The sequence below is a fragment of the Pseudomonas sp. LB3P25 genome, assembly GCF_054897985.1.
In genome coordinates, this window is the sequence record NZ_CM142711.1 from 4349136 (window position 1) to 4406806 (window position 57671).

At 51.4% G+C, this 57671-nt stretch carries 48 protein-coding genes (2 of these 48 cut by a window edge); 29 read left to right on the forward strand and 19 right to left on the reverse strand.

What is annotated here, in order from left to right; genetic code table 11:
• The 3 genes in view from ACYZTW_RS19785 to ACYZTW_RS19795 are tightly spaced (at most 2 nt apart) and all read left to right on the forward strand, a layout consistent with a single transcriptional unit that may run on beyond the window.
• On the forward strand, positions 1 to 41 hold the 3' portion of the coding sequence (locus ACYZTW_RS19785) for an integrating conjugative element protein (RefSeq protein WP_462005802.1). 346 nt of this gene lie to the left of the window's left edge; 41 of the gene's 387 nt are visible here — the last part of the coding sequence; its start codon lies off the left edge, out of view; the stop codon is at positions 39 to 41.
• A 2-nt stretch (positions 42 to 43) separates the two neighbouring features.
• Positions 44 to 2182 carry a type IV conjugative transfer system coupling protein TraD gene (gene traD / locus ACYZTW_RS19790; protein WP_462001419.1) on the forward strand — a complete coding sequence of 713 codons (2139 nt, stop codon included), beginning with the start codon at positions 44 to 46 and terminating at the stop codon, positions 2180 to 2182.
• Entirely contained in the window at positions 2179 to 2928 is a 750-nt protein-coding gene (locus ACYZTW_RS19795; protein ID WP_462001420.1) for a TIGR03747 family integrating conjugative element membrane protein, read from the forward strand. The genes traD and ACYZTW_RS19795 overlap by 4 nt, the downstream gene beginning before the upstream one ends.
• Before the next feature lie 21 nt (positions 2929 to 2949).
• Here ACYZTW_RS19795 and ACYZTW_RS19800 read toward each other — a convergent pair whose 3' ends face one another.
• Positions 2950 to 3291, reverse strand: coding sequence for a hypothetical protein (locus tag ACYZTW_RS19800; RefSeq protein WP_462001421.1), 342 nt, complete (start codon positions 3289 to 3291; stop codon positions 2950 to 2952).
• Positions 3292 to 3647: 356 nt separating this feature from the next.
• On the opposite strand from ACYZTW_RS19800, the gene ACYZTW_RS19805 reads away from it, so the two are divergent.
• From ACYZTW_RS19805 to ACYZTW_RS19880, 16 genes are all read left to right on the forward strand, one after another.
• On the forward strand, positions 3648 to 4382 hold the full coding sequence (locus ACYZTW_RS19805; protein WP_462001422.1) for a hypothetical protein: 735 nt from the start codon (positions 3648 to 3650) through the stop codon (positions 4380 to 4382).
• A 212-nt stretch (positions 4383 to 4594) separates the two neighbouring features.
• Positions 4595 to 4936 (forward strand): integrative conjugative element protein, RAQPRD family, encoded by a 342-nt coding sequence (locus tag ACYZTW_RS19810; RefSeq protein ID WP_462001423.1) that lies wholly within the window; start codon positions 4595 to 4597, stop codon positions 4934 to 4936.
• Positions 4933 to 5166 (forward strand): TIGR03758 family integrating conjugative element protein, encoded by a 234-nt coding sequence (locus ACYZTW_RS19815; protein WP_462001424.1) that lies wholly within the window; start codon positions 4933 to 4935, stop codon positions 5164 to 5166. The genes ACYZTW_RS19810 and ACYZTW_RS19815 overlap by 4 nt, the downstream gene beginning before the upstream one ends.
• Positions 5167 to 5210: 44 nt before the next feature.
• Positions 5211 to 5543 carry a TIGR03745 family integrating conjugative element membrane protein gene (locus ACYZTW_RS19820; protein ID WP_462005803.1) on the forward strand — a complete coding sequence of 111 codons (333 nt, stop codon included), beginning with the start codon at positions 5211 to 5213 and terminating at the stop codon, positions 5541 to 5543.
• A gap of 12 nt (positions 5544 to 5555) precedes the next feature.
• Entirely contained in the window at positions 5556 to 5954 is a 399-nt protein-coding gene (locus ACYZTW_RS19825; protein WP_462001425.1) for a TIGR03750 family conjugal transfer protein, read from the forward strand.
• Positions 5951 to 6634: a PFL_4703 family integrating conjugative element protein gene (locus ACYZTW_RS19830; protein WP_462001426.1), complete on the forward strand. Its 684-nt coding sequence runs from the start codon at positions 5951 to 5953 to the stop codon at positions 6632 to 6634. Before ACYZTW_RS19825 ends, ACYZTW_RS19830 begins: the two co-directional genes overlap by 4 nt.
• A complete protein-coding gene (locus ACYZTW_RS19835; protein WP_462001427.1) occupies positions 6631 to 7521 on the forward strand; it encodes a TIGR03749 family integrating conjugative element protein in 891 nt (296 codons plus the stop codon). Before ACYZTW_RS19830 ends, ACYZTW_RS19835 begins: the two co-directional genes overlap by 4 nt.
• A complete protein-coding gene (locus tag ACYZTW_RS19840; RefSeq protein WP_462001428.1) occupies positions 7511 to 8935 on the forward strand; it encodes a TIGR03752 family integrating conjugative element protein in 1425 nt (474 codons plus the stop codon). The genes ACYZTW_RS19835 and ACYZTW_RS19840 overlap by 11 nt, the downstream gene beginning before the upstream one ends.
• A complete protein-coding gene (locus ACYZTW_RS19845) occupies positions 8913 to 9338 on the forward strand; it encodes a TIGR03751 family conjugal transfer lipoprotein (RefSeq protein WP_462001429.1) in 426 nt (141 codons plus the stop codon). The genes ACYZTW_RS19840 and ACYZTW_RS19845 overlap by 23 nt, the downstream gene beginning before the upstream one ends.
• Entirely contained in the window at positions 9338 to 12184 is a 2847-nt protein-coding gene (locus tag ACYZTW_RS19850) for a conjugative transfer ATPase (RefSeq protein WP_462001430.1), read from the forward strand. The genes ACYZTW_RS19845 and ACYZTW_RS19850 overlap by 1 nt, the downstream gene beginning before the upstream one ends.
• Positions 12185 to 12319: 135 nt before the next feature.
• Positions 12320 to 13450 (forward strand): hypothetical protein, encoded by a 1131-nt coding sequence (locus ACYZTW_RS19855; protein WP_462001431.1) that lies wholly within the window; start codon positions 12320 to 12322, stop codon positions 13448 to 13450.
• 327 nt (positions 13451 to 13777) lie between these two features.
• Positions 13778 to 14272 (forward strand): RadC family protein, encoded by a 495-nt coding sequence (gene radC, locus ACYZTW_RS19860; protein WP_462001432.1) that lies wholly within the window; start codon positions 13778 to 13780, stop codon positions 14270 to 14272.
• Between the two features lie 205 nt (positions 14273 to 14477).
• Positions 14478 to 15377, forward strand: a complete 900-nt coding sequence (locus ACYZTW_RS19865; RefSeq protein ID WP_462005804.1) for a TIGR03756 family integrating conjugative element protein — start codon at positions 14478 to 14480, stop codon at positions 15375 to 15377.
• A complete protein-coding gene (locus tag ACYZTW_RS19870; RefSeq protein WP_462005805.1) occupies positions 15377 to 16765 on the forward strand; it encodes an integrating conjugative element protein in 1389 nt (462 codons plus the stop codon). The genes ACYZTW_RS19865 and ACYZTW_RS19870 overlap by 1 nt, the downstream gene beginning before the upstream one ends.
• Before the next feature lie 5 nt (positions 16766 to 16770).
• Positions 16771 to 17103 (forward strand): hypothetical protein, encoded by a 333-nt coding sequence (locus ACYZTW_RS19875; protein ID WP_462001433.1) that lies wholly within the window; start codon positions 16771 to 16773, stop codon positions 17101 to 17103.
• Between the two features lie 14 nt (positions 17104 to 17117).
• Positions 17118 to 18623 carry a conjugal transfer protein TraG N-terminal domain-containing protein gene (locus ACYZTW_RS19880; protein WP_462001434.1) on the forward strand — a complete coding sequence of 502 codons (1506 nt, stop codon included), beginning with the start codon at positions 17118 to 17120 and terminating at the stop codon, positions 18621 to 18623.
• 20 nt (positions 18624 to 18643) lie between these two features.
• Here ACYZTW_RS19880 and ACYZTW_RS19885 read toward each other — a convergent pair whose 3' ends face one another.
• On the reverse strand, positions 18644 to 19018 hold the full coding sequence (locus tag ACYZTW_RS19885; protein ID WP_462001435.1) for a DUF3742 family protein: 375 nt from the start codon (positions 19016 to 19018) through the stop codon (positions 18644 to 18646).
• 179 nt (positions 19019 to 19197) lie between these two features.
• Between ACYZTW_RS19885 and mobH the strand changes: the two genes are divergently transcribed.
• Both mobH and ACYZTW_RS19895 read left to right on the forward strand, forming a co-directional pair.
• Positions 19198 to 21009 (forward strand): MobH family relaxase, encoded by a 1812-nt coding sequence (gene mobH, locus ACYZTW_RS19890; RefSeq protein WP_462005806.1) that lies wholly within the window; start codon positions 19198 to 19200, stop codon positions 21007 to 21009.
• Between the two features lie 247 nt (positions 21010 to 21256).
• On the forward strand, positions 21257 to 21508 hold the full coding sequence (locus tag ACYZTW_RS19895) for a hypothetical protein (RefSeq protein WP_462001436.1): 252 nt from the start codon (positions 21257 to 21259) through the stop codon (positions 21506 to 21508).
• Positions 21509 to 21580: 72 nt separating this feature from the next.
• Here the strand turns inward: ACYZTW_RS19895 and ACYZTW_RS19900 are convergent, their stop codons facing one another.
• Positions 21581 to 22447, reverse strand: coding sequence for a DNA/RNA non-specific endonuclease (locus ACYZTW_RS19900; RefSeq protein ID WP_462001437.1), 867 nt, complete (start codon positions 22445 to 22447; stop codon positions 21581 to 21583).
• 372 nt (positions 22448 to 22819) lie between these two features.
• On the opposite strand from ACYZTW_RS19900, the gene ACYZTW_RS19905 reads away from it, so the two are divergent.
• Positions 22820 to 24283: a trypsin-like serine peptidase gene (locus ACYZTW_RS19905; RefSeq protein ID WP_462001438.1), complete on the forward strand. Its 1464-nt coding sequence runs from the start codon at positions 22820 to 22822 to the stop codon at positions 24281 to 24283.
• 639 nt (positions 24284 to 24922) lie between these two features.
• Positions 24923 to 25492 carry a hypothetical protein gene (locus ACYZTW_RS19910; protein WP_462001439.1) on the forward strand — a complete coding sequence of 190 codons (570 nt, stop codon included), beginning with the start codon at positions 24923 to 24925 and terminating at the stop codon, positions 25490 to 25492.
• A gap of 127 nt (positions 25493 to 25619) precedes the next feature.
• Here ACYZTW_RS19910 and ACYZTW_RS19915 read toward each other — a convergent pair whose 3' ends face one another.
• The 6 genes from ACYZTW_RS19915 to ACYZTW_RS19940 form a co-directional block, all read right to left on the reverse strand.
• Positions 25620 to 27050 carry a UvrD-helicase domain-containing protein gene (locus ACYZTW_RS19915; protein ID WP_462001440.1) on the reverse strand — a complete coding sequence of 477 codons (1431 nt, stop codon included), beginning with the start codon at positions 27048 to 27050 and terminating at the stop codon, positions 25620 to 25622.
• Complete coding sequence (locus tag ACYZTW_RS19920; protein WP_462001441.1) at positions 27043 to 28746, reverse strand: ATP-dependent nuclease; 1704 nt, start codon at positions 28744 to 28746, stop codon at positions 27043 to 27045. The genes ACYZTW_RS19915 and ACYZTW_RS19920 overlap by 8 nt, the downstream gene beginning before the upstream one ends.
• Positions 28747 to 28941: 195 nt before the next feature.
• Complete coding sequence (locus tag ACYZTW_RS19925; protein WP_462001442.1) at positions 28942 to 30603, reverse strand: PDDEXK family nuclease; 1662 nt, start codon at positions 30601 to 30603, stop codon at positions 28942 to 28944.
• Between the two features lie 320 nt (positions 30604 to 30923).
• Positions 30924 to 31697, reverse strand: a complete 774-nt coding sequence (locus tag ACYZTW_RS19930; RefSeq protein ID WP_462001443.1) for a hypothetical protein — start codon at positions 31695 to 31697, stop codon at positions 30924 to 30926.
• Between the two features lie 581 nt (positions 31698 to 32278).
• Positions 32279 to 34048 (reverse strand): alkaline phosphatase D family protein, encoded by a 1770-nt coding sequence (locus ACYZTW_RS19935; RefSeq protein ID WP_462001444.1) that lies wholly within the window; start codon positions 34046 to 34048, stop codon positions 32279 to 32281.
• Positions 34049 to 34053: 5 nt separating this feature from the next.
• The gene (locus ACYZTW_RS19940) at positions 34054 to 35178 is read right to left on the reverse strand and encodes a hypothetical protein (protein WP_462001445.1); all 1125 of its coding nucleotides are present in this window, start codon (positions 35176 to 35178) and stop codon (positions 34054 to 34056) included.
• A 341-nt stretch (positions 35179 to 35519) separates the two neighbouring features.
• On the opposite strand from ACYZTW_RS19940, the gene ACYZTW_RS19945 reads away from it, so the two are divergent.
• From ACYZTW_RS19945 to ACYZTW_RS19955, 3 genes are all read left to right on the forward strand, one after another.
• On the forward strand, positions 35520 to 35885 hold the full coding sequence (locus ACYZTW_RS19945; RefSeq protein ID WP_462001446.1) for a hypothetical protein: 366 nt from the start codon (positions 35520 to 35522) through the stop codon (positions 35883 to 35885).
• 15 nt (positions 35886 to 35900) lie between these two features.
• The gene (locus ACYZTW_RS19950) at positions 35901 to 40085 is read left to right on the forward strand and encodes a CHAT domain-containing protein (protein ID WP_462001447.1); all 4185 of its coding nucleotides are present in this window, start codon (positions 35901 to 35903) and stop codon (positions 40083 to 40085) included.
• A 400-nt stretch (positions 40086 to 40485) separates the two neighbouring features.
• Positions 40486 to 40731: a hypothetical protein gene (locus ACYZTW_RS19955; protein ID WP_462001448.1), complete on the forward strand. Its 246-nt coding sequence runs from the start codon at positions 40486 to 40488 to the stop codon at positions 40729 to 40731.
• Positions 40732 to 40844: 113 nt separating this feature from the next.
• Here the strand turns inward: ACYZTW_RS19955 and ACYZTW_RS19960 are convergent, their stop codons facing one another.
• Positions 40845 to 41618 (reverse strand): nuclease-related domain-containing protein, encoded by a 774-nt coding sequence (locus tag ACYZTW_RS19960; protein ID WP_462001449.1) that lies wholly within the window; start codon positions 41616 to 41618, stop codon positions 40845 to 40847.
• 167 nt (positions 41619 to 41785) lie between these two features.
• Here ACYZTW_RS19960 and ACYZTW_RS19965 point away from each other — a divergent pair, with 167 nt between their 5' ends.
• The gene (locus ACYZTW_RS19965) at positions 41786 to 42058 is read left to right on the forward strand and encodes a hypothetical protein (protein WP_462001450.1); all 273 of its coding nucleotides are present in this window, start codon (positions 41786 to 41788) and stop codon (positions 42056 to 42058) included.
• A gap of 503 nt (positions 42059 to 42561) precedes the next feature.
• Here ACYZTW_RS19965 and umuC read toward each other — a convergent pair.
• On the reverse strand, positions 42562 to 43839 hold the full coding sequence (gene umuC, locus ACYZTW_RS19970; RefSeq protein ID WP_462001451.1) for a translesion error-prone DNA polymerase V subunit UmuC: 1278 nt from the start codon (positions 43837 to 43839) through the stop codon (positions 42562 to 42564).
• Positions 43832 to 44257 (reverse strand): LexA family protein, encoded by a 426-nt coding sequence (locus ACYZTW_RS19975; protein WP_462001452.1) that lies wholly within the window; start codon positions 44255 to 44257, stop codon positions 43832 to 43834. The genes umuC and ACYZTW_RS19975 overlap by 8 nt, the downstream gene beginning before the upstream one ends.
• 1044 nt (positions 44258 to 45301) lie before the next feature.
• Here ACYZTW_RS19975 and ACYZTW_RS19980 point away from each other — a divergent pair.
• The gene (locus ACYZTW_RS19980) at positions 45302 to 46162 is read left to right on the forward strand and encodes an exodeoxyribonuclease VII large subunit (RefSeq protein ID WP_462001453.1); all 861 of its coding nucleotides are present in this window, start codon (positions 45302 to 45304) and stop codon (positions 46160 to 46162) included.
• 234 nt (positions 46163 to 46396) lie between these two features.
• Here the strand turns inward: ACYZTW_RS19980 and ACYZTW_RS19985 are convergent, their stop codons facing one another.
• From ACYZTW_RS19985 to ACYZTW_RS20015, 7 genes are all read right to left on the reverse strand, one after another.
• A complete protein-coding gene (locus ACYZTW_RS19985; protein WP_462001454.1) occupies positions 46397 to 48226 on the reverse strand; it encodes an ATP-dependent nuclease in 1830 nt (609 codons plus the stop codon).
• 145 nt (positions 48227 to 48371) lie between these two features.
• Positions 48372 to 49391, reverse strand: a complete 1020-nt coding sequence (locus ACYZTW_RS19990) for an HNH endonuclease family protein (protein WP_462001455.1) — start codon at positions 49389 to 49391, stop codon at positions 48372 to 48374.
• 3 nt (positions 49392 to 49394) lie between these two features.
• Positions 49395 to 51701, reverse strand: coding sequence for an AAA family ATPase (locus ACYZTW_RS19995; RefSeq protein ID WP_462001456.1), 2307 nt, complete (start codon positions 51699 to 51701; stop codon positions 49395 to 49397).
• A 105-nt stretch (positions 51702 to 51806) separates the two neighbouring features.
• Positions 51807 to 52541, reverse strand: coding sequence for a hypothetical protein (locus ACYZTW_RS20000; protein WP_462001457.1), 735 nt, complete (start codon positions 52539 to 52541; stop codon positions 51807 to 51809).
• A 124-nt stretch (positions 52542 to 52665) separates the two neighbouring features.
• Positions 52666 to 53631 carry an HNH endonuclease gene (locus tag ACYZTW_RS20005; RefSeq protein ID WP_462001458.1) on the reverse strand — a complete coding sequence of 322 codons (966 nt, stop codon included), beginning with the start codon at positions 53629 to 53631 and terminating at the stop codon, positions 52666 to 52668.
• Between the two features lie 101 nt (positions 53632 to 53732).
• A complete protein-coding gene (locus tag ACYZTW_RS20010; protein WP_462001459.1) occupies positions 53733 to 55700 on the reverse strand; it encodes a DUF262 domain-containing protein in 1968 nt (655 codons plus the stop codon).
• On the reverse strand, positions 55697 to 57187 hold the full coding sequence (locus tag ACYZTW_RS20015) for a DUF262 domain-containing protein (RefSeq protein ID WP_462001460.1): 1491 nt from the start codon (positions 57185 to 57187) through the stop codon (positions 55697 to 55699). Before ACYZTW_RS20015 ends, ACYZTW_RS20010 begins: the two co-directional genes overlap by 4 nt.
• Positions 57188 to 57394: 207 nt before the next feature.
• On the opposite strand from ACYZTW_RS20015, the gene ACYZTW_RS20020 reads away from it, so the two are divergent.
• Positions 57395 to 57671: the 5' portion of a DUF6710 family protein gene (locus ACYZTW_RS20020; RefSeq protein ID WP_462001461.1), read on the forward strand. 575 nt of this gene lie beyond the right edge of the window; the window shows 277 of its 852 coding nt (coding positions 1–277); its start codon is at positions 57395 to 57397; the stop codon falls past the right edge of the window.

Sequence of the window (57671 nt, forward strand, 5' to 3'; positions counted from 1 at the left end):
ATTACCCCGTGCTGATCACTGCCAGCAGCCTTGAGCAGTAACCGTGACACAACACCATGCTGTTGAAACGTTACTGCGACCTGCCGTTGAGCTTTACAGCGTCGCAGCCTGCAGTTCAGCAGCAGTCCTGTGCCTGGCTGCGCCATGGTCTTTGGCGCTGGATTCATCGCTTGGCACCGGCGCCGCGCTGGCCTGCGCTTCTCTCGGGGCGGTGCGACTGAAGCAAGCCAGTGTGGTATTGCGGTATCGCCGCCAGATGAGGCGCTTGCCGCGGTATGTCATGACCAGTCGCGAAATCCCTGTCAGCAACCATCGGTTATTTGTTGGCAGGGGCTTTCGCTGGGATCAACGCCATACGCATAGGCTGATGCAGACCTATCGCCCCGAATTCAGAAAGTACGTCGAACCCTCTCAGTTTTATCAGATGGCACGCAAGCTCGAAACGCGGTTGGAGTTTGCGCCTTACCCACTGAACCAGTTACCTCGTCTAACCAGCTGGGACAATGCGTTCAACCCTGTTCGTCCCTTACCACCCGTAGGAGGTCTCCCTCGACTGCACGCCGTTGAACCCGAAGAGGTCGATGTCACCCTCCCCTTGGCCGAACGTGTTGGACACACCTTGGTACTAGGCACGACTCGAGTCGGAAAAACTCGTCTCGCCGAGCTGTTCATCACCCAGGATATTCGTCGTGGTGAGGTCTGCATCGTGTTTGATCCGAAGGGAGATGCGGAGCTGCTCAAACGGATGTACGTGGAAGCCAAACGTGCGGGACGCGAAGGTGAGTTCTACGTCTTTCATCTGGGCCAACCCGCCATCTCAGCGCGGTACAACGCTATTGGTCGGTTTGGGCGAATCACCGAAGTTGCCTCTCGGATCGCAGGGCAACTGTCCGGCGAAGGCAACTCTGCAGCGTTTAGAGAGTTTGCCTGGCGCTTCGTCAACATCATCGCACGCGCATTGGTGGAGCTGGGACAACGCCCGGACTATCTGTTGATCCAACGTCACGTGATCAATATCGATGCCCTGTTCATCGAGTACGCCGCACACTTCTTCGCTCGCCACGAAGCTAAGGCCTGGGAAGCGATCGTCCAGATCGAGGCCAAACTCAATGAGAAAAACATCCCGCGGAACATGATGGGCAGGGAAAAGCGCGTAGTCGCGATCGAGCAATACCTGTCCCAGGCGCGATTGTATGACCCCGTGCTGGACGGGCTGCGCTCGGCCGTTCGCTATGACCGTACCTACTTCGACAAGATCGTCGCCTCACTCCTGCCACTGTTGGAAAAGCTCACCACTGGCGACATCGCTCAGTTGCTGGCTCCTGACTACCTGGACCTGGAAGATCCGCGACCGATTTTTGATTGGATGCAGGTCATCCGCAAGCGCGCGGTGGTCTATGTCGGGCTCGATGCACTGTCCGACTCTGAGGTCGCCTCCGCCGTAGGCAATTCGATGTTCTCTGATCTGGTATCGGTCGCCGGACACATCTACAAATTCGGGGTAGACGACGGGCTGCCCGGTGCGTCGGCTGACAAGAAAATCCCCATCAACGTCCATGCTGATGAGTTCAACGAGCTGATGGGAGATGAGTTCATCCCCATGATCAACAAAGGCGGCGGTGCCGGCATTCAAGTGACGGCCTACACCCAGACCCTGAGCGACATTGAGGCGAGGATTGGCAACCGTGCCAAGGCAGGCCAGGTCATTGGTAACTTCAACAACCTGTTCATGCTAAGGGTACGTGAGACAGCGACGGCAGAACTGCTAACCAAACAACTCCCTAACGTCGACGTTTACGCGACGTCAGTCATGAGCGCCGCGACCGACAGTTCCGACCCGCATGGCAATACTGCATTCACCTCAAACACCCAGGACCGCGTTACCACAACCAGCGTGCCGATGATTGAACCTGCTCATGTGGTGGCGCTGCCCAAGGGCCAGGCCTTCGGATTGATCGAGGGTGGACAGCTCTGGAAGATTCGCATGCCCCTACCCACCCCAGATCCTGACGAGGTCATGCCCAAGGATCTGCAAACGATGGCCGGCTACATGCGCAAACGATATGTCGCAGCGAACGACTGGTGGAGCCCTATGGCTGTTCAGGATCAGGAGGCCGCACTGCCTGATGACCTGCAAGGAAAAACCATCGAAACGTCGCAGCAAGAGCGGACAGGCACATGAGCGATCCAGTCGCAACAGCCCGACATCAGCAAGATCGGCAACAAGGTCTGCTTATGGCGCTAGTGACGCTGCCTTTTCGATTTGTCGGAGTATTACTGGGATCGTTGATGCTTAGCATTGTGATTGAGTGCGCTGGCATGTACTTATTCTGGCCAGAGGAAGGCTGGCGGCATTCACAACGCATGTTTGAGTTCGAGTTGGATCAGCTCTCAAAAAACTTCACACGAAGCGTGCTGGTGCAGGAACCAGGTCGTACTGCCCAAAAGTTGGTTAGCATTGTTTACGACTCCATGCTCTCAAGAACTGGCTTTGCCTCCTGGGCACAAATCACATCACAGAATGCGCGGAAGGCACGAAGCGACAATGCCCGTGACGCTCGCTACTACATCGGGGCTCTCTACACCCATCTGGAAAACGGACTGATAGCTGCGGTCTACACAGGGCTCGTGTTCCTGATCAGACTGCTTGTGCTGTTTCTTACGCTGCCGCTGTTCATAACGGCTGCATTCGTGGGACTGGTTGACGGGCTAGTGCGTCGGGACATTCGCCGCTTCGGAGCAGGACGAGAGTCTGGCTACATCTATCATCGAGCGAAAGCCTGCCTGATGCCGCTGGTGATCTCACCTTGGGTGATCTACCTATCATCACCCGTAAGCGTGCATCCTCTTTTTGTTCTTCTACCAAGCTCTATGCTTTTGGCAGTAGCAGTTACCATCACGATTGGTAGCTTCAAAAAATACATCTAATGGACACCCGATTATCTGATGTCAGTCGCAGCCAATCATCGTGCCCGCAGGTGTGATGGTGCATGAGTTTCCATCACTGTCGACACTGTGGGCACCGCTGCTATCTGACCACGATTTTATTGAGTACTCGTTACCCTCACTGTCAGAGCTTTTGACTTCATGCCCATTGCCCACGGCTCGCGTTTCTGTATCGACGCTGTACGTATTGCCTTCGGTATCCCATGACTCCGCGTGGATATCCCCATCGGCATCAGTTTCCACTTCAGAGCAAACCTCATAATCCCCTTCTCCATAACACTCCGCACTAGCATTTTGGATGTAAATAAAGCCGCACATAAAAAATATGGAAAATATGAATTTCACAGCACCCTCCCGAATTTCAACTCGCGCAAGGCTCTGCAACACCTAACACATGTATAAATGCCTATCCGCTTCCATTAGATATGTCTGCCCCCTTTACGCTTAGATATGCTACCTCGCTGTATTGTTTATTTTATGGATAGAGGCTAGCGTAGCTCGTTTACCAGCGGGTTTCAGACAAATGCAAAAAATAAACTTCTTCTTCACTGTAAATTCATCGCATGGTGCAGCGACACCAGACTATTCAGGTGCTGAATCTACCAATTTTCACGACGATACGTTTTTAGAAAACGTTGACTTCCTTGGTTATCCGGTCCTTTCGGCGACTGTCAAGCAGAGCGAGGGAGTCCACGAAGTCAATGTCGATTTTGCTAGAGATATTAGCATTGAGGAAGCCACATGTTTTGTGGAGGGCTTTGCGAGCCCTAGCAACCTATAGCTTATCGTACAATATAAATCATCACTATGGATCGCCTTATATTGATATTGACTTTGGGACTTTCTACTGCAATAACGGGGATGGGATTCGGGATCATTTATCAATGCAGATGCAAAGGACCGCTAGCCTCAACATTTTGCCAACCGGGGTATCCGAGATACACGAACTTGTTCATTTTTATTTTCTCGGAATGCAGTCAAACAACTTAAAAGCTAAATTTTTCAATCTATTTCTAATCATTGAAGCAATTGAAGGATCGGTGATTGCTCGATCAATGTTCTCAGATGGAACATTATTCACTGAAGAGGAGAAAAAATTAATTAGAGAAACCGCAAATGAAATGGAAAACGACAGAAAAAAAAGCATCGTCCAATCAATACTAAGTCGAACTGATCAATCTCGACACAACAAGCTTCACTCAACACTAATGAATCTTGGCATTACACATTTTTACGTCCTAGACAGCACAAAAACTCCAATTTCAATAGAAGCAATAAAGTCATTGATCGAAGCTAGGAATAAGTTGTTTCATAAGGGTAACGCCGTAAATGAGCCCCTCATGTGGGGTCAGTTGATTCCTTTAACAAGAGAAATTGTTAAGCATCTACTGAGCAATCCTTTTGCATTGGACCCTACGGTTGCTTCCTCCATTTGACTATTGCTCAACAAACAAGCGCCGGCCTGAGTAAAAGGCACCTGCCTATGCTATTTGATTAGGAAACAACCCGATCATTAGCATCAACCGATCCGGAGCGGAAAATACACGCTGTTATAAAACCGCTTTCGGCCTGTTCCTATTGAATACAGCTGCACCATCGTTGGTACCGCAAGATCGAATCACCTGCACCAAATCAAGGTGGTTCGATCGTGTTCAAAGACGTCCTCGGATTTCGTTTTTTTCTAAGCGTGGCGGTTGTCTCCGTTTCAACTGGACACTTCTCAGCGATTGCCAGCGAATCAGCTGATGAGCGAGTTCAACTCTCACTCCTGCTACGCCAATTGAATGCGCTTGAACGACTCGTAGATTACGGCGACGCCCTTCCCGATGAGAGCTCAGCGCGCGTCCATTTCAGTTACACCCGTCTTCGTGAAGATCTCCACCGCATTCGCACGGGAATCCACGACTACCTGACACCCCTGCGCGTACAACCTCGAGATCCTGCCGCCCTTCACGGTCACTACCACGACGAAGTGATGGTCGTGCCATGAACGCCACTCAACTCACTGCCTTCCAAGCAAACAGCGGCTTCTCGACGTCGGTCACAGCCTCGTTGCTGATCTCCGCAGTTTTCGCAGTTCTCCTGCTATGGGGCGTTTGGGCTATCCGCACGGCTTATAGCGGCTGGGCGGAACAACGGCTCAACCAGCGGCAGTTCATGGGAGTGGTGGTCCGCTTTGCAGCGATGTACCTCGCCCTGACGTTTTTCCTCCTCTCCTAAGCCAACGGAATACCGACATGAACTGGCACTCCCCACGCTTCAAGATGCTCTGTGCAGCCTCCTCTACTTTCACCGCAACGCTTCCAGGTCTCGCCCAGGCCAAAGGCAAACTGCCCACCATGGAAGATCCTTCCCGCGGTGCCGGCAAGGGCATCATGGAGACGATGCAAAACTACGGGTATGACATCGTCATGCTGGTCGCACTGCTTGTGGTGTCTTCGATGTTCATTGGAGTTTGCTACCACGCGTACACCCGTTACTCAGAGATCCATACCGGTCGCTCCACCTGGGGTCAGTTCGGTCTCAGCATTGCCGTAGGTGCCGTCATGTTGGTCGTCGGTATTTGGCTGCTGACCAAGGCCACTGGGATTCTGTGAGGGCGACACATCATGGAAACAACTCAAGATTATGCGCCTGACGGCGCAGTGACCTTTCTTCCCCATCGTTTGAACCGTCAGCCCATTGTGGTCCGGGGACTGACTGCCGACGAGCTTTGGATCTGTACCGGACTGTCAGCGACCGCGGGACTCGGTTTCGGTATTCCGTTGGCCTGGATCACCGGAAGCATCGCGATGATCCCCACTTCCATTGTGGTTTCAATTGCCGCAGGCCTATTCATCGGCGGAGGGCTACTGCGTCGACAAAAGCGCGGTCGCCCAGAGACCTGGCTGTACCGACACCTCCAGTGGTGGGTGGCCTGCCGATGCCCGAGCTTGGCGAACATACTCAAGACTCAGGAGCTGGTTACCCGCTCCGGCTTCTGGACGACACGAAGAGGTGGCGCATGAGCCGGTTCAAGAATGAGGTCATGCACCTGCAATCACATGTCAAAACGTTGCGAATGTGTTCTGCAGGCTTATTCACATTGGTATTGGTGGCAGGCGCCGGTTGGTGGCACGCACCTAGCGAACTCACTGTCCATGTTCCACCCGATCTGCGATCAGGCAGTACCCGCAAATGGTGGGAAGTCCCTCCTGAATCCGTCTACGCCTTCACCTTCTATATCTTCCAGCAACTGAACCGTTGGCCCACCGACGGAGAGGAGGATTACGACCGAAACCTACAGTCGCTGTCGGCGTACCTAACGCCAGGATGCCGTTCGTACCTACAAGCAGACTACGAGCAACGGCGCCGCTCCGGTGAACTTCGTAAGCGTGTGCGTGGGCTCTATGAGATTCCTGGACGAGGTTATGGCGACGACCCAGAGACACGCGTGAAAGTCGTTTCGGACCGCGACTGGATCGTCACTCTGGACGTCAACGCAGACGAATACCACGGCACCGAACAGGTGAAGCGGGCGCTCGTTCGCTACCCCATCAAAGTTGTTCGCCTGGACATCGATCCTGAACTGAACCCATTTGGACTCGCGCTGGACTGCTACGCCGGCGCTCCTCAACGCATCTCTGCCCCTGCGAACACATCCCCGGCAAAACGACATTCGGATCGTCCACTGGGAGACGTCTCATGAAGCCCGCTTTGTTTTCCACTCCTTTGGGCTTTGCGCTCACCCTCACTGTAATCACCACAGGCCATGCCACAGAGGTCATGCGATGGGAACGTCTTCCGCTGGCCGTGCCTTTGCTGGTTGGCCAGGAACGCGTGGTGTTTGTTGAGCGCAATGTGCGCGTCGGCGTACCGACATCACTGGGTGACAGGCTCCGCGTCCAAAGTGCGGCAGGTACGGTGTATTTGCGCGCCAACGAGCCGATCGAACCCACCCGCTTGCAACTTCAAGACGCCACAACTGGCGAGCTGATTCTCTTGGATGTCGTTGCGGAACCCGCCAAAAGCGGGCAAGCGCAATTAGAGCCCATCAGGATCGTCGAAGCACCACTCCCAACACGCCAAACGGATTCACCTTCCTCCGACGCTGACACTCCTACTCCAGCCTCGAACAAAACACCTCTGCCTGTGGTTTTGACCCGTTATGCGGCCCAGAACCTATATGCGCCCTTGCGCACCGTCGGAGCATTACCAGGGGTTCGACGCGTCAATCTTGCGCCCGACCTGTCACTCGATCTATTGCTACCTAGCTTACCAGTGCATGCCAGGCCACTTGCTGCGTGGCGCTTAGAGGACTACTGGGTAACAGCCATCCGGCTGACCAATCAAACCAACCAGGTAGTCGATCTCGATCCGCGCTTGTTGCAAGGCAACTTTGTGACAGCCACCTTCCAGCACCACAACCTGGGCCATAAGGGCACTTCATCCGACACGACCGTCCTTTACCTGACCACGCGCGGCCATGGGCTGGCTCAATCACTGTTGCCAACCATCAGCCCCATTGACGCAGCCCTGAACCTGCCCCATTCGACCGGCATGGCTACGGCCTCGGAGATTCGTGATGAAAAGTAATGGGCTTCTCAAATGGTTGATGCTCCCGATGGGGGCACTGCTGGTTGTCGTATTGCTCAAGCTGTTGCCCAGTAGCAATTCCTCAGCATCCAACCCCGGAGATATCGAGAGCCAACTCACCCCAGAGGAAATGAAAGCACTTGGCATCGAAGGTGATACGCCTAGCGACACCGTGGCCACCCTCGTGGCGCAGGTCAAACAACTGCGTGGAGAGTTGAAGCAATCACTCGGCAATGATCAACACCAGGAGGGAGATACAGGCCAACTACGCCACCTCGAAGACACCATTGAACAGCGCATTCAAGATGCCTTGGAGAAAGAGCGTTATCGATGGCAGGAAGAGCAATTGGCTGCTGACAATGGTGGCCAAGACACTCACGGACTGCTCCAAGAACTACAACTGCGACTCGACAGCTTGGGCCAGAAGGAAAGCGACCTGGATCTGCCGATAGGCTTAGGGCTGCAAGAAGGCGACGGAAAAGAATTCGGGAACAATACGCGCTGGATTGAACCTGACGACGCCAAACCCAAAGACAACAACGGATCCTCTCAGGAAAGCGGATTCAGCTTTCCGACGCGATTTGGCCCCGCGCAGCGAACCCTGGATTACGTCGCAGACAGTGTCGCGACTGTATCCCAGGACTCAGGCGTCTCATCGGCCAAGGCAATGTACACCGTCCCCTCGAACGCAACATTGATGGGATCGGTGGCAATGACCGCACTCATCGGACGAGTCCCCATCGACGGCACCGTCAATGACCCCTACCCGTTCAAAGTTCTGATCGGTGCCGACAACCTGACCGCCAATGGCATCGACCTACCTGATGTAGCTGGTGCTGTTGTTAGCGGTACCGCATCGGGGGACTGGACACTGTCCTGTGTGCGTGGGCAGATCCGATCAATCACCTTTGTCTTTCAGGACGGCACGATCCGAACGCTACCAGGTGGCAGCGCCCAAGATGACTCTCAACGCTCCTCAAACAACGGTGCTGTTCAGGAAGGCCTGGGCTGGATCAGCGACCGACATGGCATTCCCTGTGTCAGCGGTGAGCGTCGTAGCAATGCCCAACAGTACCTTGGCTCACAAGCATTGATCACCGCTGCCGGTGCCGGTGCCGCCTCCCTGATCAAATCCGATGGCAGCACCACCTATGTCAGCAATGGCAATGGCTCTCAAGGCAACGTCGGCATCTCCGGGAACGCGGCGATGGAGCGCATCCTCGCCAGTGGCGTGCAAGACATGTCGCAATGGGTCAACAAACTCTACGGCCAAGCGTTTGCTGCCGTTTACGTCGAGCCCGGCGCGCAGGTCGCCGTCCATATCGAACAGCCGCTCACCCTCGACTACGACGCCAAGGGGCGCAAGGTCGATCACACCCTAGGAGGTCGCCATGTCGTGCAGGATTTGGATTAAGGCAACCGTCGCCGCTCTTGTCGCTCTAACCCTGGCAGGCTGTGCGACCAACACCGAAGATCTGCTCAGCCATAATGGCAGCACCATGATGGATGTCTGGAATCAGCAAACGGCCGGTACCACTCAAGGGCAAGCCTCCCAACAGTTACTGGACGCTCGCCAAGCATTAAGACGATCGCTGATTGAACCATTGACCCCCTCTACACACGAGCCCTACACCCGAACCGCGCAGAACGAAATCCACCGCCAATTTCATCGCCTCCCTAACCCTGACCTGGTGATGTACGTTTTCCCACACTGGGCCGGAACAGACCCCGTGCCGGTGCCGGGCTACAGCACGGTATTTCCGCTGTACCAACGCGTGCAGTACGCCATGCCTGGCGAACGCTTGGAGGATTATTGATGGGTTGGCTTTCTGGTTTGAAACGCAAGGTCGACTCGAGAGAATCGGTTGAGCCAGACGCATGGGACCGGCACGTCACCCAACTGGCAGCAAACGGAATTCCTGAACCAGGCCTTCAACAGAGCAAACCCATCACGCAGGCGGATGACCATTCCTTTTATGACACCGTGCCCTCCTTCGTGGACAGACTGCCCTGGGTCGAATACCTGACTCAATCACAAAGTGTTCTGTTAGAGGACGGTACGTCAGTCGCTGCCTTTTTTGAGCTGACACCACTGGGTACCGAAGGTCGAGAGAATGCCTGGCTTCTGCAGGCCCGCGACACGTTGGAAAATGTCCTTCAAGACAGCTTCGACGAGCTCGACAATAACCCTTGGGTGGTGCAGCTCTATGCTCAGGACGAAACCAACTGGGACGAGTACCTTCATTCACTGACGCATTACATCCAACCCCGAGCCCGTGACAGTGCCTTCAGCGATTTCTACCTTCGCTTCTTCGCTCACCACCTGAAGGCCATTGCCAAACCTGGCGGACTCTTCGAAGACACCACCCTCACCCGATTACCTTGGCGTGGCCAGAGCCGGCGTGTACGAATGGTCGTGTATAGGCGGTCTCCTGCCTCAGCCACCACAAGACGCGGACAGTCTGCTGAACAAGCACTCAGCAATGTCTGCGAGCGACTGACAGCAGGTCTGGCCAGTGCGGGCATAAAGTCACGGCGCCTAAGTGCTGCCAACATTCATGACTGGTTACTGCGTTGGTTCAATCCCAATCCTACGTTGCTTGGCTCCTCGGCAGAGGATCAAGAGCGATTCTACCAACTGACCGCATATCCCGAAGAAACGGAAGTCGGTGAGATAGAGCTGGCCAGCGGCACCGACTTCTCACAACGCTTGTTCTTCAGCCAGCCCAAATCCGATGTCGCTGAGGGCACCTGGTACTTCGACGGCATGCCCCACCGGGTGATGCTGATGGATCGGCTGCGCAACGTTCCCAACACAGGGCATCTGACCGGTGAAACTCGTAAGGGGGACGCCATCAACACCTACTTCGACCAGATGCCCGAAGACACCATGATGTGCCTGACGCTGATCGCTACTCCCCAGGATGTACTGGAAGCCCACCTCAACCACTTGAGTAAAAAGTCTGTTGGCGAAACCCTCGCCTCTGAACAAACTCGCCAGGACGTGCACCAGGCCCGATCGATCATCGGAAGCTCCCACAAACTTTACAGGGCCACGATTGCTTTCTACATACGGGGCAAGGACATCACCGAACTGGATGCCCGAGGCATGCAGCTCGCCAACGTAATGCTCAACGCAGGACTTCATCCGGTTCGCGAAGACGATGAAGTAGCTCCGTTGAACAGCTATCTGCGCTGGCTGCCGTGTGTATTCGATCCCGCCAAGGACAAGCGTCAGTGGTACAGCCAACTGATGTTTGCACAACACGCAGCCAACCTTGCCCCCGTGTGGGGGCGCAGTCAGGGCACCGGCCACCCGGGCATCACGTTCTTCAATCGAGGTGGTGGCCCCCTCTCCTTCGACCCGCTTAACCGACTCGATCGCCAGATGAATGCACACATGTTCATTTTCGGCCCTACAGGCTCAGGGAAATCAGCCACCCTGAACAACCTTATTACTCAGGTGACCGCCATTTACCGACCACGTTGGTTCGTTGTCGAAGCCGGAAACTCATTCGGTCTATTTGCTGACCTCGCCAAACGCCAGGGCTTGAGCGTTCATCACGTCAAACTCTCGCCCGGCTCAGGAGTGAGCCTAGCCCCCTTCGCAGATGCTCGTCGCTTGGTGGAAACACCTGAGGAGATTGAGACACTGGATGCCGATCAGCTTGATGAGACGCAAACGCAGTACGATGGTGACGAACAGCGTGATGTCCTCGGAGAATTGGAGATCACTGCCCGATTGATGATCACCGGTGGCGAGGAGAAAGAAGAAGCACGGCTGACCCGGGCGGATCGCAGTCTCATTCGCCAGAGCATTCTGGATGCAGCACAGCGCTGTGCAGGGGAACATCGCGCGATCCTGACTCAGGATGTCCGCAACGCCCTACGTGAACGAGGCTGTGACAATGGCCTACCGGAGACGAGACGAACTCGACTTCTGGAAATGGCCGAAGCCATGGATCTGTTCTGTCAGGGTCTAGACGGTGAGCTGTTCAATCGCCCCGGCACACCCTGGCCTGAAGCTGACATCACCATCGTCGACCTGGCGACCTTCGCGCGTGAAGGCTACAACGCCCAACTCTCCATCGCGTACCTGTCACTGCTCAACACCGTCAACAACATCGCCGAGCGTGACCAGTTCTTAGGCCGTCCGATCATCAACGTCACCGACGAAGGACACATCATCACCAAGAACCCACTGCTTTCACCCTACATCGTCAAGATCACCAAGATGTGGCGAAAGCTTGGCGCCTGGTTCTGGCTGGCCACGCAAAATCTGGATGACCTCCCCAAAGCTGCCGAGCCGATGCTGAACATGATCGAGTGGTGGATCTGCCTGAGCATGCCACCGGATGAAGTGGAGAAAATCGCCAGGTTCAGGGAGCTCAGCCCAGCTCAAAAAGCCCTGATGATGTCGGCTCGCAAAGAAGCCGGAAAATACTGCGAAGGCGTCGTGCTCTCAAAATCAATGGAAGCACTTTTCCGCGCCGTACCGCCGAGCCTTTACCTAGCCATGGCCATGACCGAGCCAGAGGAGAAAGCAGCCCGATTCAAGCTCATGCAGGAACACGGCATCAGTGAGTTGGATGCGGCGATTCGGATGGCCGAGAACATCGATTTGGCGCGAGGGATCGAACCTATATTGTTTGATAACTTTTAGAGCTGCATGGCGCCTTTGGAGCCAAAGGGCATTCTTGTTCGCTGCCCCCACAAATGCCCTTTGATTTTTCAGCATTCGAAGCGCTTCTCGTTTTGTGTCTGCTACGCTTCGACGTCTCATACATGGAGGTGTTGCATGCGATTTAAGCTTTTTGCTTCCGCAGTTACTTGCTCTCTTCTCACATCTTGCGCACTGTTCAACCCCTACATTTCTACCGCGACGATTGAGAAGCGCGAGAAAAGCAACCCTACCTACGATTTATCTAATGCCCTTCGGGCAAAATTTGAGAGTAATGCACAACAACTTGCTTACTGGCAATCGGGCTCAACAGCCGTCATCGCGGGATTGCTAGGGTTAGGCGCGTACAAAGGCGTCACGGGAGGTGGATCCCATCAGATTGCAGCGCTTGCTGCGGGTAGTGGCGTGATTTACGGGACTAGCACCGCCCTCTACAGCCCATCCAAAGAGCAAATCTATATCGCAGGTGCCGCCGCGCTACTTTGCCTGGATGAGCAATATAGTTGGTTCGACTCGGAAGCAGGCGCAAAGCTGTATCTCGAACTTCTTGCTTTGGACAGCACCGCCGAAGCCGACTTTAAAGTGGGTTTTGGCGAGGCTTACTCCATTGCTGTACAGCAAGAATCGTCCTACAAAACGAACGTGTTGACGGTCGGCACACAGGTTAACTCGCTAGTCGCAGGGCAGCAGCCAACCGCAGAACTCTCATACGCACATGTATCCAGCGCAATATCCACTGCCTTTGTGAGCCCATCATCTGAGCCTAAAACCGATGCCCCGAAAACAATTTTCTGGAAGGCCACATCCTCAACCGCCAAACCCGTTTGTGATCAAGCATGCATGCAAGAACGTGAAAAAAGGATCAAAGAGCTCAGGTTTGCTCTGACCAATTGGATCAACGCGACGAATTATCGGAACGCCAGACTAACGACTGATCAATGTTCGGTTCTAGGTGAAGACTCATTATCGATCACCGGGGTCAGGCAGGGGACGCCGGAAGTGCTTGATGTAGGCTCTAAAACCACCTACCCCATCCTAAATACAACAGGACGCCTGGGGGCTTTTGTCAAATCCTCTAAAGCAGCAGAGCAAGGTGCTGTCACGGCTAAGATAACCACACAGAACGGATTGTTTTTTGTCGAAGTTGAAGGCGTTTCGGCTACTACGGTCCCAGTCAATGTGTATGTCAGTGATTACGGTAAAGGACGTGCGACAAAAGGATTTCAAGTTACGGTCAAGGCACCATAGATACCCAAGCGTACAGGAAGGTGGTTATTAGCCATTGCGGATTCTCACTCCCCTAGAACACGAATCCGTTCAACAATCAATCCGAAAGCATTAGGTTGCCTGCCTAATCGCAGCACCTCGCCCAGGTAGTCTAGGTCTTGAAGACTACGACACAGCTCAGCTCCGTTGATCAGTGGTTCGCCTCGCATCCTGCTTCGCGAACAGCCATCGCACACACGATGACGGGTGCAACTTTTTCCGGCTCCTCTCGGGCCAAATCACATCACCACTCCCTTGGGGTTTCCTTCCCTTCGGGATGGGAGCCTCTTTTCGTCAACGGAGATTCCCATGACATTCGTCGTACAGCCGTCCACGTCTGCAACACAAGAGAACAGCCCCAAACAACAAGATGACCTGCTGATCATGCAAGCCATCTCGGTATTGGAGCAGCGCATGTTCAAACGCGGTCCCTACCTCGAAAGGCCGCAAGATGTAAGTCAATACCTACGACTCCAACTCGCAGGCGAAACCCAAGAGGTATTTTCCGCGTTATTTCTGGACTCTCGTCATCGGGTAGTGGCTTACGAGCCGTTGTTCTACGGCACAATCGATTCGGTAAGTGTCTATCCGAGAAGAATCCTGCAACGTGCTCTAGAGCACCAGTGTGCGGCGATCATCTTTGCCCATAATCATCCCTCAGGACATACAAATCCGAGCCAAAGCGACAAAGAAATCACGAAGGTGCTGAAAGACTTGCTACCCAAAATTAACGTGCGTCTTTTGGACCATTTCATCATTGGAGAAGGTGAGCCCTACTCCTTCGCTGAAGCTGGTTTTATTTGAAGTTGGCCTCCCAAACACCAAAGCGCCCTCCAAGGCGCTTTTTTCTGCGCGGGAATAATTCGATCAATAGGGAGCAGTGTACTGTCCGTTTTTGAAGCGAATACAACCTCCGCCGCTGCTTCACTGCGCACACCGTCATGCGCAGGATCAAATCATGCCCCTCCGCCACTCGAAGACTTTTCGTTTCATTGCCATTGTCACCGCAATGGGACTTTCGCTATCCGCATCCGCCCTCAACACCGCAACCATTACAGCCTCCAGCCTCTCTCCTGACTGCATCGCCTATCGCGTGGTCGGCATCTGTTACTGGCTTTTCTGCAACAACTTCGGTTGCAAAGTCAAAACCTCCCCAAAGATTCGTCACTACGTACCTGATGCCGTGGTGTCGAGTTACAGCAACACCGGAGACAATCCATGGTCGGAAGTCCGCCTGATGAGTGCCGCCAATAGCACTGCACGTGGAGGCGGCGACGGCAGCAACGGTATCAGCCACGAAAACGATCTCGCCAAATTCAAAAACGCCGACGTGATTGGTCATCCTGGCGGCGCGATATTCAGTCAGTTCGTTGGCCAATCTGGTTACGGGTGCCAAGGCGCCGGCCAGATCCTCATGCCTTATTTCCTGAGCACCTTGGACAGTGTGGCCTGGCGCTACAACATCCCTGAGCTGGTCTTCCCTGAAGCCCTGACACCTGGCGCGCGTGAAATTGGCAGCCGCGCCCAATCCAATCTCTGGGGCGCGGTCTATCCAAGGGGAGGATTCCTGCACGGAGTCGACGATTACAAGAGCGCGGCCGTCGTAGCTCAACGGGCTGGCGACATCGTTACACGAGGCGGCCAAGTCCATGTCTATCAGCCGATGCTTGCCAACAAGCGAGATGGTTATTGGCCGGCGGGCCCACTCAAGGAAAGCGATCCCTCCACGGGAAAATGGCAGGACCTGATGCCTAAACAGTCCCAAACCTGCGCGGTGTTTCCAAACAAACTCCCTCACGTTCAATCCCCCCGCGGCGATTACGCCTGGGCGCTTTGGCGACCGTACAGCTGCTGCGAACGAAAGGGCCAAGTCTTTCTAGGAAGTACCGACTTCGCAGGAGCGAACTAATGAGAAACGCCGACGTACGTGTTGCGCCAGACCGTCAATTCAAGCCCACCAGCATCCTGCTCGCTGTTCTATTGCTCTCGGCTACCAATGCTCACGCTGCAAGCAAGTACGAGATCAACCAAAGCGGAACGATTGATGACGACTTGTTGTACAGCATCGGCGGAGGAAGCGCCGTATCCATGGGAAGTACTGCCAAGATGGACAGCATCAGCGTCGGAGTCGGATGGGACACCAATCTGATGTGCGGCAAGATGGACCTGAGCACGACCCTACAGAACCAGCTCAATGGCGCCACCAGCGGTTTCAAGTCGGTCATGAGCAGCGTGATACAAAACGCCACCGGCGCCGTGGCCTCACTCCCTGCCCTGATCATCCAACGGGCAGATCCTGGTTTGTACAACCTGCTCAGCAACGGAATCCTGCAAGCCAGGCTTGATTACGATCGATCCAAATCCACCTGCCGGGCCATCGCGGGACGCATGGCTGATATCGCAGGGGGTCACTTTGGCTGGGGACAGCTGGCAGAGGGCGTGAATCTTACTCAAACCGTCGGCAGCCAGGACGCCGTGGCCGCCGTAGAACAAGCTGAAACCCAGCAGGGCAATAACGGTGTGCCCTGGGTCGGCGGTAAATCCGCAGGCGGCAAACGCCAACCCTCCATCAAAGTGGTGGCTGATGTCACCCGCGCCGGTTTCAACTTGCTCAATGGCCGAGATGTCGGCAATCAATCCGCCATCCCAAAATCCGCCTGCGGCAACCGACTGAGCTGCCAGACCTGGTCCTCACCACAGGAAGCAGAAGCTTGGGCAACGCGCGTGCTGGGTGAACGCGAACACCAAACCTGTGACACCTGCACCAAAACCCAGAGCAAACCCGGCGTGGGTCTCACTCCCCTGATTCAGGAAGAGTACGACACCAAGTTGCAAGCCCTTGAAGGCTTGATGAACGGCAGTAAGCCAACTTCTGCAGAGAACCTGCTCGCAGCCAGCAGCCAATCACTGCCCGTCACCCGAAGCGTCGTCGAAGCTTTGCAAGATGAACCCGACCAGGACGTACTCGCGCGACGACTGGCCTCAGAGGTCGCGCTCTCCAGCGTCATGGAAAAAGCCATTCTGCTACAGCGAACGCTGATGACCGGAAGCAAGGAGCCGAACGTCGCTGCAAATCAGTTGGCTCAACAAGCTATCTCCTCGGAAAGCGACGCGCTGACACAGGAAATCAACAGCCTCAAAACCGAGCTTGAACTGCGTCGCACGCTGGCCGGCAATTCGCCCATGGCCCTGCTCCAGCGACAAAGCAATCGAGCGGCAAGCTCTCGCGGCGTTTATCAGGGTGACCCTGTGCGCAATCGTGTGGACCTGATCCAGCAAGCAGCCCCCAAGGAGTAACCGCCATGTCGCAGCCTAAAACTCGCCGCGCGCTCTGCACACTGGTCATCACCTGGGCATTCCTCCTCACCCTTGCGGCAATCGTCATCGGATTGCTGGGCATCGAAGCTGCAGCCGGTATCGACGACTGGACCCAGTGGCTTCGCGGTCAAGCATTCGCACTGCTGATCTGGCGCCTGGCCCTGTACAGCGCTACCGCATACGGCTGGTATCGCATGCGACAGCGCTTCGCTCACGAGGGCCTTACGCCGTCACAGCATCAACGTCTGCTGTGCGCAGAGGCAGCCGCCGTCGCCTCGGTTGCAGTGCTCGAATTATTGACATTCAGCTCTAACTGACCACGGACGATCCCATGACCCTCTACACAAATGACTATCTGGAATTTTACCTGACCCTGGTCGGGTGGATCGTCAATAACGGCATCTGGGAACTGCTGGTTGCCAGCGGCGTATTCGCCCTGCCCTTTCTGGCGATCATTATTCAGGAGTGGCTCAGAGCTCGGACCGAAGGTGCAGATGAGGGCAACAAGGGTGTGCTGTCTTCTTTGCGAATAGAAAACCGCGTGTGGGTCGCCATCATCGTCATCATGTTCGCGGGCATCCCCTTCATCGATGTCGACCTGAACACCATCGAGTTCGACACCACTCGCTCCACTCAATGCCAAGTCAACGTCCCCAAACCAGAAGACACTCGCTGGTCCAACAGCTTCACAACCCTCAACAACCAGAGCGCTAAAGTGCCCATCTGGTGGTTCTTCATGCACGCGCTTTCCAAGGCCATTACCGGAGGATCCATTGCGGCCATTCCGTGCGGTACTGACCTTCGGCAAATGCGCATGGACATCGACGCCACACGCATCGACGACCCGATACTGGCTCAAGAAGTGGCTGACTTCAGCCAGGACTGCTACGGCCCTGCACGCGCCAAAATGTTCATGAACCGTCCCAGTCTCGACGATGAACAAATGGACGACATCAACTGGATTGGCTCAAAACACCTGCTCAACACCGCAGGCTACTACGATAAGTATCATTCCAAGACACCCCGCAGTTCCTGGCCATTCAACGCCACACGCGATGCAGGACTGGCTAAGGTTCCCGGTGGCGGTGGTTATCCAACCTGCCGGCAATGGTGGTCAGATGCAGGTCACGGATTGCGACCAAGGCTTCTGCAACAGGTCGAGCCCGGCCTGATAACTCGACTCAATAAATGGGCCGGTTTCCTCAGCAAAACTGAAGCCGATGACGCCGTCATTCGCTCCATCGTGTCACCCCGTCAGCAAGCACTGAACCAAGGACAGGTCTACTCTAGCTACGGCGGTCAGATCGACATGTCCGCCTCGAACATCACTGCACGCGCTGCCTCAGACTTGGGCCTCACTGCCGGTTCGTTAGGCTTCTTCCCCGCAATGGACGTCGTCCGCCAAGCCCTGCCCATGGTCCTGTCATTCCTGAAGATGGCACTGACCATCTGCATCCCACTGATCCTGGTCATCGGCACCTACGACCTCAAAGCCCTGGTGACCATCAGCTGCGTGCAGTTCGCGCTCTTCTTCGTAGACTTCTGGTTTCAACTGGCCCGCTGGATCGACAGCACCATCCTCGACGCCCTTTACGGCTGGAACTCCCCGCACAGCAATTTCAACGTGCTCATGGGCATAAACAACTCGTTCGGCGACATGCTGCTGAACTTCGTTATGGCGACCATGTTCATCGTTCTACCCGGCTTTTGGGTAGCAAGTTTGGCTTGGGTAGGAGTCCGTGCTGGAGGCGTACTACAAGGGCTCAGCGACAGCACAAAACAAGCCGGAGACGCTGGTTCCAAGGGAGTTGGCGTGGGTTATCGAATGCTCAAATAAATCGCGTTGATTTCAATCCCTCAGTCGTCAAATCGGGGGTCGTCTGGGTCGTTAAAATTTATAGGATCATAGAAAACACTTTTCTTATGATCGTCTGAATCACCGACGGCCTGCGCCTCTGGTTCTTGTGTTGAATTTCCAACACATTTTGCTGGCACATACGCTATCGCGATAATCGCAGCGAGCGAAACAACAGGTATCAAAACCAGTGCGATTAGGATGAGCCGCGTCGACAATGCCAAGGCGCTTGCAAAATAACCGGGTAATCCTTTGCCTCTGAGCCAATGGATCGCCTCAACTTCTCGCTGGACATATCTACACCATTGCCTTCCAGCCCATTGGCCGAATCGCGTTGCCCTCGTGGATCGTTCCCTCTCCATCTCATACACCTCCATGTCTATAAAAAGGGGGCGACTTGTTCGCCCATTCTACCTAGCGGCCATAAAGCAACTTACCCAGCCTCAAAAAGGTAAACGGAAAAATGGAATGGGCCAAGGGAATGGCACACAAGGGGAAAGGCCCTACCCAAAAAGAAGAAAAGGCTCTCAAATCGATCAAGCCGAAAGGACGAATCATGTTCTCGCTGTTTCATCGCAAGCAACGATCAGCTCAAATCGAAACCTCTCCGGTGGAGCAAACTTCTTCACGAGGATTGACCGATCCGCAGTCAGCCAAAGCATTGCTCGCCGCCCCCCGCCGGCAGAAACTGCTAGACCACATTTGGCAGCGAACAGCCCTCTCACGCACCCAGTTCAACAAACTGTACCTTGACCCCATCGAGCGCTATGCCGATCTGGTACAGCTTCTCCCAGCGTCAGAGAGCCACCACCACGCCTACCCGGGAGGAATGCTGGACCACGGCCTTGAGGTGGTCGCCTATGCCCTAAAGCTCCGTCAATCCCACCTGCTCCCCTCCGGTGCTCAACCGGAAACGCAGATCGCTCAAGCCGAAGCCTGGACAGCCGGTATCGCCTACGGAGCTCTCGCGCACGACCTTGGAAAAATCGGTGTAGATCTTCACGTTGAATATGCAGACGGCACCGTATGGCATCCCTGGCATGGAACACTCTCCAGTCCCTACCGCCTGCGCTATCGAAAGGATCGACAATATCGCTTACACGGCGCAGCCGCAGGCATGTTCATCTGTCAGCTCCTGAATCGGGACATTCTGGATTGGATCTGCACATTCCCTGAACTGTGGGCATCACTTCTCTACAACCTGGCAGGCCAGTACGAGCACGCTGGAGAGTTAGGCTCACTCATCATGCAAGCCGATCAGGCATCAGTAGCCCAAGCGCTCGGTGGCGATCCTGGCAAAGCCCTGACAGCGCCCAAACACGCTCTTCAGAGAAAGCTACTGGAAGGTTTACGTTATCTGCTAAGCGAAGAACTGAAGCTCAACCAACCTCAAGCCTCTGATGGCTGGCTAACCCAAGACGCTCTGTGGCTCGTCAGCAAGACCGTCTCTGATAAGCTGCGTGCACATCTACTGTCCCAGGGTATCGATGGCATTCCGGAAAAAAACACCGCCGTGTTCAACGTCCTACAGGACCATGGAATCGCTCAACCAAGTGCCGACGGCAAAGCCATCTGGAAAGCCACCGTCACTAGCGAGAATGGCTGGTCGCACAGCTTCACCTTCTTGAAGCTGTCTCCCGCCCTGATCTGGGAGGCAGGGGCGCGACCTGCAGCGTATAGCGGCAGCGTCACAGTCGACGATCCCGACTTGCCAATCATCCCCGCAGTAGAGGCTGACACAGCCACAAGCGGGTCCTCAGCGAAACGAAACAAAGCAGTACCAACTCGCCCGATACCACCGCCACAATCACCGCCAGACTCAGTCGATTTGCTGATGGATTTGTTCGGCTCCCCTCCGCCCTATCTGAATGAACCCGACGAGACAAATGACATTGAAATACCTACTGCCGAGACACCATCGAGCTGCTTAGAAACTGATCCTACCGGCGAACATTTTATGCAGTGGTTTACTCAGGGTGTTCAGACTCACCGCATCATCATGAATGACACCAAAGCCCTCGTTCACAGCGTCGAGGACACGCTCTACCTGGTCACTCCGGGGATCTTTCAGCGCTACGGTCAGGAACACCCACACTTGGCTCGAATCGCAAAACAGGAAAGTCTTTCCGATTGGCAGTGGATACAGAAACGCTTCGAACAAATGAAGCTGCATCGCAAGCAACCCAACGGCCTCAACATTTGGACCTGCGAAGTCACCGGACCGCGCAAGACTCGGCGTCTACACGGATACCTGCTTAAATCAGCTGGAGGGCTTATGAACGAACTGGCACTGAACAATCCCTTCCTAAAGGTGGTAACTCCAAGCAGCACGGAGGCACCGCAATGTACTTCAGGAAACACTCGGTAACCGGTTTGTGGATTGACAGGGCGTGGGCAAGAAAGCAATTTAGGTGCATGTTTTGCTGACATGTTCAGCTACATGCCAAGCCGTTAGGATCTTCGAGACGGCACTGCGGATCACCGCAGGATCCACCCAATGACCGCATAGCTTCCGGTAGCGCGGTCAGTCGACTAAGTCGATGGAAGCACACTTTTTCTAACCCACGACGGGCCTTCCCGTTGTGGGTGGGCCTTTGTAATTTTTTGGAGGCCTTATGAAAATGGAACTGGCTCTGTATCAAGCGTTGATCGCGATCAACGTCCCCGAGCCGAAAGCCCACGCAGTCATCGAAGCATTGGAGTCAGACATGCAAACCCTTCTCGCTACCAAGAGTGACATGACGACTCTTGAACACCGCATAACAGCGGAAATTGCGAAAGCTGATGCAAAGCTAACTGTTCGTATGGGGTTAATGCTGTCGGCAGCCGTTGGCATCATGATTGGCGCAATGAGATTAATTCACTAACCGACTTACCAAAGCTAGCTCTGATCTTTATCCGAACCACCTGTCTCGCGACAGGTGGTTTTTTATACGCGTTTATTTAGTGGTAACTGTGGCTGAAGTACATCCGATTTTCTGGGGCATCTGCCCGCGCTTAGATTTGAGATCTGCTTGAACGCCCTGTGGCAAATTGCTCCATAGAGTCAGACCCGAGCGTTCTTCAATCTCTTCTACCGTTACCTGGAAGTCACAGAAGCTCGCTGAGCGTGGGGTGCTTTGCTCCATGATGAAAGCGGCATAGAGGCCGTTGGCAGGAGTGTTGCCAGTGAAGATCACCTTCCAGTAGCCACTGGGGATCGTATGAATCTTATTTGTGCCTGGTAGCGAACCGATGTTCTTTTCGTAGAGAGGACCTGTGGCCACATAAACGGCGTCAACGTCGGGCGCCTTGATAAGGTTGCGCTCCTGATCCTCTAGGCGAGCCCATGCGCCTTGGTTTAAATCGGCTTTTTGCGGCGTGATGTTGGTGAGGTAGTTCAGGGTCTGCCAATCGGATACACCGCCCATGGAAGCGAGATTTGCTTGGTGGCCACGGTCAATTTTAAGGGCGACGCTCGCTCCGTTGTAGTCGACTGGGTTTAGTGTTTCGCCGGCGGGAACGTCAGGGTCAGTTTTCCAGTTTCGGGGGCGCCCGCTGGCTGGCGTTTGCTTTGTAATTTTGTAAGCGACCCAGTTTGCAAATTTGGTTGAGCCGTTGTTGTTTAGGGTGTAGGCCTGACGGTTGAAGGTGACTTCACTGCCGCCTGATGGGCAGCCTACGGAACAGTTATCGACGACCGAAGGCTCTGCCAGCTGGAGTTTCGCCGATCCATCTGAAACGTTCGCAGATTGAGGCGTGGTACAGGCACCTAACACAGGAAATATAAGAAACGAGACCAATTTGATTTTCAGCATTCCTTGCATAGCGTTTCTCCTAAAAATGATTCATTAGCTTAAAGATGAACCCCCTCCGCGGCCATGCAGCTGTTCCACGAATGCATTGCCAAAAATGCCAACAGCCTGGGTAGGCAACTGCAAAGCCCCCCTAGCCTGCGATGAACACTATCGGCTATCGCCCCATAGCTACCGGTGACGACTGGCAGAAATCGACCAAAAACAGACGGTCGCGGTATCTACAGAACCATTGCCGACTCAGTATGATGCTGATGTTTATTTGTTCGCATTGCTTCTACGTTGACGGACATCGATGAGAACGCGGCATGGATGGCACAGGGTGGCATTCACCGCTCTGTGAATTTGGAGAGCTATCTACTTGAAAAGCCAAGGAAAATACAAATGAGCGATGGGTCAACTTACTCAGAGCTTGTAACAGCCGACAATCCTGAATTACAGAATCTAAAGCTATCGTGGGCTACGGCGGTGTTCACCGCAGATGATGGACTAGCTTCCATGACATCAATGCATGAAGCTGGCGACTCCATCGTTGCAGTCGGAATGATGAATGATGAAGGGCTAATGATTCTCGGCAGCGGGGTAATGATCGGCCCTGGGCTTTTATTGACTGCAACCCACGTATTAGAGGAAATCTCGCAGCATAAAAAAACTCCTATCTTCTTTACATTCTTGCCAAAGACTTCTCGAATATGGCTACCATTCGATACTTCTACTGTATCGGGCCCAAGCGACTTCGGAGAAGACCGAAAAAAAATATCAGATTTATCTTTGGTGAGCTGCACACTGAATTCCAGAGCACATTCGGAACTACCCCTGATGCTCACGCCGTTACAGGTGGCGCTGCCCTTAGTAGGCGAACGGCTGTGGGCCTTCGGCTATCGACATCAACTGATTATTGATGGCGCAGCGTCAATCACACCGTTCGTATCGTCCGGACTTGTGACCGAGGCTTTTCCGCATGGCCGAGGTGAGCGAATGCCCTCTCCCTGCTTAGAGGTTCAGATGGACACGCTTGGCGGCATGAGCGGTGGGCCGGTAGTAAATGCAGACGGAAAGTTGGTAGGAATTGTATCTTCTTCTTTTGACGGTGGGCCTTCTTTCATAACTCTAATATGGGACGCGCTTCGTTTTGACATCAAAGGCACGATCCCTCTACTAAATCGCCATGACGAGACCAACTTGATACAAGCTATGCACTTAGGGCTAGTAAAAATCTCAGGGGATTTTGAACGAAAACCTTGGGGGGACATCGTATTTGAAATGTCTGCTGACGAAAGTGCTTTTATGGAAAGGTCTTGCGACCCTGGGCTCTTATTACAGAAAAAGGATAGACTCACCAAAGACGAAATCGAGAAGTTCATAGATGATTGGGGTTACGAGCTAGAGCAGGACGCTACATCGAAGGCCATCGAATATCTTAATAACCTTAGTGTGCAAAATAAACACGATATATTAGGAATCTCAGGCATTACCGAGGACTGCCTAAATCTCATAGAGGATTTTGTGGCAGAAGACTTTGAGGGCATTGAAGATACAGATGTCAACGCCATAGAAAGAATCACCCCATCAGAGTTGAGTGTTGACTTCTACTTCAATCTACTGTCAGTATATTGGGTTGTTCGAGTAACAAAAGAAAACTATAAATCCAATGAGCATTTATTCAGCGGCCACTTCATAAATCAAACTGATGATAGTGATCATATAGTATTGGAAATCATGCAGCGGTTGCATTTTAGAGGAGATTTTGTTTTTGATCTCGTCGATGAAGGTGTCAATCAGAGCAATATTACATGGCTAGGTATTCAGAAGCCCAAGCGCCGAACAAGGGATTTACCCATAGCGTGAGAGATGCTCTGAAAGGCCCTATGGGTCGTTCTATGCCGGCCATGTCGACGGCTGGTAGTGGTCAAATCCGATGCAAATGACTGGTCAGGTCGAACGCAAATGGGTGGGCAAGTCTGTGCAATTACCCAATTGCACAGGTGAACTGTGAGTTCACCCGGTTCACCTGTTCACTAAGATGGGTACCTTTTCGCTAACACAGTCCCGCGGGTTTCCGACCCCGTGCCTACCTAAGATCCCCAGAGTCCTTGGCCAAAGTCAGTGCCCCAGTCGATGCATCACCTTGTTCTTTATTGGCGGACGGCCCCTTACAAGCGCGCTGGGTTTCGGCACATCTGCACTCGAGACAAAACCTGATTGCTTTCGCTGGCGGGTGCTCTCACCGATGGGGTGTGGGGCTCGAAAGACGTGTTACAGGTGTTGCGGGTGTTACGAAGGATATTATGTGATTGAATTTTACAGGTTTTATTGGTGTCACACACTGTTAGTCTTTTATGTGTCTTGGGTGTTACGCGCCAAATAGGTGTTACAGCAGCATTTAGAAATTGGGTAAGTAGTAGCCTGCAGTCGGCCAAATACAGATCATCGTTTTGGTTTACGCTCATTAAGCTGCGCGCCTTTTGAGACACAACAGGAAAGCAAATGACGATGCCCCTTACCGAAACAATTACGCGCACCACGAACTTAATTCAAGGCCAGATGGGATTCTGGAAGGAGGCTCACGGTTGGGCTCCGATCGAGGCTGCAGAACTGCTGAATAAATCAATGCTCGAATGGCAGAGTTCACTGGCAGAGCAATTGCCAGCATGGTGCGGTACGTTGACCAAGGGGCAACTGATCCTTGCCTGGGCAAACCTAGGTGCCTTAGTCGAGGGGCAGATGAAACTGCTGTTGTCGGTGCATTACCAGGAATACCTGGCGGATGCTCATTCCATCAAAAAGAAAAATGGGAACACCGAAGATCCTGATGGAATAACTCTGGAGCCGCTGATTCTCTTTTTCAGGCGAAAAATTTGGTCGACCAAAGAGGATTGGGAGCCGTGGGTGCGGATGGTCCAACAACGAAGAAACGCGATCCACGCTTTCAAGGCCAAGACTATCGGTACCACTGATGAGTTACATTCGGCGCTGGGCACATTCCTCGAGTTTGTGAGGTTCATAGATGGTCGACTACCTTATCCTTATGAATATTATGCTCCTCAAGAGTACTAAATCCATGCTAGGCAATGGTTGGTATTAGAATCGTATTGCCTATTCAGTAATGGGGGGTGGCCGCCTAGCCCACAGAGGTCATTCCTGCGGAGCACGGTTGAATCGCCTAAAGCATGTTCGGACTAACTTAGCTTGGAAGTGTCGTTCTTAAGCTGACGATTGTGAGGGTCTTGGCTCCGCGCGTCAGTGCAACATAAAGATCTTTCGGAGACATCGTGTCCGCTTCAAGAATAATGGCGTGCTGATACTCCAAACCTTTCACGAGCAACGTTGTTCCAATAAGCTTGTTATGTCGGATGGGGCGGCCAGCGTGACGGAAATCACGTTGGAAAATGTTGGCGCTATCCATAATCGACATCTCTGGGCTTTCGATATTGATTTGCAGTATCTTAATAAGTCTATTAAGGAGGTCTCGCCGGTAAGTGCAAGTTTCCATAGCGCCTTGGATAGCTTGAAGGAAGGCCAGGCAATTAGCACTTGTCGCTGAAGATAGATAATTATTAGCGATCCCGAGGATGTTTGGATACTTGGTCGCTTGAGTTGCCTTTGCAACCTCACCCCGCTTGGTTCCTGTAGTCAGTACCCCGTCTACGCCTGTCATACATTTTTTTGCGAATTCGATAGTCAGAATTATTTTTGCACCCGGTAATTTTGCGGATTCGAGTTTTTTTATAAATCTAAACAGGTCTTTTCCTTCCACCTCCTCAATGCTAGAAAACTTTCCACCTAGTGCTTGTGCGAGCTTGTGTGCTTTATTCTTGGATTTTTGGTCACCTGAATATATTGCAATGACAGGATCGTTATCGTCCAAAAATTTATATAAAAAATTCAGCCTCTTCCGGTTAGTGAAGTCATTTAGATCGACCGAGACGCGAGTTAGGCCTTTTGGCAGTGGTGCCTGAATTGTAAACTGCTCGTTAGCACGGAGCCTGGCGCCGATGCGGTCTAACCATTCACCTAGCTCAGGTGCGTCGGCCAAGTGCCATCGCCAAGGTTTTGTTAACTCCCCGAGCCTTTGATAATACGGATATATATGTTTTTCCCACTCAACCGGCGCGTTGGCAAAATCAAAAATAGCCTGAAGTGGGTCACCTAATAGCCTGCAAGGTAAAAATTCGGCAATCCCTTCGACCAGCATGTGTTGTTGTATCGAGCAATCCTGATACTCATCGACATAAAAACCTGAGTACGAATTTTCCAGTAATTTCTTGCTGAATGGCCTTTCGAGTAATGCTGTGCAAGCTAAGTAAAGTTCATCCCATTCTTTGCCGTCAGGATACTCAATAGACCACTTGGATGTGGAAGGGAAGCTAAGGCACATGCGTAGGGCCCAGCTTGCGATAGTTTCTACCTGGTAAAGCGAAGAGGGAACCGCCAATGCCTGCATTTTCTTTTTAATAGAACTAACCCCAGCATAAGTGTGGGTTAATACCAATTGTCGTTGGGTGGCGGCGCTTACAGCCATAGCTATTAAGTGTGTCTTGCCATAGCCCGCTGGAGCTATGACGTACCCTTTTTTTTGGAATTCAGCCAGTATTGTATGAAGATTATCAGTCATGATCGGCCCATGCCCGAACCTTTAGCAGTTTCTTGCCTAGGTCACTCAGTAGAAATTCACCGTCGACGAATGCTTCCGCAACGACGTCAACCCAATCCTCTCCGCCCGTGATGGACTTGAACCAAGAAGAGCTTTTCGCAGCGTCACCTATCGCTCGACGTAGATCTAGTGAGTCTTGCCATTCCGAAATTACTTGGGGTTGGGCAATATCTAGTTTTGAACGTACGTTGTCATGAACCGGGTAGCCGGATTCTTTAGCAAGTTTTAAGCTCGCCTGGACGCAGTGCCATGGCAAGTCGAACATTGCCCTTTGCTCTAGAGATAGGTGATCTGCCCACATCAGAACAGAAACGCCATCTATCTCTAGATCCTGACCATCTTTTTCCGAAAACTGTTTGGGTGCATCACCATCAGCTACAACGCAAACTTGATATCCTAACGTTTTGAAGGCTGTGGCTAGTCCTTTCACTTTACTCGCTCCTTTGGCGTCAAGGATCGCTGTGCCTAAGTATGAGAACGCGTTCAGTTTTTGCCGGAGCCAATAGTTGTCAAGCCCTCTCAAGAACCCTACTTCAGTAGCCCCTTCGCAAACTATTATTTTCTTCGATAGAAATGCTTCAGCGCTGGATCTGATATGTCCTTGCACATTCAACTCAGATAAAACCGGCGAGTCTGTGTGAACTACGCTTACATTGCTTACTAGTCGGTGAACTATGTGAAGATTGCAGGTACTAAGTTCTCGCAATACCGATGGTGAGTGCGTGGTTATAAAATATTGTCCGGTTTTATCATCTTTGATGTATTTAACCAGCCGAGCAATACGGTGTGGCTCAAGCCCTATCTCAAGCTCGTCAAAAAGTGTTACGTGGTTTTTCTGAAGGGTTTCCTTCTGTATGCCACACATCAGCATCCGTCTGGATCCTAGCCCCAGCTGTCTTAGTGGTATTTCACCATCATGTAAACTAAGGCCGCCTACTCGAATATTGATAGATGCCGTGTCTAAATGCGCTTTATAGTTCTGATCGACAGGTACGCCCAAGTCTCTAGCTACGGTCTCAGATTTGGTTGCTGCAGCATCGAAACTAGCTAGTGCATTTTCCCGTTCATCATCAAGTGATCTCCGCGCGGCGCGGCTAGCGTCCACCAGTGCCTCAGTAAGGTTCTCTGATTCAGTGATCCTTGCTAGTGCGCTTCCAGCCGCCCAGGTCAGCTGTTTCTCACTATATGATCCTATTATGCCCACATTCAGCTTTGCTCGATCAGAGGCCCTAAAATCTACGCCATCAATGTTGCGAGCAGTCGTAATTCTCCACTTTGGTTCTAGGTCTCGCTCAACAGTTAGATTGGCGCTAAGTACAATCTCATCGTGATCGTCAGGCTCATCATTCAGCTTTGACGTGGCTTTATCCCAGCCTTGCAGAAGACTTCCGTATTTTTGAATGGAATAGAATTCATTGGGTATCTCACCAAATACCACGTTAATTTCGATCGGTTCGTTAACGTCACAGAGATGAAAGTCTGAGTCGTTAAACGAAAGGTTCCATTGGGGGTGGAAAGCGCAGCGAATAGCTTCAAGAATTGTTGTTTTTGCTGAGTCGCCCTTTCCGATCAAACACACTATTCGCTCATCGGGTAAATTCCAATCGAGATGCTTAATCCCTCTGAAATTTCGAATGCCAATTTTCTTAATCTTCACTTCGCCTCCGCTGCGTTTTGTATCTGCGTAGGGCAGCTTAGCTGAGGTATAGGTCGTTGTAATTTCAAAGTGATGCTTCGGCCAAGGAATGGGCGAGTTAGCGCTGTGCGGCCTAGCAAGCCTCACGAACGCTTCAGAACATTGCATTTGGAACTGCGGTGGCCTGGACTGCTCCGGCCAACTGCGCAACTCTGCCTACGGCTCGAGATTCACAGAGGCTTGGGTTGCAAGATCAGTTGATTGCGGCGTAAGTGGTGGGGATGTGATCGGAGCTGCTGTGCGGTGACTTAAAGCTCGTTCTTCCCTGCGCTTTTGTCGCCTTTTCTCGGCTTCAAACTCTTGCATAGGGTGCTTAACGAAATGCTGTTCATAGGTTTTCAGCAGACCGGCCTCCTTACTCGCTTTTGCTTCGGCCAGCACGTATTCAGCGTCACGGAGCTGAATTACCAGCTTGCTGCTTTCTTCCTGTCTAGCGCCCACAAGGGCTAGTGCGTTCTCAGAAAATCTGCCACTCGTCCACAGCTCATAGCGCTGGGTCAGTGCTGCCCAATCCGGATGGTTTTTTGCGGCGCTTCTTAGTACAGGAATTCGCTTATCCAGCCATTTGATAACCTCGTCATCATCAAGGGTGCTGGCCGGATGGATACCTTTGCACTCGATGAAGATAACCTCATGATTTTTGCGTACCGCAAGCACGTCAATTTCGGCCTGTTTTCCAATTGGGTCTTTCACGATCCGATTCATCTCTTGATCGTATCCTGCGAACGTCGATCTAGAAATTTGAGCTACAGCGAATTCAAAAAGGCTTCCACGTAACGAATAGGACGCGCCCTCTATTCGTGACAGATCGTTGAAGATTTTATCCAGCGCTGCGGGGCTGTCCGTTAGCTTGGCGGTGTCGTTCAAAACATTGCACAGGTTTTTCAACGCAACGGCTACGTCATGGCCAAAGAGGCTTTCAGTCGTGGCCGGGATAACTCCTTCCCGTTTCAGCAAGGCAAAAGCCTCGGTTTGGTAAGCCTCAGCCACAAATACCTGAAGGCATTTGCCAACTTTCGGTAAGCTCCGAAGCGTGGTGCATTTGTGTAGGAAAGCGCCTATATCGTCCGGAGAGATCCAGCCATTCAGGGCTATATCGCAAACGAAGAAGCCTGGCTTCAGGATTGTGGTGGAATAGGTCCGCATTGGATGCAGGTAGGAGGGCCCAGCTAGGTCCCAGTTGAAGGTGCCGACTTTCGGCAACGTGTCGCGCCCTTCATCCTCCCTGGTCTCAACTGACTCATAGCTCACCATTCCAAGGTTCCTTGCCCAATCTTTGACCGCCAGGAGCGTGACCTTCTCGGCAATCAAGCGGCTTTTCATTTTCCCCCACATTGATGGAAGATCTGACACTTGCTCTCTATCGCATCGCATGACCGAAATCTGTCCACCTGGAAGATCAATTTCTTTCACCAGGGCAGCTTTGATCAGTCGTTCAAGCAGGCTTTGCGCTGAAATGTGCTTTTTCTGCGCTATGGGGGCGCCGCATGCGATGAGGAAATGTGTCCGAGGCATCACATTGTCCCGCAGCTCAAGTGCTCTCAAAGCCAGATAATAAGCGCTCCGCGTTTTTTTCAAAGCTGCCATCAGGTTGTGGAAAAAATACTGAGAGCCGTAGCTTTGTTCTAAGTAAACGAAGCGAGCGCGATGAGGGAAGACGATTTGGCTCAGCTTATTCACCCCATCACAGCCACGTTCAACGCGTTTTCTGGCAGCTGTTGGATTCAAGCCATACCTCTGCTCAAGCAGTTTCGATAAATCACTGCTCAGCATTGGTCCTTCACGCTTGAGGATGTCCGCGATAGGGCTGTCATTCATGGTCGATACCTGAAATGTCACACAGCGCTATTTATACTAATTGTAAACAAGTGTGGGTCGATATTTCACGATCCTGCGCGAGAGCCCCGGAAAATAAGGGGTGCAGCGACTAAAAATGCATTTATTCTCGAAAATGTCACAATAGGTCATTCCCTGATAACTCAAGTGATCCTATGTGTGTTGACACCGCATGTTGCCCTCTAGATTCCTGATGTGCCGATTTGACAGAGAGCTTTCCTCGAGTTTGCTCGCAAATGGGCCGTGACATGAGGAGTGGGCTTTGCTGAAGTGGAGTACTTCTCCTCAAGCCGAGCTTCTCGTCAGGTATCGATGTCATTGTCCTGCTTCAAGGCCTTAAGGAACCAGGTCGGAGGCTTCAGGTCATCACGATCAAACATGTTCGCGGGAACGTCCTTCCAGAACTCCAGGATGGCGTTTGAGATGCCTTCTATCTGATCGTCGTTCACACTCAAATGCGTGTGATCTAGCCACTCAAGACCGGTAGCGGGTAAGCCGTACTCTGACCGTATAGGATCAGTTAAATACTCTGGGCATTGCTGCTTCAGGTCCGCTAGAGCTTTTCCGTCTCCGTGTTTGTATACGTTCACGAGGCACCGGCAACCATTTAAGATTTGCAAGTATTTTTGGCTGGTAACTGGCCATCCTAAACTTACAAGGAGAGACATAATTGAAGGGAAGTCAGCAGACCACACCTTGGCTGGTGCGGCTGGGCCGCGATGCCAGTGACGCATTTCATCAGTAATCCAACCCCTGAGTTTTTTTTCCCAGTTGTGGAACATCCCGGCGACGACACTCAGTCGCGTCTGCATACGCATCTCATCCAGGAGAAGATAAAACTCGATGCCTGCGTCCCCAGAGGCTTCGTAGATGGAACCAACATCATCTATATCAGGATCAAAATTCGCTGAACGCTCATTTAGCCAAGCTTCCGCTGCGTTGTCGGCGTCCTGCTCCATATTTGCGAATTGGCTTAAGAGTCGGCTGCGTGCCTGCTCGATGTAGAAATGGTGCTGGCCAATTAGCGATTGCCGGTACGGTTCCCACATTTGAAACAAAAGCTCAGCCTTAGGCATGATTCGAATCCCGCTCAAATGACAAATGTTTGTTGACACCTCGCGCGGTGGTCTTCTGGCTGCCGCGGGTTGTTCCGTCTTGCCTACTTAGGCGGATTCGACCGTAGAATTGCGGCGTCGTACCCTTACATTCTTACGATCGTAGGTTTTTTGAGATCCACATCTGGCCGTATGCGCCCGTGTGACTTTTCCATCAGGTTTACGATGGTGAAGTTGATCTATACAGCTGAATATATTCTGAGTCCAAAGGCAACACCTTTGAGAAGCGAGTGACCGTTTCTAGCCGATTTCTGCCAGTCGTGTAGGGCTGTTATCGACTGATTCCTACCGTTATCCGCACGCAACGAAAGCTCCCTCCCAGCTAGGAACACAAATCGCAGAATTAGTCAGGCGAGCGCTGGATCATCCTGTCGATGGTGAGTCTTCGGCGACTCGAACCCGGAGTGAGCGGTACAGGAAGTCAAATGAACGAACTGATTTTTACGCGACATGCATTGAGCTACAACTGAAACGACCAGTCCAGAAAGTGTGATAAACAAGCAAAATTCCCCGACCACGTCACACCATCACCATTGCTCCCTTCACTCTTGAAACGGCTGCACCGCCTGCAAATGGTTCGAGAACCCCGAGTCTGTCTCACACCGCCAGGTCGCCCACAACTTACAGCCCTTCCCTTCCCCCACATCCAACTCGAATGCCAGCCAGTTCCTGGCGGGCATCATGTAACGGTTAGATCCCGGAAAAAGCATCATCTCAACGCAATGCTGCACGTCAATCGACTGAACCTTACTGGCGGTCTGGTTCAATAGCTGAAGGAAAAGCCACTCTGAAACCCCTATTAACGAGGGGTGAACCACACCGGAAGAGGTGAACTGTTGAACCTGCGCCCAGTTGGAGGTCGGAGGAATGTCCCTCCGATAGCAACTCCCCCAAGCCGCCACATGCACATCCCCCGAGGCAATCGATACACGTAGCAGCTTTTTCTCCGCAACACGCGTCAACGTCTCCAGCAGCCGCTTACGCTCACCTTCGTGATCACCGTGCGACCAATGATCCTTCAAATCATCGGCGTTGCTGTCGAGCACATCATCCTGACCAAACGTATCGAGCAGCCCTTCAGCCAGCGACAACTTAGGATGTGCCACAGGCACAGACGACATGAAAATCAGGTGCTGACACTTGCTACCTGGGTGAGCCGGTTTACCATCGCGAAGCGTGTCGAGCCAGTCCTGCATAGCCTTCCAGCTTCTCTCACCAAGCACCTGAGTGCGAGAACGTTCCGTGCGTAAATCCCCCACATACAAGGACACAGGTCCTATGTGATGAGCAAAACTGAACCCCGGCTGCTGATCGAGAAATGGCAGCGCCAATGGATCGCCCGCGAGCTTCACACTCCATTCGATCGGCTCAAACTGCGGATCCTGTTTTGAAATATTCACCCGCTGTTGCTGCGCCAGCAAGGGTGGCAAATCCTCGAGCGCGTGCTGAAGCTGAAAGACCCAAAACGCCTGGCGAGCACAACGCATCAACACTTGGAACACAGAGCAGTGTTGCATCTCTGGACTGTAAGAGCCCCAGCCATCGAAGATGTCGTGGTCATCCCACATCATCACCGTTGGTATACGCGACATGGCATCGGCCGCATCCAGGTTCGGCAAACCCTTGCCCCAATCGCGACGCGCGTCCGGTAACCAGCGCTTGGCATAGAGCTCGAAATAATACGACTCGATCTCCTGCTCAAGCGCAGCATTCACCTTGAATTTCAGCTGGTCCTTACGCGACAACCCGACCCATTGCTTGAGAGGTTTGACATCCTCCCAAATCGAGTCGAAGTAAATCTGATCCCCACCCGTCAGCAGCAGGTGGAAGCGCTTCAAGTGTTTGTCATGAATTCGGCTCTCGTGCCAAAGCTGTTCCTTGTCCAGCTCGAAACTGTTGGGACGCAGTTCACTATCATGGTTTTCGATTAGATCTGCCCAAACAGCATTTTCGGGTTTGGCTAACTTGCGCATGGCAGCGGGATCCGAAAAGCCATTGCAGGAGACATATGCCATCCTGGGCGCGTAGTCTTTCCCGGGCACAGAGAACTTCCATCTGAAATTTTCCCCCACCAAACCAAACTCTACGACCCGCTCCTCCTTCTGGAGGGCACAGCTCAGGTCATAACGAAGGATGGTTTCCTTAAGTCCCGCCAACAGAACCACAGGGACTGGGCACGCTTTTCCTTCAATAGAGAACTTCGGTACAGGCGAACCGGTGGTGATACCAATCAACGCAGTGACCCTCCACTTCCCTGCACTGGTTCCTCGAAACGAAAGCACGGGCCCCACGGTGAAAAGCGGCTTGGCCATCCTTGTTATCTCCCTTGATATTCAGCAGCGATCACCCTGACGATCTTGGCGCGCGAAGCAGCTCTCTTGGCCAAGATGTCGGCTTCGCCGGTTTGATCCAGCCACTCCATGAATCGTTGTAGGGCATGTCGGGTTTGTGATTCATCACGGCAATTCGCCAGGAATGCAAACTGCACTTTCTGTACATCGTCCGCGACGAAGATGCCGAAGGAACCACTGACCACCGTGGCATCGGCGAAGCCCAGCAACGCGGTCGCCTGTGTCTCTGTTGCACCTCGATGACAGGCAATCAGATGCAATGGTCCAACCGCGGCTTTCAAAGCATCCGCATGAAGGTGATCTCGTAGAAAGGGTTTACCGACAAGCTCGCGCGCTGCAGCGACAGTGAATGCGGCCGGGATGGCGTGGACCAAAACTGCTACTTTCGCACCGGCAATGGGAACAACGACGGCAGTCTCACTGGAGGGTGCATCTGTCCCGGTAAGCGCTCTCAACAGAACTGCTTCCATTGCTCGTTTGCGCTGACGGAAATCGAGACGGGTCCAGTCGAGCGCCTGCCCCATGTCAAAACGCGTAGAGGCCGCTGCCGTAACACCCCGCTGGGTTAGCACAACCAGAGCGTCAAGAAGCGCTTCATGCACCCGGGTGCGCAATTGCTCGACAGTGGAAACAGTCCCGCCTCGAAAAGGTGTCTGCAGCGAGACAAAATCCTGGAACAGTTTATTGCGAGCCGTCTCTGCATCCTGCCCTTCACCCACCGGGATATTCGGCATAGCAATCAGGCGCACCTTGCCGCGGGTAGTGGCCAAGCCTTCCATGTATTCAGCATGACAAATGCCAATGTCGCCAGCACGCTTGGCCCAACCTGCATTCCCATTGGACAACACAAGCATCACATCGCAATCACAAACCGCCTGCAGGCAGGTATCCCAGCTGTCATCCATGGCATCGGCGGGTGGAGCGTCTTCATTGATCCAGACTTCAAACACCTGCTTGCCGAACAGCTTTGTGCCTTCAATCTCGCGCTTGAGTTGCTCGCGGATTGAGCTAAGGGTGTGTTCGCTGCCAATGGGGAAACGGTCGTTGCAACGACTCGAAAGCATGACCTTGATTTTTTTGGACTGGGCCATCCTTGCTCCTAAACCTCAACCAGAGGCTCTAACGGCTCTGTGATCAAAGGTGATCCTTGCGCAACAAAGGTGAGCCGCGCGGACAGTCCTCCTAGAACAGCACAGAAGTAGCAAAATGCAATTATTCTGAGGCCTGAATATCTCCAGGTGGTTGGGATCGGATTTATCCACAAGATCAAGGAGTGTATCAATATTGGCGATTAGGAAAGTGTTTCGTATATTGCTCAATCTTTATCTTACGGTTTGACGATAGTAATTTTTATGAGCCGACTTTTGTGAGCTTGACGAAATAAATTGTTAAACTAAACTAATTTAATGACATTAATATGTGGAGTAAATGTATGTATAAATTTATGTATGGTGCATTCGGGTCTGTAATCCCAGATATTTTGCTTTTTTACTCGAAAACAAAAACAGCGGAAGCTATCAGCTTCAACCTTAACCAATATGCGGTTGCTGTTATTTTGTACGCAATTACTGCGGGCATTGTGGCGAGGATTTATCCATATAAAGTATCAAAAGATGCTCGCTGGAACGCCTTGGTGGTGGGGATTACTTTGCCCGTAATTGTAGCGACTTTGTTAGCTGTTGCAGATAGAGGCTATATAAATCCACATCAGGGTCTCCAACCGCGAGGAATAGTTGAAAGTAATGGTATCGAAGAAAAAATTGAAGGGACGTTGCTTGACTTGATGGCAATATTCTAAATTGGAGGATTTGAGGTGGAGCTAACAAGACTAAGAGTAATTGGGAAATTGATTGTCTTTGCAGCTTCTTTAATCCTCTTTGCTCCCGACTCGAGGGCTGAAAAAAATGTTATTGATTTTAGTGAAGATATCGTTGCTGAGATAGTCGGAACCACAGAGTCAAAACTTCCAGTTGAAAAAATAAAGCAGTTTGTCAATTTTGATTCTCGTTATTTTGCATGGTTGGAAGGTAGACTAAATCCGGAGACTATTACTCTTCTGGTGAAGATTGTTCTGAATAGAATTGAATATGGGTACGCCTCTCCCCTTGAGGTATTTGATTATCTACTTTCTTCCCCACCTGCACGGCCTGGCGAAATAGCAAATGGGTGGTTGCAGTTTATGACTCGGATTGTCAATAAACGGTTAGATAACTATATTGATGATTCCGATTTAAAGGAGGGTATTCACAAGCGCCTTGTTTTAATGGATAACATACTTCTGAAGCTGGCTAGTTCGGGGAGAGAGGAAAGGCACATTAGATTGCTCACCAATCTTGCAGGTTTTAGGGCCACCGCTGGATGGGACTCAGCGCTACCACTACTTGAAGAAATAACTAAGAATAACTTTTCTGGCTCGGACGAGGTAAGGATTGCGCTAACAGAAGCGTATTTGCGTTTGAACTTAGTATTCGATGCCCAGCGTGTGGCGAAAGGTATAGAGCTTGATAGTCAGAAGAATGAAAACGTTTTCAAAGCCTTGTCGTTTGCTAAAGAGCTTGTTTCATTTCAAATTAACTGCTTTAGCGGCCTGGAAAGTGAAAATTTAAAAAATGATATAGATACTGCGCTGGCCTATTTGCTGGCTACAAACGGAATACAAGATGGATTTAAAAGCTACTCCCATGAGTCGGAAAGCGAGGGGAAAGTTCAGTTGAATGTTGAGCCTGACTGTAAAAATTATGAGGGGGCGCAAATATTTCAAAAGTGGTCACCAATTTTTGATAAAGACGCTGTAGCTGAACAAACGCTCCATACGAAAAAAATTCCTTCTGAAATGAAACGGCAGCAGCTTAATAAAATTAGCTTTGAGGCTAAAGATATTTCCATGTTGCGGACTATTCTAGAGGGGGTGGGTGAGGTACACAATAAAAAAGAACAGATATCTGGGGTTATTAACAAGGCATCAGTATTTAAATTGCTAAAAAAAGCATATTTAGAGCATGAGTTGAATGAACAAATAAAATATCACTCAATGGTGCCGTCGGATGCTGAAAGAGAGTTTGGCGCGGGTATTGAACCTCCACCAAAGCTTAACTCAAAAAAATTCAATGTGGATTTTTTTGAGAAAATGGAGGACGTATGGATTGTTCGTGTTGTCGGTGTAGATGAATCGTTAGAGTTTTTCATGATCATCGATAGAAGTGATGACGTGTCACTTCTAACGATAACGACAACAGAAACAAGCTATCAGTTTACTGATGTAACTGGTGATGGTCATTTGGATTTGCTTATCGAAGCGCACGATACCATGGATTCACGGCTCTTAGTTTTCTATGTAGTCGATCTCATCGAAAAGGCAGGATATAGTATTGGCGAGCAAGGCGGCTTTTATCACGGATTGATACGCGTTTCTAGTTTAAACGGATCGCTCCCTCCGTCGATAGTTGTTGGGATGATGCAAGATGAGCGAATGATTGATGACTGCAATACGTGCCCAGGTCGATATGTTTATGCGGTGTACCATTTTAATGAAAATTCAAAGTCCATGTTGTTGACAGGCCTGTACCAGTCAACCGCTCAAATTGCTGACTCTCAATCAGAAGGACTAATGGGATTGTCTTCAGGGGGTATTCTTTCTTCGAACTTCAGTGAGATCGAATCAAAATTAGAGCAATTTGAAGTGACAAACTTTGATGTGGGTCAACGTATTGAAAGTGAGTCTCTTTTGCGAGAGAACCTTGAAACTGCTCTCTATTATGTGAAATCTGGAAATGTCTCTGCTGGAGATAATCTGGCCCGTCGTGTATTTGCTAAGCTCAACTCGATGAGAGAATTACCGTGGGCGACCGAACTTTTGGCAATTGCTCATTGGGTATGGGCAGATGGGTTGAGATCGGCGGGTGAAAGCGAGCGTGCGAAGCAAGAGATTGAAAATCTCGACCTTCTGCAAGCTGTTTCAACCGGAAAAATTCCTAAAATTGACATCATGATACTTGATGCTCTGATTTCTTACGACTTGGGCGACCTAAGTCGAGCATATATAAATAATGAGTTAATTATAAACGCTCCAGATGATAGACTAAGCAAGCTCGGGGAGTACGTGCAGTTTCTTTTATCTATTGGGTACGTGGAGCAAGCAAACGCACTAAACGACAGAATATTAAATAACTTTTCTTTCCCTGAGTTTTTGCTGAATAAGGCAGTACTTACCAAGGGTGATACGTTAAATAAAATACGTTTGTTGACAATTTCCATTAATAAGGCAAGGCTATTCGGAGATCGCGGTGTTGTTGCCTCTGTTTTTTTAGAGTCTGGTAAGCTTTCATATTTAAACAAAAATTATAAAATGGCCGAAAGTTTTTTTGTTGCCGCCATGTTTGAGTCTAGTAGTGCATGGTGGAAAAAAAGCGGACCAGAACTGATGGTGCATTTAGGGCAAGCAGTGGCCCAGAGAAACGTCACATTGGCTAGGGATATATTAGTGGCTGCCGCCAAAATTGGTGATAGCTATAATAATTACCGTGCGCGATCCGAAGCGCTTTATGAAGCCTCGAAATTAACTGATGGCGATGAAAGATTTTCTTTTTTAATGCTGGCCTATGAGGCTGCAACTCGTTTTAGGTCAAGAATTCCAACTGAAGAGCGAAAGCTTGACTATGTAAAAAGCACGGACTCCATGGTAGAAGACTTATTAATAAATGCCCTGACTCGATCAGTATCAGAGGATGAAGTATTAGGCATTATTGAACGCTGGCGTTTTCAAGTATTTAATGAGTTGTATACGCCTGTGGCTCTAACGCAACAGCCAGTATCGAATGAAAATCTTGGAAAAAAAATTAGAAGCGAAATCGCCTCTTCGGATGCGTTAGTTGTTTACTATGTAGGCAAAATGATGGGGCTGGCAGTAGTCGCAAACAAAGATTACATCCAAATTTCGAAACTTAACTTGAATATTGAAAGCGCGAAGGCGCTGGCAATTAAAACAATGAGCAATTTCGATCTTGGGTCGGCTTCTGCCCGGCAAGCAATTGAAGCAGATAGAATACCAGTTAAACTAAAGAATTTGTTGGCTGAAGGCTTTGAAGAGCTTATTGCCCCGCTAAATTTAAAAGAAAATACAAAGAGAATTGTAATAATACCTGATAAGTCTATGAATGGGATTTCTTGGGCTGCACTGGATACTTCTCGACGCTATTTTTATTCTAAGTTTTTAGAGAGTTTAGGATATGTAAGAATTAGCCCCCTGGCTGAGAGATTTGAAATAAATATTTTACCATCTACATTGGTAATGACTAAGAACGAAGGGGCGAGTCTTTCAGCAGCGCTTATTGCTTCAGGGTGGGGGCTAGATGGTGACAGTATGCCTAATTGGTTTAGCGCTTCGGACAGGTTGGCAGTTGGTAAAAGTGGACTTCACCCATTGAACGGCACGTTGGATGAAGTAAATAAGGCCGAGAGCTTTCTTAAAGTAGTTTATCCACCCCCTAAAATTTCAAAGCTACTATTTTCTCCTACTTTACCATTCTCCGATGAGTTGGACGAAATGAAAATAATATCTGACGCTGTTAGTGGTAAGTCAATTTTATTGATAGCGGCCCATGGTATCTATAATAGTAATTTGCCGATGTCTTCGTTTTTACTTATTGATAGTTCTAGCCACGGGTTGGTATTACGGGCATCGGATTTCTTTAAATTTGATTTATCCAAAGCAAAGGTGGTAATACTAACTGCTTGTCAGTCTGCAAATGTTGATATAAGGGCTGGGAATGAAGCAATGGGTTTTACACGTGCATTATTTGCATCGGGTGCACAAGCCTTGGTGCTTACAGGATGGCTTGTTGATGATACAGTCAGTGTGTTCTACACCTCAAAATTGTTTAATGAGTTATCTAAGGGGCTAGACATTCGTAGCGCGCATGTCAATGCAATAAATTTACTTAGGGAACGCTACACACATCCTTTTTATTGGGGGGGGTACATGCTTTTCTCAAGGGACTAGTGAGGGCATACGCAATAATTAATAGAGGCATGAGGCACATGCAAGTTTCTCGTGATTATATACTTGAATTTTTGATTTTATTTCTAAGAGAGCGACTCTATTTATCCGTAGGCGTACTGATTAACGTTCAGCGACTGTAGCGCTAACTTAAATAAGGCTTGCGGTGGATCGGAGTTGACGGTTTTGAATAGTCCGTGTTGGGATGTGATCATCAAGGTTGAGCGAGTAAAACAGTCGCTCCTGCTCACTCGATAACTGTTCCAACATCCTTCGTGCTTCCCTGCTGGCCAATGCAGAGATTTTGCCACAGGCCAGACACGGCAACTATTTTTCCAACAGAATAGACCCAAAAGCTGCCGGTCAGCAGAGACAGAAACCGGCCAGGAGCAGCCGCTCGGATGTGTCTATAAAACTAGGGGCGATTCACACAACCATTTCCATTAGCCTTTCGCCGGACGAAGCGGTCGTGCTGTTTGAGTTTGTCCGTCGTTTCAGTGATACCGATAATTTGGCTATTGAAGACCAAGCTGAGCAAAGGGCCCTATGGAACCTATGCTGCGTATTTGAAAAACACCTGAACCTTCCAATGGAAGGCAACTACACAGAGATATTGCGTATGGCACGAGACAGGCTCAGGGATGAATGAATGGCAGCAGCGGGTCGATATAGGCCATTCGTGAGTGGCCGGTTTTGTCGGGGGAACGGATGATCAGTCAGTTGCTTTCATTCTAGGCTTCACAGGACGAAGTGCCTGGAGGACTAATCAAAATCCTGTTCCGCTCGACATTTGGGGTAGGCGCTGCAGCCCCAGAATCGCTCTCCTGTTCTATCGCCCGTCTTACGGATACGAATTTCGAAAGCGCTTCCACAACGCGGGCAACGGCGTTTCGTGAAAGGGTCGTTTCTCTGTTTCAGGCGTTGTACATGCTCGTAGTGGGTAGCGAGCGTACTGTCCCTCTTCCCACTCTCCAGCGCCTTCACCATTACATTCACCTGCGCTTCGTTAAACACAGGCTGCTGAAAGGACTTGATATAGCGGATGCATCTGACGCCTTGGGTGACATTGTCCGGCATGATGGTCTTGAAGCTGCTACCGCCGACGAAAGCGATTACAGAATGAATGTGCTCGGGCGGAACGCTGAGCAGCGCTTCTAGCGCCTTCAAGTGCTTGTAATTTTGCCGCAGCGGGTTTTGGAACCTGAAGCGATGCCGGAAGATCTGCTGTGTCCACTGGGCCTGGCGCTCACCTCCGAAGATCCAGCCTCCCATGTTTTTGGTCTCCAGCACGAAAATGCCAAAAGGCGACAGGAACACATGATCGATCTGGGTAGTGCCATCGGGCGTATCCAGTGTGACGTTGTGCAACCGGCGGTAGACCTGGCCGTCCAACCCATAGCGGGTGAATGTCCGCACTAGCAGCTCACCGAACCAGCCCTTGAACCAGGGTGTCTTGATGATGATGACTAAGACCAACAATGGCAGCAGCCATTTCAGCATGTCGAACAGCGGCTGGAGCATCACAAAAATCCTCATCGCTTCCTTTGCGTGGCGTAGGTGTGTCAGTACGCCAGGCTACGCCTTCACCCGGTTTGAGTATCGCGCCAGAAACGCGACAACGAGAAAAAAAGCGACACCGCACACAACACTCGAGATCTATCGTCTACTTTTAGTTAGGCCATTCAATTTTTTGAGGAAAAAATATGCGAATTGTTATCCCTACGGTTGCTGTGCTCGCGTTGTTCGGCTGTGCGACGAACTCTGGCATCGTTGACCTTGGCGGAGGCAATTACGTTTATGAAAAGGAGGACGCGATGGCCTATAACGGTAGCTCGGTGAAGGTAGAGATACTAAAAGAGGCTGCTGCTTTTTGTAAAAAACAAGGTAAGCAGCTTTCTGTACAGAGCTCCTCTGCGAAACCTTATGACCCCTACTCTTCGTATGCAGGTGCGGAAGTACAATTCAGTTGCACATAAATTGCTCGTATTGCCTAACAAAAGGTTCAAATGGGGCTTGCTCGGAGGTGGATTTGCTAGCTTCCCACCTCAATCTCAATATCAGCCAACGTCCGCTATGGGGCCAGGCTGTGTGAAAACGTTTTAGAACGAGTTTGACAGTCAGAATCTGAACGAAAAGCGCGTTCCTACGTAAATTATTGGTCTGCTGACTGACCAATCACCGACAGATTTTACTTAGCAACGCAGACTACAAAACAGTGCATGCGTTTTCACACAACCTGGACCGATTAACGCCCTTCACAACAGCCATCGATCGGCCGAAAAGCGTCCTACAACAACACCTCGCAAGCATGCCCTTCGCCCCCACAAAGACGCTTGCTCTATCGGAGGGACGCCCCAGCATGATCAGTTAATGACCAACACATGACAGGCCCTACGCTCTGTACTTCTCGGATCATTATCCACAGGTATACCCACTCATTTTGTGGATAGCTTTGTCGTATACATTCCATTGAAAATCATCAGCAATGAACCGTCCAAAGCTGATCAATCCTCGTGGTGAAGCTCTGACTCATCATCTCTCGTCGCATCGCCCATTCAGGATTGCTCGGCACACTCGCCGCACGTAGCGTTCCCCTTCCCCACCGCCCATTAATCTTGTCCAAAACAGCCATGACCTTGGTCGCCTCTGATGGCTGTGAGACCGCGAACAGATCATCCGTGTACTCGCCCGGCTGGCAAAGGTTGAGGAGCATGACCTCAGCCTTGCTGTACTTAAAACCTGGCCGGTACACACGCTCAAGCGCATCCACCGCTGCCTTGGCCAGCAACCTCACATCGTCGGTGGGATAAGGCAGGTCCACCACTACCCCATTGGCGAACTTGGCTTCCTCAGGATTGAACATACCCGTACGGATGCTGACGCGGATTTTCTTGCACACCGAGCCCTGCGCTCGAAGCTTCTCCGAAGCGCGCATCATGTAGGTCGCCACCGCCTCCCTAATCGGCGCCAATTCTATGAGGCGCTTCCCGAACATTCGGCTACAGCAGATTTCCTGCTTCGGTGGATCAGGCTCGTCTAATTCAAGGCAAGGCGTTCCAGCCAATTCCCTGGCCGTCTTCTCGATGACGACACTGAACTTTGTGCGCAGCATCCGCGGATCAGCCTTGGCCAGGTCCATCGCAGTTTTAACGCCCAACGCGTCCAAGTGCATTTTCATGCGTCGACCGACACCCCATACCTCTGACACATCCGTGTTGCGCAACACCCAATCGCGCTTGAAGGGGTCACAGATATCGACCACACCGCCCGTTTCAGCCTGAAGGCGTTTTGCGGTGTGGTTCGCGAGCTTGGCCAGCGTCTTCGTGTGAGCGATCCCTACGCCTACGGGAATGCCAGTGCAACGCAGCACCTGACTACGAATCCGACGCCCGAGCGCATCCAGGTTCGAGATGCCCGTCAAATCAGCAAAGGCTTCGTCAATGCTGTAGACCTCTACCGCTGGCACCATCGACTCAATCAAAGTCATCACCCGCTCGCTCATGTCGCCATACAGCGCGTAGTTTGAGGAGAAAGGGACAATGCCGTGCTGCTTGAGTTTGTGTTTAATCTGGAAGTACGGCTCCCCCATTCTCACAAAAGGCTTGGCATCATAGCTGCGGGCGATCACACAGCCATCGTTGTTGCTCAGCACTACGATGGGCACTCGAGCCAAATCAGGTCGGAACACACGCTCACAGCTGGCGTAGAAGCTGTTGCAATCAATCAGCCCAAACACGGGTTCCGGTTTTTTAGACATGGCTGCGCACGCTGCTGGTGATCACGCCCCAGATGGAAAGCTCGTCTCCTTCGAGAATGTATCGTGGTGGGTATTTCGGGTTTTCTGAAAGCAGGATCATCTGAGTGCCGCGTTTGCACAGCCGCTTGCATATGGGTTCGTTGTTCAGCAATGCCACCACGATGTCGTTGTGGCCAGCTTCCAATGCGCGATCGACGATGGCCAGGTCGCCGTCGAAGATTCCAGCGCCTTGCATGCTGTCACCCGCTATGGAGATCAGATACACGTGAGGGGCCCGGATGTTCAGGATCTCGTCTAGGGAAATGTGCTGCTCGATGTGGTCAGCAGCAGGTGAAGGAAAGCCAGCTGGAACGCGATATGAGCAGCGAGGGAGTTTGATCCCCCCTTCTGCGAGAGGGCCGAGGATGGTAACGCTCATGGAAACGCCTTCTACAAATACTGTATTTTTGTACAGTTAACGTCGAAGCAGCGTGCTGGTCAATTTTCAGCGGATTGTTTACGACAAGCGGAGCCACCGAGACCTAGAAACCCAAATGTTGAAGGCTTCAGAACATGCGATTTTGATACCCCGCACTGGTCGCCGTGTCTCCGCTAACATCGTGCTGTTTGAATTCAAGATGCCCTCAAGCTACCCTCGCGGAGCTCTACTGAGTTAACCGTTATCCACCCAAGGAGAAAACATGCCACATCCAAATGGAAGCATGGGGAATGCACTCCCTGTTGTGCATTCATTTGCGCAAACGTATGCGCACGTTGGACGCACAGGCGTAGCGTTTTTATCCACCACAGGTGAAGCCATCACAGCCACACAAGGTTTCGCACGCGGCGACGTAACTCCAACAATTGTTTTTCAGGGTCAGAATCATGTGCATGGAAGGGTATGTGCCGCCTGCTGGGGCTACGCAACGAGTTGTACCGGCGAGCGAATAGGCCAAGCCGTAGCCCCGCTTGATTCAGTAGTTCCGTAGGTGCCCAGTAATCACAGGAGTTGATATGCCAACTGTATCTCGGTTTTCAAACTATACGGACCTGAGGGCACCAGGGCTAATCTGAAAATTCACGCCCCCCTCTCCCCTCTACCGGGTCTTCGAGCGCACCCATTTGCTGAGCCAACGCCGGACGCGGCTGCACTCTCCCCCCGACTACCATTCGCCAAATTCAGTGGGTGTTTTTGCTGGACTGTCGGTCAGGGGTTTTCGCAAAAAGACGCAACCTTAACCAGAGCCGAAAATCAGCTTGCACCCTTGCCCAGGACCAGCTCCAGCTAGGCCACTACCCCAGTCTTATGGGTATCTTTGACGTTAGAGTGACACGGATTGCTATGAATTCAGCCCTAGAAAACCGACCTATCCCTATCCTAAATGCTGGGGAGTTAGACAGCTTACTGACCTCAATTGCCAGTCGAGAACTCGCGAAGTGGAAAGAGCCTGATCTACTCGTTAGAACCTGTGGATCGCTACGTATGCTTGATGAGCGGCGGCTCGCTAGCCAGACCAAAGGATGGCAAAAACTGTACGCTTTTCAGTTGGAAAATGAAGGCGCAGTCATCCTGGATGGCGCACTGAGTTTGATGAGTGGATTTCAAAATGGCGACTTCGTGGAAGTGGTTGGATTCCCCGTAGCAAACGTCTACAGAGGTGCGCTGTCCTTCAAGTTGGAAGTGGTTGATGTTCGCCACTTTGAAGGCACACAGATGGCGGAGCAACGTCGTCAATTCATCCACGACATTCAATACCTACGGAGCCTAAAGTCGAGGCGCCACCCATTCCCGATTCAACGGGACCCACTGTCCGTGTCTCTAATTTATCCTTCAACTACCCACGCACGTGTTGATGAGGATTTCAGAACCGCTTTAGGCGACCAGAGCAAGCGCTGCCTCATAACTCCGGTACCGGTCCGAATTGGTTCGGCTGAGGCAGTAGCCAAGGCAATAGCGGAAAGCACTGCTCAGGTTTTGGTTACTATCAGAGGGGGCGGCGACGACGCTGATTTCGCTGCATTCAATGACCCCTTAGTGCTAGAAGCTTTGGCGTCTTTTCCGGGGTATCGAATACTGGGGGTCGGACATACCGCTGACCTAGCGATGGCTGACCTACTTTGTGATTTCTCGGCATCTGTTCCCGCAGCAGCAGGCACACACCTGCGTGACCAGCTCGCGCGTATCTCTGGGGCATTTGCCGAACTTGAGACTGCACTTCGACAGGAGAAAGATAGCAAAGTGAAAGGAAATGAAAAGGCTACCCGAAGCGATTTGATAGCGTTTGTTAAGCGCCATTGGCCTTGGGTCATCGGAGTGTTGCTCATAATCCTCTGGAAGGCCTGAATTGTCTAAAGGGATAGTGAGTAATGCCGCCACGCGTTTGCCCCTGCATTCCCCATTGCCACCTCAAAATCAACGTCACCTGCATCAAAGGCACAATAGCACTTGATCACAACCTTCATACGCCCAGCGAACACTGCACTTGGGATTCTGGGCGGGCGTTCTATCTGGAAAAGCATTGCGCCAGTTAACGTATCCTGGACACGAATTTTGGATCTCTCTCGGTTAATCTGCCCACTAGAAACTTTTTGGCAATGCAGGCGCTACCAGCACCTCTAGCAGTTCGGCGACTTCTGCTGGAACCTTCACTTTCGACAAGTTGGCCCGTGGGATTGATTCGAGCATCTTGGCGATGCTGGAGCGAACCTTGTTCTGTTCTGGAATCGGGAGTGACTTCCGGATATGCCGCAAAACAAACTCTGCCCGATCTTTCCCTCGCTGCCAAATGGCAGGTTTTTCACGAACTATCAATCGCGCAGCAGACTGAGGTTCCTTTCCTGAATACTGACGTGTCCTCCGGAAATGTTGAGCAAGTTCGTCTTCTGCGCTTTCGGAAAGGACAAGCGCCACGTCTGCTGCTGCGATTGCCTCATGGATCAGATCTCTCAGCCCCGTTGATGTTAGAGACTTTATAACTGCTGATAGTAATGACTCAAGTACATCGACATCGATAAAAAGCGACTCGATACTATGACGGCTCCACACACGCACAACGCTGTCAACTTGAGTGCCCTGTTTAATATTTTTTATCGGCTCCCTCTCATAGTCGCGGTCACTGACTGTAGCAACAATGAGTTTTTCGCCTTGCCGGAGGCTAGGCATCATCTCGCTCAATAAAAGACGTTCGAATAAATCTAGTCCCGGGGCTTTTGTCACTCCACCTAAGGAAACCCGCGTCCATGCCTCGAAACGGGTGAGTCGGTCAGAGTTGTCACCAAAAAGAGCTAGCGCACACCGCACTAAAATAGTTTCATCAGTCCCTCCCTCGACAAAAAGGACTCGGCGGGATGCAAGAAAATTCACTGCGGAGTAACTACTTAACTCATGTGGTCGGGCATTAAGGAGATGTTCGTGCGTATGAATTCGACGGAAGCGCAAGAATGGTTGTTCAATATTAAAAACTGTACAATCAGAATTCGATAAGAGATACCTGACCATATGGCCCGAGTGCGTCACTGAGATAATCTGAGTTCTTTCGGCCCGCGACACTTCCAATAGATGCTTAGCTAAATCGATCTCTGCAACAGGCGAAAGGTGAATTTCTGGTTCGTCCAACAGCAAAATTTGCCCTTCTGTTGCCACGTGCGCTGAACTTTTCGCCTCAATTTCGCAAAGAAGTACAAGAGAGCTTATGAGTGCATGATTCGCCAAAGAAATCTCAAAAGTCATGCCCCCTCGAGAGAAGTAAACCTCAAGCGGACTACCTATTTCAGAATCAGTCAATGATGTCCTGGAAACAATTTCGGCATTCGCAATTTTCCGCAATACTCGATTCAGTCGTTTAATCGCCTCTGGGGCAAGTCGGACCAATTGATTCCTGACGATCCCGCTCTGCCTACCTGCACTTAACGACTTTTGCAATTCGTCATCCGACAGCATAACCTCGTTCGAATGCAGCGTACTCACGTGAGTTATGATCGCAGAGCCTGTACTGGACGGAGCGGGACGTTTAGCAAGGGCCTCCACTTGAAGCATAACGTCTAGATTCCCTGGTGAATCACGACGCGCGCTGAGTTCAATGCAGGAAATCCGCCCATCACAAGAAAACTCGCCATGGATTGCTAGATGCTTTGCGATTTCTGTTGGTGTGCGTGTAAAAAGATTATCCCATCCCCCGTATGTAGCGGCGAGTCCATCGATTTCTATGTCTTGAATGATGCACGGACTGGGTACTTCATTGGGCGAAAGCTTAGCGGCGACGTCCCGCCCTTTAAGCAGCAGGGAAACTGCGCGAAGAAGGGATGACTTTCCGTTAGCGTTGCTACCCACAATCACAGTGAAAGGCGCGAGCTCTAGATTTAGAGAGCGATACCCCATGAAATTCTTAAGTTTCAGCGTCGTGAGCATGTGGGTTCCGAAAATTCTGACTAACTCCTATCGACGGTTTACCAGTGCCAGTCTTTCTAATCAAGGAGTTGGGGTCTGAGATGGACTGCGCGGTGAAATGTGGAAAAAAGCTCGAACTGCTCACTCCCGCCTTGGCCGAACTTGATCAGTAGTAAGCCAGCAAGCGCGCCTTGAAGCCCTCGACCCAAGTCTGCACCATGGCCGAATATGGCGCCTCGGGCTTTGCCATGCGCGCCATCTCCCGCAGTACTTGCTCCTGGAGCAAATAAAGGCGTCGGGCAATGCCTTCATCGCGGGCATTATTAGGCTGCGGATGTTCCGGATCAGGCTCCAGCGCTTGAGCCATCAAGCCGACATCCAACGCCAACATTTCCAGGAATTCCAGCTGGCGCAAAAGTCGCGTACGCTCCTGTACCAGTCCCAAACGATTGAGCCCATAAACATGAATGGACACCACGCCCTTGAGGCTCAGTCCTGTCTCTAGAGCTTCATCAATGACCGCCCGGATTGCCTCGTCCGCCCCGTTGACACCAAGAATCGGCAGCCCGGCACCTGCATGAGATCGAGGAATGACCAAGCCGATAAGATTGGCTCGGTCGATGTAGAACCTCAGGTGCTCATCAGGGTTGTCCCGGCATGGATCGAGTAGCAGAGGGTATTCGCTGGCGATAGCCGAGGTTTCAGACACAGCACGCGTGCCCAGCAACGGAAAACTGTCCTTCTTGCCGCTGGACGACAGCACGCCATGACTGAAACCGCGCTGCCCCTCCTGCAGTGTCAGTAGTTTGGCTGACAGCACCGGCATCATCTGCTTGCGCTTGCGATTGCAATCGATGCAGCTGGGTAAAAGATTGTCCCAGTCCATGCCCAGCCACCAGTACCCCGGATGATCGGCGTCTTCGTTTACCGCTCCCTTAGGCCTGTAGTGCTCGACATCCACCGGCGCTGTCGATGCAAAAAAACTTTCGCAGTAGGCGCATTTGCCATGAAACAACTTATCGAGCTGCTTCTTGACGCTGTCAGACTTGTACACCGCGAATTCAGGTGTTCGGTCACCGGGCGCAGCGAAATACTGCCTGAACTTGGTCAGCTCTCGCTGAGCCGGCGAATCATCCCCTGTCATTGCATCGGGCTGTGGGGCATCTTTACGGATGACGGCACGCATGCTTCAGAGCTCCTCCAATATGGCGACAATTCGCTTCCGAGCCTTTTCCCGCAACTCGCCCAGCTTGACAGCGGACATTTGCCTGCGATTCTCCAGGTACTGCGCTACCGCCTCTTGCACCAGTCGTTGCACCTCGGTGGAGCCAACCGGTAGCGCCTGCCGAATATCCAACTCAAAGCGGGCCCAAGCCTCCTGTTGATCCACGGTCAGCGGTTCACCCCTCTCCCGTGCTGCCAGCAAATCCGCGAACATCGCTAGCTCGCGTTCAGTACCAGGTTGGTCGGTGGACGTTAAGCTAAAGAAATCTGAGGTCAACAATTGCTCAATCGTTAACCAGCTAACGTCCGGCAAACGCACTACCTGCTCCACCATAACCGGCCACTCACTGTTGGCTCCTCTATAGCTGGCGACCCGCTGCATGACAATCACTTCGCCATCCTGCATGCCCCGCAGACACAGCGGGTCGTGAGTAGTGGCGATAAAGGTGACCTTCGGAAGAGCAATTCGTAGGGCCCGCATGATCTGAATTTTCCAACGCGGATGCAGGTGCGCCTCGACCTCGTCGATCAGCACCACTGCCTTGGCCGTCTCCAGACTTTCGAAAAAGGTATGAAGATGCCGGCTCATCAGTCCTTGGATGATGTCGCAGACCATCGCTAGCATCGATCGGTAACCCGAGGACGCCAGGCTCAGTGGTGTGCGATGACGTGCATTGTTTCCAGGTACGGCGGTGACGATAAGACAGCGTTTATTTACGAAATCCCTCTCCATGACCTCGAATTCGCCCTCGATGGAGAGTATTTCTCGTAGCGCCCGAACCACACTGTCGAAATCTACTTGATTGAGCCCCAGCAGCCATTTCTCGGGATTGGAGAGCAGCTTTTCAGACTGGAACAGATTTATGATCGACTTGCTATGACTGTATTGCCGTGTTTGCTTCTGGTACTGCCGAAATGCACCGTAGGCAAACACTGGCGGCACTACGAAGCTACCGTCAATCAAGTAGCGCCCACCGGTGATGGTAAGGGTTCTGGTCGAGTTGTCGTCGAACATCAGGTTAACAACGGCCGACGTACTACGGGGAGCTGACTGCGCGCCCATTAACTCTGGATCCAGTGGCAATGCAGAGATATCCAACTGCAGCTTGGCGCGGGCTTCATCTGTCGACAGTGCCAAGGCAGTGGCTTCGAGGATAGAGCTTTTGCCTGCTGCATTTTCCCCCAAAATAAGCAAGGCGGGCTGAAGCCGATCCGGTAACTCGCAGGTGGACGCCTGGAGTGCCGGCATGGTGAGTTCCAGTCGTTCGATACCCTTGAAGTTGGTCAGATGGATTGCGGTCAAGGTGGGAGGCGCATCAGTAAAGGCACGACTCAAATGGGAATCGTCGGTGAATATGTCGCGCAACAGATCGTTTAGCCACTCCTCGAGTGAATTGCGGGGGATTTGACCGTCAATGCTTTTAGCGGCCTTCTGAAACGTTTGGCCGATGTTGGTAGACGATAGCAACCAATGCTGTGGGTTTCCTGACGTCAGAAACAGAATGATCTGGCGACACATCAGATACCACAACCCGCCGAACTCCAACTCGGCGAAAGCGAAGAGCCCATTTCTCCAACTACCTCCCTCGCGCATCTGGGGTAGGATTTGTTCGATCAATTCGTCGAAATACTCTCGTAGCCGCGCGCCACGCAACTCATACAACTCGCCTCGATTGAGGTCAAAATGCTCGATCGTTTCCCGGGCACGCCCCGTAAGAGGGAACAGGTAGCCGTCCAGATCGACCGACAGATGATGGGCAAAGTTACTCGGTTCGCAGGGATCGAGCAGAAGGTTCTGTTCCTTTGGAGGATGATCTCGCCATAGCCCGAGCGCTTCATTTACATAGGTCTGAAGTTGTATTTCTGTCGGCAGCGTCGCCCGCTTGCCTTTTACCGGAAAATACTCGGGGCGCTTGGGAAAACATCCTTTACAGATGGGGTAGAGGTTTTCCCAAGCATTGCTCAACCAAGCGTAATACAGATGAGCTTCCGAGTTTCGCCCCATCGGCGAAGCATCGCTGATGGGGCGAAACCGAAAAGGCATTGTTGGCATTGCACTTTCACAGAAAGCGCATTTACCGCGAAAGAGCCTTTTCAAACTTCCATTGATGGATTCATCGTCCAGCCCAATACGAAAGTCTGGAGTGCGGGTCTGCGCCCTCTTCGCTTCGTCTGTAAGGAAATAGTTGGCCAGCTCCTTCCGGTGAGCGTTGAACTCCGAGCCCTGCAACAGACTGGGTGGCGGCTCACTGCTGCGATCGAATCGTTGCACGACTATCCTCCCTGAGAAGCCATGGGGGAAGCCAACGCCTCCCCAAAAAAGGTGATTTTAAACGAAGAGGTAGAACATACGCGAGGGTCAGACCTGCAGGACACGTTAACGTCTTTTCTTCTTTTTTTGTTTTTTTCGGCGTAACTCTTGTTTTTTTTGGAACACATTTGCATTCCATTGCTGTGCCATTTCCTCCGTCAACTTATAAAAGCCAGAACTACTTCTCATACTAGCGAATAATTCAACTAGCACCGGAGAAACCTCCATTTTTTGTTTTTTTATCACAAATACAATTTGATGCGCACCAATAAATGAGCAAAATGTTGTGAGCAGCAACGTCAACTGTATCCACAAAGATTTTGAGGCGGAAAACTTATTGGAGTAAATCAACCATAGAAAATAAATATATGCTGCGCCTGTAACAACAAGCAGCCCAAACAAGAACCAGATGATTTTTTTTGAGAACCTCATACCCGCTATGCTTAGCCTCTTCAGGTTGTAAATATCCGACATACTACAAAGCAGAAACGGAAATCCAAAAAATGCTATATCAATGTTTGAGAGGCTGTAGGTAATAGACGTAGAGAAAGCTATCGAAAAAAATACCACCGCACTAACCAAGAAAAACAACAATTCCTTCCTTAACTCCGCATAAAATTCATACATATAAGGAGAATTTCTACCCGCCATTGCTTTAGAAAAATCGTAAAAATAAATCGTTGCAACTGGCCACGCACACGACAATGCAGTTAAAACTAAAGTTTGCCACCAATATTCATTGGCAAAGCTTAATTGCCAAAGAGTTGATACAACTATAACCATAAAAAGGACATATTTCATGTCACACCTTATTACTTTCGATCATCATTGAAAAATTTGCCATTACCGAGATACGGTTTGTTTGGGAAATTTACGATTAAGCAAATATTCGGACCGTCGGGGAGTTCTCACCCTCGATTCCGAATCACGCGACTACAGTCAAAAGCACTTGGAGAAAACTAGCCTTCAGCGCTTCACGCTCAGCACCAAAATGAGCCTCTCGATGATGTTCAGGACATAGAGCGATGACATTGCCTGGAACGTCAGCGCCCTCTTCACTGAGCGGTACGACATGGTGAGTTTCGACGTAAATTTCACCATTGGCCTTGAGAAACCCGAGCCGTCCACAATGCTCACAATGCCCCTTGGATCGGGCCAAAACTATTTGCCTGACTTTGGCACTGCGCTCCCAGACAATCACTGTGGCCTCATTACACCCCGGCTTCTCACTCCCGATAAACTGATCAGCCACGCCCACACCGTAGGATTCGGCAGTGATCACAGGTAACGCCTTTACTAACTCTTCGGCCTTAATTTCCGCCTCTCCATTCTTAGCGGTCTCTTTGCGAAAGACTTGCAAGGAATCGAGTCCACGTCGCAGGAGAAATTCACCAGTCTGCATTTCGTACCGCACCAACCGCCATGGCTCGTGATCAAGAAGTCGGAAATCTGCGGCTGCACGCTCATCATCCTGCAGAGCAGGATTTTTGCTATCGACCAATGCAATACGTACCAACCGCGTTTCTCGATGGGCGATCTTAATAACCTCATCCATCTGATAGGAACTGGATGCCCACTTCTTAAAACGCTTCTTGAGAGATGGATCGCGCTGATCATTGGCCCGCTCCTCATTGATCCGCTGTTCGTTCCGCGCATTGCCCCTGTACTCAACACCATCACCTAAAAATTCAAGGTCGCGGTACCAAAGGCACAATAGAACTCGATCGCCACCTTCAAAAGCCCAGCGATAACAGTACCTGGGATTCTGGGCAGGCTTTATATTGGAGGAAACGTTATGCCAATCACTGACATCAATACCCGCCTCAGACACAGCATCGTACACACGCATCGTTGACCTTGGCTTGAGCTGTTCACGCAGATCGTTGAGCATGGAAACCCCTTTCGAAACTGGTTGGCAATGTCCGAGAGAAGGGAACGCCAGAACCTCATCGCCACCTCCTAGGTCACCAAAATCGGTTAGCTAAAACCCGATTACCTCAGGTAGTGGGCCTCAATCATTTCGATCATTTCTCCTCGATGACGCTCAATTTGCTCCCGCCCCCAATACTCTCCTTTACCCAACACATAAAACATATGCGCCAGCTTCAACGAGTCATAACGAGGCTTAGCCCGGAAATCCACCAGCTTCTTCAGAACAGCCTGATTGCTGTAAGAAGAATTCTCGCCGGGACTCAACAGCACCAGGTTGCCAAAGCTATGCAAATAATCATCCTCAAGACGGTTCATGAACTCTTCATTTTGAGGGTGCACGTGCTCAACCGAGTTCCTTGAAGCTATCCGGTAGCTCTCTAGCGACTCTTTTTGGAAACAGCCCAGCTTATGGCGCTCACGCCATAAAATGTATTCCACCTTCTGGAACCAATAATGCTCAAAGCCTGTGCCGTTGGACTCTTTTAAATAGGCAATCTTGTCCGACAGGTGTTCTGAAGAAACGCAGTCACCCGACAGCAATGCGAAGCTGGCCGCCTTCTGAGTGCTGGTATCGGGAATAATCGACAGCTGGTTGTCGATCCTTTCCAGCAGCGCGTCTACCTGATTGGGGTGCATGGTGGGGTTGTCGATCAGAGCCCCTAGAAACGGGGTTAACCAATATTGCGCACTACGATCACCGGTGAAATAACGCACGCTCTGAAGCTGGGCAAGATCGGGCGTGTGCAATTCCGGGACACGGCTGGCGCTCAATTTACCGACAGTACGCTTGTTGATCGTGGTCAGTCGAAGATGCTTTTCCTTCTCCTCGGCCAAACGCACCCACTTCACGACCCACAAATCAAACTGATAACGAACCTGCCACAGGCACTCGATGAACTCCCTCGCTTGGACAACGCTCGCGTTGACCACAAAATTCTCAAAACATTTGTTCAGGCGGCTGTCATTGAGCGGAGTACCAATGTCCTTGCCCCACTGTCGATGTCGATAAATGCGGTATGTATGCATGAGCAGCAAACCGAAGCTGATGATTGACTGAACGCTCCCCTCATCGTCTTCATCATCAGTCTCTTCGGAAGCTGCAAGGTCGGTGTCATTTCGCGGCACGCGCTTTAAGCTGATTTCGGCAATCGTAAGACCGTTACCACGCCCCTCCACTGGACGTTCCAAAGAAAAGAGCTCTCGCGAGTAGGACTCAAGATTTGCGAATTTCATGCGATCCCAGGCGGCTTCTGGGAAGACACGTCGCAGACTACGCTCGAAGTAGTTGTCCATGTCTTCACAGGCCTGCCAGATACCTTCATAGCACGCCCTGTGATGAACGATCTTATCCATCAGACGTGCTTTCAGGATGTCTGTCTGCTCCAGTTGAATTCCACTGGTATTAAGTGTCGCGAAAAGCCCGTTTAGATCCATATCAGCAGGCATTACGTTGTTCACCCATTTGACGCGGTGGAGTAAAAACTCCTCAACCGCCGCGAGCTTTTCGGGGCCGTGATCATTGCTCAACATCTGCAACCGATCCTTCGCGGCTTTATGGGCCGCGATGAGATGCTTCAGATAAGGCTTCTTCTCAAGATCCGTTGACTGCTCACTGTCTATCAACCCAGCCCAGATACCGAGTTGAGTCTGGACTTCCTCACGAATCGCAAATACCAATCGCGGCGTAGCCCCCAACACCGTCAACTCTCTCAACCGTTTGGTGGGCGATATCTCGAAAAATGCCAACGCCAGTACCATCAAGGTGGTCATTCGCTGCTGGCCATCGATCAACTCATACGTGATCGCAGCACTAGACCCGGAGCGATGAGGGATACGACTCGTTAGCACCGTTCCAATGTAGTAGTGGTCTTCGTCCGTCATGCAGGCATTGATGATCTGGTCCAGCAACCCGACGACGTCTTCGCTAGGCCAAACATAGGGGCGCTGGTAACTGGGGATCACAAGCTCGACCTTGTTCAGACAAAGCGCGGCTGCTGTCTGGACTTGAGAGAGGACACGAGCGTTCATCGACGACCTCCGCGGAGGCTTTCGTCAACAGGACGAAACGACTCAAGGGCATCTCGCAGTTGCCGATCATAGTCCGTAGTCATCTCTTTCATGTCCTCCCAGGGCAAGTGCAATTCGAGCGTCGTGGCTACCGATCTAATAAAGCGCGATTTGATGCTATTCCTTTGAACACCGACATCGCTGAATTCGTATCGGTAATCACGCAGGTACCGCATGAGCTGCTCATGGTTAAAGCTGCTGGCAATCCAGTCCAGTAAGGGATTTTCACGTACAAACTTTTGAACGCCCATTTCGCGCACACTGACCTCATTAATCAGTCGGAGTGAGAACACCATCCGGAAGAGCCACACGCTTGCCTCAAGCAGTTGCGACGTTCCGAACTGACTCACATACAACAACAGCGCGCAGTCATACAATCGCCCCAGAAAGATGCTGCCTTGAGCGTTCACGACAAGCTGATCGTAATAGCTGTAAAAAGAGGCAAGCTCCGGCATATCACGCTTGATCAACAAGCGGTCTTGAAGCTCATGAAAGTGGTGTACATACCGTATGGTGTTGGCCCCTGTGCTCAAGGGTTGGCGCATACCATATCCTGGCTTGATTGCTTGCCAAGATTCTCCATCGCCATCGTGATAGATCTGCGCTGGGCGGTAAGCCACATCACGTCCGTTCGCACGGGTACGCTCCGCCAACTCCTCAACGATCTGCTCACGTTCGGCGATCGGCTCTCGATCACTGGCAACATTTTGCCATTTCAGTTTCTGCCAATAGCGAGACTTCATCAGCGTGGCAACCAGCGGTGTGAGTTCGGCTAGAGACTCCCACGTTCTGGCGTAGGAATCCTGACCAGCACGGGGCACGCTGCGTAAATGGAACGCCTTTATGATGTCCGCCCCACCCAGGCGCACACCACTGGTGTTCTGAGTTTCGAAAAAACGGTAGGCATCATCTTCTGAACGCGTGACCACCAAACTGATGTTCACTCGGCTGAAGTCAACCAGCGGTAAATCCTGCGCCTCCAGCCAAGCGAGATTCCGGCGAATACGGTTCTGGCTTTCCGGTGAAGAAAACTGGAGATCGAATGAAGATTTACCACTCGACTGCAAAAAGCGGAGCAACGCCATGCTGGTCAGTCGTTGTTGCCCATCGATGATGTTCAACTGCCCGCGTCGGCGATCACTTCCTCCCACCTGATGCAGGATGATGCTGCCTAGATAAAAATCGTGGGAATGAGCCGATTGCTGGCCCACTTCCTTGGGAAAGAACACTCGCAGGTCCTGAAGCATTCGTTCAAGTTGCTTGCCCCCCCAACGATAAGGGCGCTGGTACTCAGGAAGATTTAAGTTGCCAAAAACCAGGCTGCCGTCGCTGGCAACAATTCTGTCGGATCTGAACAGTTCTTCTAACGACGTGCTTGCGACCACGATGCCATCAACGGCACTGGGTTCTACGTGGAGTAAATATCCATCCTTGACGGCCTGATTCATGAAACGGTCCTTTCGTAATCCCGCTCCCCTAGGAGCGCTGAATCCATTCTTGAAATGCCAAAATATCAGCACCACCCGCAATAATGGCTCGATGATATCAGGGAACAATTCAGCACGCTGTACAAACCGCTAATGGGTAAAAACGGTGGCTACAGTCAATCCATCGAGTTGAAAATGAACAATCAGATATGAATTCCAAGGATTGAAATGACCAAAGAAATCCCACCTATAAACGACTCCAAACGACGATCCTCCCTTCTGTGCTGGTGGGATAGCTTCTATCAAGAGAGATCGGAAATACGAGCGAGAAAACTTAAATCACAGTCTCAAGCCCGCTTTGATTCCTTGATGAAAACCGCAAGGCTTATTGCCGAAACCAACCCAAGGGGCTTAGCCGACCTGGTGCGCGCAATCCTGCGCCCTCTCCAATCTGAATATTTGTTAGGCGTGGCTGAGCGTGGACATGATGCGATGCTCGGCATCG

What these genes read in the sequence shown, in the direction of transcription:
- ACYZTW_RS19795 (WP_462001420.1), top strand. Translation starts at nt 2,179, where the DNA reads ATGAGCGATCCAGTCGCAACAGCCCGACATCAGCAAGATCGGCAACAA.
- ACYZTW_RS19805 (WP_462001422.1), top strand. Translation starts at nt 3,648, where the DNA reads ATGTCGATTTTGCTAGAGATATTAGCATTGAGGAAGCCACATGTTTTG.
- ACYZTW_RS19815 (WP_462001424.1), top strand. Translation starts at nt 4,933, where the DNA reads ATGAACGCCACTCAACTCACTGCCTTCCAAGCAAACAGCGGCTTCTCG.
- ACYZTW_RS19820 (WP_462005803.1), top strand. Translation starts at nt 5,211, where the DNA reads ATGCTCTGTGCAGCCTCCTCTACTTTCACCGCAACGCTTCCAGGTCTC.
- ACYZTW_RS19825 (WP_462001425.1), top strand. Translation starts at nt 5,556, where the DNA reads ATGGAAACAACTCAAGATTATGCGCCTGACGGCGCAGTGACCTTTCTT.
- ACYZTW_RS19830 (WP_462001426.1), top strand. Translation starts at nt 5,951, where the DNA reads ATGAGCCGGTTCAAGAATGAGGTCATGCACCTGCAATCACATGTCAAA.
- ACYZTW_RS19835 (WP_462001427.1), top strand. Translation starts at nt 6,631, where the DNA reads ATGAAGCCCGCTTTGTTTTCCACTCCTTTGGGCTTTGCGCTCACCCTC.
- ACYZTW_RS19840 (WP_462001428.1), top strand. Translation starts at nt 7,511, where the DNA reads ATGAAAAGTAATGGGCTTCTCAAATGGTTGATGCTCCCGATGGGGGCA.
- ACYZTW_RS19845 (WP_462001429.1), top strand. Translation starts at nt 8,913, where the DNA reads ATGTCGTGCAGGATTTGGATTAAGGCAACCGTCGCCGCTCTTGTCGCT.
- ACYZTW_RS19850 (WP_462001430.1), top strand. Translation starts at nt 9,338, where the DNA reads ATGGGTTGGCTTTCTGGTTTGAAACGCAAGGTCGACTCGAGAGAATCG.
- ACYZTW_RS19855 (WP_462001431.1), top strand. Translation starts at nt 12,320, where the DNA reads ATGCGATTTAAGCTTTTTGCTTCCGCAGTTACTTGCTCTCTTCTCACA.
- radC (WP_462001432.1), top strand. Translation starts at nt 13,778, where the DNA reads ATGACATTCGTCGTACAGCCGTCCACGTCTGCAACACAAGAGAACAGC.
- ACYZTW_RS19865 (WP_462005804.1), top strand. Translation starts at nt 14,478, where the DNA reads ATGGGACTTTCGCTATCCGCATCCGCCCTCAACACCGCAACCATTACA.
- ACYZTW_RS19870 (WP_462005805.1), top strand. Translation starts at nt 15,377, where the DNA reads ATGAGAAACGCCGACGTACGTGTTGCGCCAGACCGTCAATTCAAGCCC.
- ACYZTW_RS19875 (WP_462001433.1), top strand. Translation starts at nt 16,771, where the DNA reads ATGTCGCAGCCTAAAACTCGCCGCGCGCTCTGCACACTGGTCATCACC.
- ACYZTW_RS19880 (WP_462001434.1), top strand. Translation starts at nt 17,118, where the DNA reads ATGACCCTCTACACAAATGACTATCTGGAATTTTACCTGACCCTGGTC.
- ACYZTW_RS19885 (WP_462001435.1), bottom strand. Translation starts at nt 19,018, where the DNA reads ATGGAGGTGTATGAGATGGAGAGGGAACGATCCACGAGGGCAACGCGA.
- mobH (WP_462005806.1), top strand. Translation starts at nt 19,198, where the DNA reads ATGTTCTCGCTGTTTCATCGCAAGCAACGATCAGCTCAAATCGAAACC.
- ACYZTW_RS19895 (WP_462001436.1), top strand. Translation starts at nt 21,257, where the DNA reads ATGAAAATGGAACTGGCTCTGTATCAAGCGTTGATCGCGATCAACGTC.
- ACYZTW_RS19900 (WP_462001437.1), bottom strand. Translation starts at nt 22,447, where the DNA reads ATGCAAGGAATGCTGAAAATCAAATTGGTCTCGTTTCTTATATTTCCT.
- ACYZTW_RS19905 (WP_462001438.1), top strand. Translation starts at nt 22,820, where the DNA reads ATGAGCGATGGGTCAACTTACTCAGAGCTTGTAACAGCCGACAATCCT.
- ACYZTW_RS19910 (WP_462001439.1), top strand. Translation starts at nt 24,923, where the DNA reads ATGACGATGCCCCTTACCGAAACAATTACGCGCACCACGAACTTAATT.
- ACYZTW_RS19915 (WP_462001440.1), bottom strand. Translation starts at nt 27,050, where the DNA reads ATGACTGATAATCTTCATACAATACTGGCTGAATTCCAAAAAAAAGGG.
- ACYZTW_RS19925 (WP_462001442.1), bottom strand. Translation starts at nt 30,603, where the DNA reads ATGAATGACAGCCCTATCGCGGACATCCTCAAGCGTGAAGGACCAATG.
- ACYZTW_RS19930 (WP_462001443.1), bottom strand. Translation starts at nt 31,697, where the DNA reads ATGCCTAAGGCTGAGCTTTTGTTTCAAATGTGGGAACCGTACCGGCAA.
- ACYZTW_RS19935 (WP_462001444.1), bottom strand. Translation starts at nt 34,048, where the DNA reads ATGGCCAAGCCGCTTTTCACCGTGGGGCCCGTGCTTTCGTTTCGAGGA.
- ACYZTW_RS19940 (WP_462001445.1), bottom strand. Translation starts at nt 35,178, where the DNA reads ATGGCCCAGTCCAAAAAAATCAAGGTCATGCTTTCGAGTCGTTGCAAC.
- ACYZTW_RS19945 (WP_462001446.1), top strand. Translation starts at nt 35,520, where the DNA reads ATGTATAAATTTATGTATGGTGCATTCGGGTCTGTAATCCCAGATATT.
- ACYZTW_RS19960 (WP_462001449.1), bottom strand. Translation starts at nt 41,618, where the DNA reads ATGAGGATTTTTGTGATGCTCCAGCCGCTGTTCGACATGCTGAAATGG.
- ACYZTW_RS19965 (WP_462001450.1), top strand. Translation starts at nt 41,786, where the DNA reads ATGCGAATTGTTATCCCTACGGTTGCTGTGCTCGCGTTGTTCGGCTGT.
- umuC (WP_462001451.1), bottom strand. Translation starts at nt 43,839, where the DNA reads ATGTCTAAAAAACCGGAACCCGTGTTTGGGCTGATTGATTGCAACAGC.
- ACYZTW_RS19975 (WP_462001452.1), bottom strand. Translation starts at nt 44,257, where the DNA reads ATGAGCGTTACCATCCTCGGCCCTCTCGCAGAAGGGGGGATCAAACTC.
- ACYZTW_RS19980 (WP_462001453.1), top strand. Translation starts at nt 45,302, where the DNA reads ATGCTTGATGAGCGGCGGCTCGCTAGCCAGACCAAAGGATGGCAAAAA.
- ACYZTW_RS19985 (WP_462001454.1), bottom strand. Translation starts at nt 48,226, where the DNA reads ATGCTCACGACGCTGAAACTTAAGAATTTCATGGGGTATCGCTCTCTA.
- ACYZTW_RS19990 (WP_462001455.1), bottom strand. Translation starts at nt 49,391, where the DNA reads ATGCGTGCCGTCATCCGTAAAGATGCCCCACAGCCCGATGCAATGACA.
- ACYZTW_RS20000 (WP_462001457.1), bottom strand. Translation starts at nt 52,541, where the DNA reads ATGAAATATGTCCTTTTTATGGTTATAGTTGTATCAACTCTTTGGCAA.
- ACYZTW_RS20005 (WP_462001458.1), bottom strand. Translation starts at nt 53,631, where the DNA reads ATGCTCAACGATCTGCGTGAACAGCTCAAGCCAAGGTCAACGATGCGT.
- ACYZTW_RS20010 (WP_462001459.1), bottom strand. Translation starts at nt 55,700, where the DNA reads ATGAACGCTCGTGTCCTCTCTCAAGTCCAGACAGCAGCCGCGCTTTGT.
- ACYZTW_RS20015 (WP_462001460.1), bottom strand. Translation starts at nt 57,187, where the DNA reads ATGAATCAGGCCGTCAAGGATGGATATTTACTCCACGTAGAACCCAGT.